This window comes from Streptomyces sp. NPDC043908, from assembly GCF_056435525.1.
This window is the reverse complement of record NZ_JBWKEI010000014.1, coordinates 1-57,671: the sequence shown is the minus strand read 5'-3', so window position 1 is coordinate 57,671 and position 57,671 is coordinate 1. Positions and strand designations below refer to the sequence as shown.

At 67.8% G+C, this 57,671-nt stretch carries 45 protein-coding genes and 9 pseudogenes (1 of these 54 running past the window's edge); 23 read left to right on the top strand and 31 right to left on the bottom strand.

The features are described from left to right. Positions 1-142 carry the 3' portion of a hypothetical protein gene (locus AC069K_RS27575; protein WP_478620838.1) on the top strand. The gene continues 38 nt to the left of window position 1, outside the view, so the window shows 142 of its 180 coding nt (coding positions 39-180); the start codon falls outside the window, past its left edge; it ends in the stop codon at positions 140-142. A gap of 846 nt (positions 143-988) precedes the next feature. On the opposite strand, the gene AC069K_RS27570 is transcribed toward AC069K_RS27575, so the two are convergent. Continuing rightward, positions 989-2,464 carry a non-reducing end alpha-L-arabinofuranosidase family hydrolase gene (locus AC069K_RS27570; protein WP_478620836.1) on the bottom strand — a complete coding sequence of 492 codons (1,476 nt, stop codon included), beginning with the start codon at positions 2,462-2,464 and terminating at the stop codon, positions 989-991. Positions 2,465-3,073: 609 nt separating this feature from the next. Here AC069K_RS27570 and AC069K_RS27565 point away from each other — a divergent pair. Continuing rightward, positions 3,074-4,504, top strand: a complete 1,431-nt coding sequence (locus AC069K_RS27565) for an endo-1,4-beta-xylanase (protein ID WP_478620834.1) — start codon at positions 3,074-3,076, stop codon at positions 4,502-4,504. A gap of 31 nt (positions 4,505-4,535) precedes the next feature. Further along, on the top strand, positions 4,536-5,906 hold the full coding sequence (locus AC069K_RS27560; protein ID WP_478620832.1) for an RICIN domain-containing protein: 1,371 nt from the start codon (positions 4,536-4,538) through the stop codon (positions 5,904-5,906). Positions 5,907-6,174: 268 nt separating this feature from the next. On the opposite strand, the pseudogene AC069K_RS27555 reads toward AC069K_RS27560, so the two are convergent. Continuing rightward, positions 6,175-6,453: pseudogene (locus AC069K_RS27555) on the bottom strand (DNA polymerase III subunit alpha); the annotation flags it as partial. Positions 6,454-6,781: 328 nt separating this feature from the next. Here AC069K_RS27555 and AC069K_RS27550 point away from each other — a divergent pair. Continuing rightward, positions 6,782-7,249, top strand: a complete 468-nt coding sequence (locus AC069K_RS27550; protein ID WP_478620830.1) for a hypothetical protein — start codon at positions 6,782-6,784, stop codon at positions 7,247-7,249. Between the two features lie 293 nt (positions 7,250-7,542). Here the strand turns inward: AC069K_RS27550 and AC069K_RS27545 are convergent, their stop codons facing one another. After that, positions 7,543-7,989, bottom strand: a complete 447-nt coding sequence (locus AC069K_RS27545; protein WP_358832153.1) for a hypothetical protein — start codon at positions 7,987-7,989, stop codon at positions 7,543-7,545. Positions 7,990-8,654: 665 nt separating this feature from the next. Between AC069K_RS27545 and AC069K_RS27540 the strand changes: the two genes are divergently transcribed. From AC069K_RS27540 to AC069K_RS27515, 6 genes and pseudogenes are all read left to right on the top strand, one after another. Then, complete coding sequence (locus tag AC069K_RS27540) at positions 8,655-11,405, top strand: AAA family ATPase (RefSeq protein ID WP_478620828.1); 2,751 nt, start codon at positions 8,655-8,657, stop codon at positions 11,403-11,405. A gap of 129 nt (positions 11,406-11,534) precedes the next feature. Beyond that, on the top strand, positions 11,535-12,368 hold the full coding sequence (locus AC069K_RS27535) for an alpha/beta fold hydrolase (RefSeq protein WP_478620826.1): 834 nt from the start codon (positions 11,535-11,537) through the stop codon (positions 12,366-12,368). Between the two features lie 34 nt (positions 12,369-12,402). After that, positions 12,403-12,876 (top strand): Dps family protein, encoded by a 474-nt coding sequence (locus AC069K_RS27530; RefSeq protein ID WP_478620824.1) that lies wholly within the window; start codon positions 12,403-12,405, stop codon positions 12,874-12,876. Positions 12,877-12,921: 45 nt separating this feature from the next. Beyond that, positions 12,922-14,067, top strand: coding sequence for a serine hydrolase domain-containing protein (locus tag AC069K_RS27525; protein WP_478620822.1), 1,146 nt, complete (start codon positions 12,922-12,924; stop codon positions 14,065-14,067). Between the two features lie 414 nt (positions 14,068-14,481). Continuing rightward, the gene (locus AC069K_RS27520) at positions 14,482-15,321 is read left to right on the top strand and encodes an alpha/beta fold hydrolase (protein WP_478620820.1); all 840 of its coding nucleotides are present in this window, start codon (positions 14,482-14,484) and stop codon (positions 15,319-15,321) included. 411 nt (positions 15,322-15,732) lie between these two features. After that, positions 15,733-16,023: pseudogene (locus AC069K_RS27515) on the top strand (SMI1/KNR4 family protein); the annotation flags it as partial. On the opposite strand, the pseudogene AC069K_RS27510 reads toward AC069K_RS27515, so the two are convergent. From AC069K_RS27510 to AC069K_RS27485, 6 genes and pseudogenes are all read right to left on the bottom strand, one after another. After that, positions 16,015-16,272, bottom strand: a pseudogene (locus tag AC069K_RS27510) (transposase); the annotation flags it as partial. The pseudogenes AC069K_RS27515 and AC069K_RS27510 sit on opposite strands and share 9 nt — an antisense overlap. Before the next feature lie 371 nt (positions 16,273-16,643). Continuing rightward, a complete protein-coding gene (locus AC069K_RS27505; RefSeq protein WP_478620818.1) occupies positions 16,644-17,381 on the bottom strand; it encodes a class I SAM-dependent methyltransferase in 738 nt (245 codons plus the stop codon). 815 nt (positions 17,382-18,196) lie between these two features. Next, complete coding sequence (locus AC069K_RS27500; protein WP_478620816.1) at positions 18,197-18,604, bottom strand: hypothetical protein; 408 nt, start codon at positions 18,602-18,604, stop codon at positions 18,197-18,199. A gap of 1,057 nt (positions 18,605-19,661) precedes the next feature. After that, positions 19,662-20,339: a response regulator transcription factor gene (locus tag AC069K_RS27495; RefSeq protein WP_478620814.1), complete on the bottom strand. Its 678-nt coding sequence runs from the start codon at positions 20,337-20,339 to the stop codon at positions 19,662-19,664. 13 nt (positions 20,340-20,352) lie between these two features. Next, positions 20,353-21,531, bottom strand: coding sequence for a sensor histidine kinase (locus tag AC069K_RS27490; protein WP_478621102.1), 1,179 nt, complete (start codon positions 21,529-21,531; stop codon positions 20,353-20,355). 97 nt (positions 21,532-21,628) lie between these two features. Then, a complete protein-coding gene (locus AC069K_RS27485; RefSeq protein ID WP_478620812.1) occupies positions 21,629-23,827 on the bottom strand; it encodes an MMPL family transporter in 2,199 nt (732 codons plus the stop codon). 281 nt (positions 23,828-24,108) lie between these two features. Between AC069K_RS27485 and AC069K_RS27480 the strand changes: the two are divergent. Next, positions 24,109-24,415 (top strand): annotated as a pseudogene (locus tag AC069K_RS27480) (transposase); the annotation flags it as partial. Between the two features lie 50 nt (positions 24,416-24,465). Here AC069K_RS27480 and AC069K_RS27475 read toward each other — a convergent pair. Next, positions 24,466-24,858 carry a DUF5959 family protein gene (locus AC069K_RS27475; protein WP_478620810.1) on the bottom strand — a complete coding sequence of 131 codons (393 nt, stop codon included), beginning with the start codon at positions 24,856-24,858 and terminating at the stop codon, positions 24,466-24,468. A gap of 20 nt (positions 24,859-24,878) precedes the next feature. Here AC069K_RS27475 and AC069K_RS27470 point away from each other — a divergent pair. The 3 genes and pseudogenes from AC069K_RS27470 to AC069K_RS27460 all read left to right on the top strand — a co-directional run. Then, positions 24,879-25,046 (top strand): annotated as a pseudogene (locus tag AC069K_RS27470) (transposase); the annotation flags it as partial. 136 nt (positions 25,047-25,182) lie between these two features. Then, positions 25,183-25,740 carry an SUKH-3 domain-containing protein gene (locus AC069K_RS27465; RefSeq protein WP_478620808.1) on the top strand — a complete coding sequence of 186 codons (558 nt, stop codon included), beginning with the start codon at positions 25,183-25,185 and terminating at the stop codon, positions 25,738-25,740. 666 nt (positions 25,741-26,406) lie between these two features. Continuing rightward, positions 26,407-26,955: a hypothetical protein gene (locus AC069K_RS27460; protein WP_478620806.1), complete on the top strand. Its 549-nt coding sequence runs from the start codon at positions 26,407-26,409 to the stop codon at positions 26,953-26,955. Between the two features lie 36 nt (positions 26,956-26,991). Here AC069K_RS27460 and AC069K_RS27455 read toward each other — a convergent pair whose 3' ends face one another. The 4 genes from AC069K_RS27455 to AC069K_RS27440 form a co-directional block, all read right to left on the bottom strand. Next, positions 26,992-27,465 (bottom strand): hypothetical protein, encoded by a 474-nt coding sequence (locus AC069K_RS27455; RefSeq protein WP_478620804.1) that lies wholly within the window; start codon positions 27,463-27,465, stop codon positions 26,992-26,994. A 646-nt stretch (positions 27,466-28,111) separates the two neighbouring features. Continuing rightward, the gene (locus tag AC069K_RS27450; RefSeq protein ID WP_478620803.1) at positions 28,112-28,585 is read right to left on the bottom strand and encodes a hypothetical protein; all 474 of its coding nucleotides are present in this window, start codon (positions 28,583-28,585) and stop codon (positions 28,112-28,114) included. Between the two features lie 188 nt (positions 28,586-28,773). Continuing rightward, a complete protein-coding gene (locus tag AC069K_RS27445) occupies positions 28,774-28,884 on the bottom strand; it encodes a DUF6207 family protein (protein WP_478620801.1) in 111 nt (36 codons plus the stop codon). 515 nt (positions 28,885-29,399) lie between these two features. Beyond that, the gene (locus AC069K_RS27440) at positions 29,400-29,849 is read right to left on the bottom strand and encodes a DUF3592 domain-containing protein (RefSeq protein ID WP_365110295.1); all 450 of its coding nucleotides are present in this window, start codon (positions 29,847-29,849) and stop codon (positions 29,400-29,402) included. Between the two features lie 86 nt (positions 29,850-29,935). Here AC069K_RS27440 and AC069K_RS27435 point away from each other — a divergent pair, with 86 nt between their 5' ends. The 3 genes from AC069K_RS27435 to AC069K_RS27425 all read left to right on the top strand — a co-directional run bounded on the left by AC069K_RS27435 (position 29,936) and on the right by AC069K_RS27425 (position 31,802). Continuing rightward, the gene (locus AC069K_RS27435; protein ID WP_478620799.1) at positions 29,936-30,790 is read left to right on the top strand and encodes a hypothetical protein; all 855 of its coding nucleotides are present in this window, start codon (positions 29,936-29,938) and stop codon (positions 30,788-30,790) included. A 121-nt stretch (positions 30,791-30,911) separates the two neighbouring features. Beyond that, the gene (locus tag AC069K_RS27430) at positions 30,912-31,307 is read left to right on the top strand and encodes a DUF5958 family protein (RefSeq protein ID WP_478620797.1); all 396 of its coding nucleotides are present in this window, start codon (positions 30,912-30,914) and stop codon (positions 31,305-31,307) included. Positions 31,308-31,352: 45 nt separating this feature from the next. After that, on the top strand, positions 31,353-31,802 hold the full coding sequence (locus tag AC069K_RS27425) for a hypothetical protein (RefSeq protein WP_478620795.1): 450 nt from the start codon (positions 31,353-31,355) through the stop codon (positions 31,800-31,802). Between the two features lie 482 nt (positions 31,803-32,284). On the opposite strand, the gene AC069K_RS27420 is transcribed toward AC069K_RS27425, so the two are convergent. From AC069K_RS27420 to AC069K_RS27385, 8 genes and pseudogenes are all read right to left on the bottom strand, one after another. Beyond that, the gene (locus AC069K_RS27420; protein ID WP_478620793.1) at positions 32,285-32,461 is read right to left on the bottom strand and encodes a hypothetical protein; all 177 of its coding nucleotides are present in this window, start codon (positions 32,459-32,461) and stop codon (positions 32,285-32,287) included. Positions 32,462-32,674: 213 nt separating this feature from the next. Continuing rightward, positions 32,675-33,535: a hypothetical protein gene (locus AC069K_RS27415; RefSeq protein WP_478620791.1), complete on the bottom strand. Its 861-nt coding sequence runs from the start codon at positions 33,533-33,535 to the stop codon at positions 32,675-32,677. A gap of 101 nt (positions 33,536-33,636) precedes the next feature. Further along, positions 33,637-34,119 carry a hypothetical protein gene (locus AC069K_RS27410; RefSeq protein WP_478620789.1) on the bottom strand — a complete coding sequence of 161 codons (483 nt, stop codon included), beginning with the start codon at positions 34,117-34,119 and terminating at the stop codon, positions 33,637-33,639. A gap of 210 nt (positions 34,120-34,329) precedes the next feature. Continuing rightward, positions 34,330-34,662 (bottom strand): hypothetical protein, encoded by a 333-nt coding sequence (locus tag AC069K_RS27405; RefSeq protein WP_478620787.1) that lies wholly within the window; start codon positions 34,660-34,662, stop codon positions 34,330-34,332. A 622-nt stretch (positions 34,663-35,284) separates the two neighbouring features. Then, positions 35,285-36,289, bottom strand: coding sequence for an RNA polymerase sigma-70 factor (locus AC069K_RS27400; RefSeq protein ID WP_478621100.1), 1,005 nt, complete (start codon positions 36,287-36,289; stop codon positions 35,285-35,287). Between the two features lie 74 nt (positions 36,290-36,363). Then, positions 36,364-37,542 carry an NAD(P)/FAD-dependent oxidoreductase gene (locus tag AC069K_RS27395; RefSeq protein WP_478620785.1) on the bottom strand — a complete coding sequence of 393 codons (1,179 nt, stop codon included), beginning with the start codon at positions 37,540-37,542 and terminating at the stop codon, positions 36,364-36,366. Between the two features lie 888 nt (positions 37,543-38,430). Next, positions 38,431-38,753 (bottom strand): annotated as a pseudogene (locus tag AC069K_RS27390) (Tn3 family transposase); the annotation flags it as partial. 11 nt (positions 38,754-38,764) lie between these two features. Then, positions 38,765-39,637, bottom strand: coding sequence for a helix-turn-helix domain-containing protein (locus AC069K_RS27385; protein ID WP_478620783.1), 873 nt, complete (start codon positions 39,635-39,637; stop codon positions 38,765-38,767). A gap of 272 nt (positions 39,638-39,909) precedes the next feature. Here AC069K_RS27385 and AC069K_RS27380 point away from each other — a divergent pair, with 272 nt between their 5' ends. Continuing rightward, positions 39,910-40,299 carry a barstar family protein gene (locus AC069K_RS27380; RefSeq protein WP_478620781.1) on the top strand — a complete coding sequence of 130 codons (390 nt, stop codon included), beginning with the start codon at positions 39,910-39,912 and terminating at the stop codon, positions 40,297-40,299. Positions 40,300-40,438: 139 nt separating this feature from the next. Here AC069K_RS27380 and AC069K_RS27375 read toward each other — a convergent pair whose 3' ends face one another. The 3 genes and pseudogenes from AC069K_RS27375 to AC069K_RS27365 all read right to left on the bottom strand — a co-directional run bounded on the left by AC069K_RS27375 (position 40,439) and on the right by AC069K_RS27365 (position 41,229). Then, complete coding sequence (locus AC069K_RS27375) at positions 40,439-40,819, bottom strand: Clp protease N-terminal domain-containing protein (RefSeq protein ID WP_478621098.1); 381 nt, start codon at positions 40,817-40,819, stop codon at positions 40,439-40,441. Next, positions 40,793-40,984: pseudogene (locus AC069K_RS27370) on the bottom strand (Clp protease N-terminal domain-containing protein); the annotation flags it as partial. The pseudogene AC069K_RS27370 and the gene AC069K_RS27375, both read right to left, overlap by 27 nt. Positions 40,985-40,986: 2 nt before the next feature. Next, positions 40,987-41,229, bottom strand: coding sequence for a hypothetical protein (locus AC069K_RS27365; RefSeq protein WP_478620779.1), 243 nt, complete (start codon positions 41,227-41,229; stop codon positions 40,987-40,989). 133 nt (positions 41,230-41,362) lie between these two features. On the opposite strand from AC069K_RS27365, the pseudogene AC069K_RS27360 reads away from it, so the two are divergent. Continuing rightward, positions 41,363-42,493, top strand: a pseudogene (locus AC069K_RS27360) (IS630 family transposase). Between the two features lie 26 nt (positions 42,494-42,519). On the opposite strand, the gene AC069K_RS27355 reads toward AC069K_RS27360, so the two are convergent. The 3 genes from AC069K_RS27355 to AC069K_RS27345 all read right to left on the bottom strand — a co-directional run bounded on the left by AC069K_RS27355 (position 42,520) and on the right by AC069K_RS27345 (position 45,174). Then, a protein-coding gene (locus tag AC069K_RS27355; protein ID WP_478620777.1) for an IS5 family transposase occupies positions 42,520-43,451 on the bottom strand; the annotation gives its coding sequence in 2 pieces (ribosomal slippage) (positions 42,520-43,046 and positions 43,046-43,451; 933 coding nt in all). Positions 43,452-43,800: 349 nt separating this feature from the next. After that, positions 43,801-44,715: an IS982 family transposase gene (locus AC069K_RS27350; protein WP_478620775.1), complete on the bottom strand. Its 915-nt coding sequence runs from the start codon at positions 44,713-44,715 to the stop codon at positions 43,801-43,803. Positions 44,716-44,769: 54 nt separating this feature from the next. After that, the gene (locus tag AC069K_RS27345; RefSeq protein WP_478620773.1) at positions 44,770-45,174 is read right to left on the bottom strand and encodes an SgcJ/EcaC family oxidoreductase; all 405 of its coding nucleotides are present in this window, start codon (positions 45,172-45,174) and stop codon (positions 44,770-44,772) included. 259 nt (positions 45,175-45,433) lie between these two features. Between AC069K_RS27345 and AC069K_RS27340 the strand changes: the two genes are divergently transcribed. Both AC069K_RS27340 and AC069K_RS27335 read left to right on the top strand, forming a co-directional pair. Beyond that, positions 45,434-46,054 (top strand): DUF6000 family protein, encoded by a 621-nt coding sequence (locus AC069K_RS27340; RefSeq protein ID WP_478620771.1) that lies wholly within the window; start codon positions 45,434-45,436, stop codon positions 46,052-46,054. Positions 46,055-46,291: 237 nt separating this feature from the next. Further along, positions 46,292-46,525: a hypothetical protein gene (locus AC069K_RS27335; protein WP_478620769.1), complete on the top strand. Its 234-nt coding sequence runs from the start codon at positions 46,292-46,294 to the stop codon at positions 46,523-46,525. Positions 46,526-46,543: 18 nt separating this feature from the next. Here the strand turns inward: AC069K_RS27335 and AC069K_RS27330 are convergent. The 3 genes and pseudogenes from AC069K_RS27330 to AC069K_RS27320 form a co-directional block, all read right to left on the bottom strand. Continuing rightward, a pseudogene (locus tag AC069K_RS27330) lies at positions 46,544-47,449 on the bottom strand (IS110 family RNA-guided transposase); the annotation flags it as partial. Positions 47,450-47,639: 190 nt separating this feature from the next. Further along, on the bottom strand, positions 47,640-49,064 hold the full coding sequence (locus tag AC069K_RS27325; protein WP_478620767.1) for an FG-GAP-like repeat-containing protein: 1,425 nt from the start codon (positions 49,062-49,064) through the stop codon (positions 47,640-47,642). Positions 49,065-49,377: 313 nt separating this feature from the next. Then, on the bottom strand, positions 49,378-51,387 hold the full coding sequence (locus tag AC069K_RS27320) for an FG-GAP-like repeat-containing protein (protein WP_478620765.1): 2,010 nt from the start codon (positions 51,385-51,387) through the stop codon (positions 49,378-49,380). A gap of 664 nt (positions 51,388-52,051) precedes the next feature. Between AC069K_RS27320 and AC069K_RS27315 the strand changes: the two genes are divergently transcribed. Together AC069K_RS27315 and AC069K_RS27310 are read left to right on the top strand one after the other, a co-directional pair. Beyond that, positions 52,052-56,029 (top strand): polymorphic toxin-type HINT domain-containing protein, encoded by a 3,978-nt coding sequence (locus AC069K_RS27315; RefSeq protein WP_478620763.1) that lies wholly within the window; start codon positions 52,052-52,054, stop codon positions 56,027-56,029. Continuing rightward, complete coding sequence (locus AC069K_RS27310) at positions 56,026-56,538, top strand: hypothetical protein (RefSeq protein WP_478620761.1); 513 nt, start codon at positions 56,026-56,028, stop codon at positions 56,536-56,538. Before AC069K_RS27315 ends, AC069K_RS27310 begins: the two co-directional genes overlap by 4 nt. Positions 56,539-57,671: the final 1,133 nt, after the last annotated feature.

Sequence of the window (57,671 nt, the reverse complement as noted above, 5' to 3'; positions counted from 1 at the left end):
TCTGCGGGACGGCTGCTGGGTCGAGTACGAGGCGGGTCAGCAGGGCGCGGGCAGCGGGCACGTCAACGCTCGGGACGGCGAGGACGTGTTCCAGGGCGTGGAGACTGTGGACAGCTTTGAGGGGCTGCAGGGGCCGGGGTAGTTGCTGCACACAGGCCAGTGAGGGATGCGCCTTCTCTGTCGTCGGTGGCGGTGAGGGGCAGGGCCGCGTGGCAGGTCCGCACCGCGTCCAGGGCGTCGGCGGGAAGGATCAGGGCCCGTACGTGCTCGGACAATGGTCGGTGGTTGCCCGCGGGTCGAGTAGATCCAGCCCCTTTTTGCGCGCCAGGTCAGCACCCCCCGCGCGGCGGGTCGCCGCGCAGGGGGTGGACGCGCTGATCTCGCTGGCTGGCCTCTTTCTGCTGCGCCGTGTCGACTCCGCGCACACACGTGAATCGGCCGCGCACACCGACTGGCTCTGTCGGGCATGGCCGCCCAGCAGCCCGTACCCGCTGACCCTGCGGCCAACATCGGGGTGGCTTGAAGGAGGAGTCTCCGGGAGCAGCACAACGATTTTGGTTGGTGCTGATGTGCCGCATCCGCGTACCTGACCGCCAACGCCGTCTCACTCCCTCCCGAACGGCCCATCGGAACGGGCGCTTGGACCCGGGAGCATCGGGCGTGGTGGACGGGTCGGCGAATGCAGCGAGGGCGCACAAGCCTCGGGTAGATGTGTCCGGGGCGTCCGGTGGCGAGCGGACGTGCTGGGAGTGCTGGGAGTGCTGGGCATCCTGGGGGTCGCCACCACGGTCGGCAAATCCGTCGCTTGGCCGTACTGCGCGCAGGCGCGCGGTCACGGGATGGTCCTCGGACTGGTGAGCGTTGCCCGCCCCCGCGCTCCGTCACCGTATGAGCGCGGACGTTGTCGCGTGGCACGGGCGGGCTCGGCCTTTCGCCGAGTCCGCCCAACCGGCCCCTACCAGAGCGGGACTCGTGTCACGCGGCAACGTCAGCGCTGCAGGGTAAGCAGGCCCGGTCGGTAGGGCAGGAGGCCGTAGTCGACCCCGTCGGAGTTGGGGCTGCGTCCCTGGTAGAGGAACTGCAGGTTGCAGGGATCGACGGTCATGGTCTGATCGGGGCTGGTGCGGATCAGTTCGCCATGGCTGATGTCGTTGGTCCAGGTGGCGCCACTGTTGGCCTTGCCGGCGAAGGGGTTGCTCTCGGTCGCGGCCTGGGGTGTCCATGAGCCGTTCAGACTGGTCGCCGTGAACGAGCGGAAGTAGCGGCCCTGCGAGCCGATCGCTTCGACGATCATGAGGTAGCGGTTCTGGCCCTGCAGCTTGTAGACCTGCGGGGCTTCGAACAGGTTGTTCCGCGTATCGCTCATGATCTCTGTCGAGGTCGCGCCGAAGCTGCCCGGGAAGTTCCCGATCGGCATACTGGCCCGGTAGATCTTGCCGTTGTCACCGGCGAAGAACAGGTACATGTTGGTCCCGTCACCGATGAGCGTCTGGTCGATGGGTCCTGTTCCGGAGTCGGAGATGCTTCCGGAGAAGAGCACCTGCTCCGATGACCAGCCGTTCGGGTTGGTGGGGTCGCTTGAGGTCCGGTAGGAGAAGGCGCTCCTGCCCCACTGGTAGGTGAGCACCCAGATGTTCTTCGGCGCGAAGTAGAAGAGCGTGGGCGCGACGGTGGAGGCTGGCATCGTGTTCTGGCCGGCCGAGGCCATCTCCGACCAGTTGGTGAACGGGCTGAAGTTCATCGACCCCCATCTCGTCCCCGTGTCATGCGTCGTCGCATAGACGAGTTGCCTGCCGTTGTAGGGGACGACGGTGAAGTCCTTGAGTGAGACCCACCCCGGCTTCGGCTGCGCCAGGGCGCCCGTTGATGTCCACCGGTACGTCGAAGGAAGAGCACACGGACCGGGGTTGTCGGCGCCGACCTTGACGAGCTGCCACTGCTGGTTGGTGCCGCCCCAGTCGTCGTACTGGACGATGTTCGCGTTGTCGGCGGCGGAGGCGCCCTGTACCTCAAGGGCCTTGTTGCTGTGGCGGGAGATGAGCCTTACGTACCCATCTGAGCTGTCGGCCAGCCGCCACTGCTGGTTGGTGGCGTTCTGGTCGGCCCATTGGACGATCGGGCCGCCGTTCGCGGTGGACCAGTTGTAGACGTCCAGCACTTTGCCGGAGTGACGGGACTTGATGCGGTAGTAGCCGCCTCCGGAGTCGACGAACTGCCACTGCTGCTGGTTCTGATCGTTCCTGGTCCACTGGGTGATGCGGGCGCCATCGTTGGTCGCCAGGTTGTAGACGTCCAGGGCCTTGCCGCTGTTGCGGTTGACCAGCACGTACGAGGCGTTGGGGTCGGGGCCGACGGTCGCCGCTCCGGCCGGCTGGACGCCGAGGAAGGTGGCCACGAGCAGCAAGGGCGCGAGGAGGGCGAGTAAGCGTCTTGGGCGGACCGAGGACGGGTGGCGAAACCACATCAGAGGGCCTCCTTTGGGGGCGGGGGCGAGGTGTGACCCGATGAACCACGGAGCGGACGTGCGGAGGGGACAGGGACAGGGGCACGTTCGAATGTTTCGAATAATTCTCCGGATGCTTCGACGTCACAAGCTAGGAACGCGGGGCCCTCTGGTCAAGGCCTGTTGCCGACCTGTCCACAAAACAGCGCATCCCCTCTGGGCCTGACAAGCTGTCGCGCCGACCCCAACACCCCGGGGAATTCGCTGATACAGCTCGTCAGTCCAAGGCGGCATCCGCCCACGATGACGCCGAGGATTCGTCTCCCGGCTCGCCGCGAGTTCGAAATATTTCGGGAAAGCAGCCGAAACATCTTCTGTGAGGAGTATTGACGATCCATCGTCAATACCTCAATCATCCCTGTCTGAGAAACGGACTATAGTTCGAGATTTCGAACCACGTCAGCCCTGAAATCTGTGCCGTTCGGGCAGACGCGCGATCTCAACCGGCACGGAGGGCACCCGGTCGGCCGCCCGGGTTCTGTCCCGCCGCACCCGTCCGCCGCGGGGGAGCGGACGACGTATTCCCCTGCACTTCAGTCCTTGCGCGATGTCTACCCTGGAGGTACAGCCATGGGCTCATATGCCCTTCCCGGACCGGTTATCCGCCGCAAGATCCGCGGTCTGCTGTTGGCGCTGGTGGTCGGTGTCCTCTGCGCGGCCGCCGCACTGGTCGCGCCGCCGACCGCACAAGCCGCCGAGAGCACGCTCGGCGCCGCGGCGGCGCAGAGCGGCCGTTACTTCGGCACCGCCATCGCCTCCGGCAGGCTGGGCGACTCGGCGTACACGACGATCGCCAGCCGTGAGTTCACCATGGTGACGCCCGAGAACGAGATGAAGATAGACGCCACCGAACCGCAGAGGGGCCAGTTCAACTTCGCCGCCGGTGACCGCGTCTACAACTGGGCGGTGCAGAACGGCAAGCAGGTGCGCGGCCATACCCTGGCCTGGCACTCCCAGCAGCCCGGCTGGATGCAGAGCCTGGGCGGCAGCACACTGCGCCAGGCGATGATCGAGCACATCAACGGCGTGATGGCCCACTACAAGGGCAAGATCGCCCAGTGGGACGTCGTGAACGAGGCCTTCGCCGACGGCAGCTCGGGAGGCCGGCGCGACTCCAACCTGCAGCGCACCGGCAACGACTGGATGGAGGTCGCCTTCCGCACCGCGCGCGCCGCCGACCCGGCCGCCAAGCTCTGCTACAACGACTACAACATCGAGAACTGGACCTGGGCCAAGACCCAGGGCGTGTACGCCATGGTCCGGGACTTCAAGCAGCGCGGTGTGCCGATCGACTGCGTCGGTTTCCAGTCGCACTTCAACAACGACAGCCCGTACAACAGCAACTTCCGCACCACCCTGCAGAGCTTCGCGGCCCTCGGTGTCGACGTGGCCATCACCGAACTCGACATCCAGGGCGCCTCGGCCACGACCTACGCCAACGTGACCAACGACTGCCTGGCCGTCCCGCGCTGCCTTGGCATGACCGTCTGGGGTGTGCGCGACACCGACTCCTGGCGAGCGGAGCAGACACCGCTGCTGTTCAACGGCAACGGCAGCAAGAAGCCCGCCTACACCGCCGTCCTCAACGCGCTCAACGGCGGCTCCACGGCGCCCCCTGCGGATGGCGGACAGCTCAAGGGCGTCGGGTCGGGCCGCTGCCTGGACGTGCCCGGTGCCAGCACCACCGACGGCACCCAGGTCCAGTTGTGGGACTGCCACAACGGCACCAACCAGCAGTGGACGTACACCGCCGCCGGTGAGCTCAGGGTGTACGGGAACAAGTGCCTGGACGCGGCCGGCACCGGCAACGGCACCAAAGTCCAGATTTACAGCTGCTGGGGTGGCGACAACCAGAAGTGGCGCCTCAATTCCGACGGATCCATCGTCGGCGTCCAGTCCGGTCTCTGCCTCGACGCCGTCGCGGGCGGTACCGCCAACGGCACCCTGATCCAGCTCTACTCCTGCTCGAACGGCAGTAACCAGCGCTGGACCCGCGCCTGAGGGGACCTGCCACAAACGAAAGGGTGAATCGATGAAGACCTACGGTGAGGTGTCTCCCGCCTTTCCGCGATTACATCGCTGGTGGTCCCGGGTCGCCGCCCTGGTGGCGCTGACCCTCGCGATCGGCATGCTCGCCGCGGTGAATCCGGCGCCCGCCGAGGCGGCGACGGTGGACACCAACGCCTGGTACGTCATGGTCAATCGCAACAGCGGCAAGGCGCTGGACGTCTCCGGCGCCTCCACCGCCGACGGCGCGCGGGTCAGCCAGTGGACACGCAACGACGGAGCCAACCAGCAGTGGCAGTTCGTGGACTCCGGCGACGGCTTCTACCGCCTCAAGGCCCGGCATTCGGGCAAGGTCCTCGACGTGGCCGGCTCCTCGACCGCAGACGGTGCCGCGATCCAGCAGTGGGCCGACCACAACGGGGCCAACCAGCAGTTCCGCCTGGCCGACTCCGACGCGGGCCACATCCGGTTGATCAACCGCACCAGCGGCAAGGCGGTCGAGGTGCAGGGGGCCTCCACCGCCGACGGCGGCAACGTCGGCCAGTACTCCGACTGGGGCGGCGCCAACCAGCAATGGCAGATGATCAAGCTGTCGTCCGGCGGAGGCGGCGGCGGATGCGGCAGCGCCCCGACCCTGGCGAGCGGGACGCACACGATCCAGAGCGGCGGCAAGAGCCGCAGCTTCATCCTGAGGGTTCCCGCCAACTACGACAACAGCCACCGCTACCGACTGATCTTCGCGTTCCACTGGCGGGGCGGAACAGCGGGCGACGTCGCCTCAGGCGGCACGAGCGGGACCGCCTGGTCTTACTACGGCCAACAGGAACAGTCGAACAACAGCGCGATCCTCGTCGCCCCCCAGGGCCTCGGCAACGGCTGGGCCAACGCGGGCGGTGAGGACGTCACCTTCGTCGACGACATGCTCCGGCGCATCGAGGGCGGCCTCTGCGTCAACCCGGCACAGCGTTTCGCCACGGGATTCAGCTGGGGCGGCGGTATGAGCTACGCACTCGCATGCAGCCGGGCGGACGTCTTCAGGGCCGTCGCGGTCATGTCCGGTGCTGAGATCAGCGGGTGCGGTGGCGGCGCCCAGCCGATCGCCTACTTCGGAATCCACGGGGTCAGCGACTCCGTCCTCAACATCGCGCAAGGACGGTCCCTGCGCGACAGATTCGTCCGCAACAACGGCTGCGCCTCCCAGAGCTCGCGCGAGCCCGCGCTGGGCAGCCGAACGCACATCACCACCACCTACTCGGGCTGCCGTGCCGGATACCCGGTCCAGTGGGCCGCGTTCGACGGAGGCCACATGCCCGGTCCGGTCGACGGCTCCACCGGCGAAAGCGGCGTCACCACCTGGACCAAGGCAGAGATCTGGAGGTTCTTCGCACAGTTTTAGTGACACGCCCGCACCACGGAGTGGAGCCCGGATCGATCCTGGCTCCACTCCGTCGTTGACACATGCCTCAGGCACCGAACTGCTCGATGGCACCCTCACCGCCGAACCCGCCCCAGAAGGCGGTTACAAGATCGAACTACTAGCCCCCGGCCGTCCCGCCCGACCACGAACCAGCCCATGCTCCCGAATGCCTGGGCCGCTCTCCAACACGCTGAGCCTGATAGGAAAGCGCATCGCGTGTCGGGTCAGGCAGGTTCCGGTATTCCGCTGACACGGCGACGCGCTCCGCTCCGTACCGTTCGAAGATCCTGTCGTAGAACTCCAGGCGCCGCGCGGACTCCACGTCGATGCCGATGTCCGGCAGCGAGCGCCACCGCACGGAGACAGACCTCTCGAACAGCAGACGATGGTCCAACGGGCCGGCGATGGCGATGTGCCGGGCGTGGTTGACCATCGACCCGGCCCCGGAGCCGCGCGCGGTGACCCCGGCCCCCATCTTCCGAACAACCGCCACGACCTGGGCGAACGACAGGAAATACGCCTCGAACCGGCGATGCGGTCGTGACTTTCCTGTGCCCGGCCAGTCCCGCGATTGTCCGCGGACAACCCCACTTGTCCGGCCTCAGATCCCTCGCTGACCTGCGCGGATCCCCTCGCGGTCACAAGGCCAACTCCTTGGGCGTGCACGGTCGGACTGCGGGCCGCCGCCCCAGCCCCCTATCGCTTGTGGGGGCACAGCGGCCGGCGGGGTTCTCGCCAGCACCCGAACAGGGCCAACGACTTCCCGGCTTCCCGCAGCAAGAAATGACCGGTTGCAGAAACAGACTCAGACAGAAGAGGAATCCATGAAGATGCGAGTCAAAGCCTGGCTGGGCGTGGCATTCGCTGCCGGCGCACTGGTGCTTGGTGGCACCGGCACCGCGAATGCCTCGGTGAACTGGGACTTCAAGTTCATCCAGAGCAATCACGACGGCTACGGCCTCTACAACAACTACGGCAGCTACGTCCTGCAGTCAGCGCTGACCCAGAAGCCGACCTCGCCCTCCATCAACACCTGGCGGATCGTGTCCGTCGCTCCCGACACCGGTTACCCCAACGTGCAGATCAGGAACGACGCCACGGGGCGCTGCGTGCGTGCGATGAGCTCCAGCTCGGTCCAGATGAAGTCCTGCGACTCCAAGGACCCCTACGAGATCTGGGCGATGACGGACAGCCCGGTCGGCTACCAATTCTTCAACTTCGGCGTGCGGTCCTGCCTGGACGAAGGAAATGGGAGCCCCTACCTCTTCCACGAAGAGGGCTGCAACCCCGGCAACCGTTACCAGGGCTGGGCGGTGCGCTAGACCCGCGTTCTCCTCAGGCGGGATGTCCGACCGGTGTGGGCTGGCCGACCGGTGACCAAGCATGCCGGGAGCGCCTCGGGCGTGCGGGAACAAGGACTTGAGGTCTTTGTTCCCGCACGCCCGTCCGGTGCGCTATCACCTGGGCGGAGAGAGGTCATGGGATCCCACCACGTGCCTCCGCCCCAGGAGGGGGCGCATCGCATAAGCGGTCTCGCAAACCGGTCCCGTAGCGCTCGGTGACCGGGCATCCGTGCGGATGCCGTGTGCCGGCCGCCGGTGAGAACGTGGTCCGCTCAGGTCAGCGGGTTGTCCACGACGTTGCCGAGGTACTTGTGAAAGCCGCTGGACCCCTGTCCCTTGGTGGAGGAGGTCTCCACCTGGAAGAACTTGATGTCGGCCTGCTGGTTCCAGGACAGGTTGTTGAACACGGTGTAGTGGCCGCAGCCGCTCTTGCCCACGATGTGCGGGCTGCCGTACTGCTGCCTGCCGTCCGTGCCCGTGACGATGATCCGGATCTGCCCGGCGACCAGGTCCTTGCCGCACGGGAAGGTGACGGACATGGCGCCGTTGAGGGTCTTCTTGCCCCAGGTGAAGGTGCCGCTGCCGCAGGCGTACGTACCGCAGGCGTCGCTGCGGCCGGTCGCGGCCGCCGCCGGGCTCGCCTGGACGAGCACTCCGGCCAGCGCGGCGAGTCCGGCCGTACCGGTCACGGCCAGCCTGCGGACGGTGGTCTTTCGCATGAGTAACCCCCTGTTGTGGCGATGCTGCCGATGGTGCGGTCAACAGGAAAGGCTAGGGACGCCATGATCACACCACATTCAGCGGCGGGTTGAACTCAGCCTCCACCTTCGGCGGCAGTACGGGTAAACCCTCGCGGTATATGCCGTCAGGGTCGTGCTGGAGTATCGGCGCCGACGGGCTCGCTGAGACGAACACCCGACGGCCCAGTTACTTGGACAGCGGGGGATCCCGGTCGGGATCCCCAACCGATCCCCACCGTGAAGGTGACTCGTGCGGGTCGAGGACGCCGGGGTGGCGTGGTCGATGTAGCGGCGAGAGTCGTACGTCCTCATGGCGTCGAGGGTGTCGGTCGCGTGGTGCGGTATGAAGCAGGTGATGAGGCTCGCCGCGGGCGAGGCACCGGCCACGCCCCAGAAGTCAATCGTGGGCCGGGGCTTGGGGCGACTGCGGAAAGCCGATCGGCCCCGCTCCGATCCCGGCGGCGCGGTTTCGCGGATGCGGGCAGCGGTCGTTCCCGCTCGGCAGCATGCATACCATTGCAGGAACGGCCTCCAGGCCAGGCTTCCAGGTCGCCCACCAGTGGAGATGCCGCCGGGTCGCCTGGTTCCGCGAGGACGCGGAGCCGTCGGGTGCGGGGGAGGCATAACGAAACGGGGGGTGCGGCATGCATCGTCGGGCGCTACTGGGTCGCGATACGGAGCGTCGCACGCTGGCTGCCCTGGTCGAGCAGGGGGCCGCCGGTTCGGGCGGCGCGATGGTGATCACCGGCGCGCCGGGGATCGGCAAGTCGGCGCTGGTCGCGGAGGCCGCGGGTGCGGCAGCACGCGGCGGGTTTCGGGTGATTACCGCTGTGGGGGTCCAGTCGGAGGAAGACCTGCCCTGTGCCGGCCTGCACCAGTTGGTTCACCAACTGCGGGACGGAATCGACGACTTGCCGGGACGGCAGCGCACTGCGCTGCTCGCGGCCGTCGGGCTCGTCGACGAGGCCGTGCCCGATCTGTACCTCGTCGGCTTGGCCGCGCTGACCCTGCTGACGGACGCGGCGGCGAAGGCGCCATTGCTGGTGGTCGTCGAGGACGCCCACTGGATGGACCGTGCCAGCCTCGATGTGCTCGGGTTCGTGGCGCGGCGGATCGAGTCCGACCCCCTCGTTCTGGTCGCCGTCACCCGGCGCGTCGACGACCGCCTCAGCAGTGCCGGCCTGCCTGCGCTGCACCTGGGCCCGCTGACGGACGAGGTATCGGGTGAGGTGCTGGACGCGGTCGCCCCCGGACTGGGACAGCAGGTCAGACGGCGGCTGTTGGAGGAGGCCGCGGGGAACCCGCTGGCGCTGACCGAGCTGCCGGTCGCGCTGCAGTCGGTGGGCGGGGCGTACGCGCTCAACCCGGGTCCGCTGCCGCTGACCGCGCGGCTGGAGCGGACGTTCACGGCACGGGTCTCCCGCCTGCCTGCCGACACCCGTGCGGTCCTGCTCCTGTCGGCTCTCAACGGTGACGGGACGATGGACGAATGCCTCGCCGCGGCGAGGCGGATGCTCGGGACGGCGGTCGACGTCGGTGCTTTCCAGGCAGCGATCGACGCGGGCCTGGTGGAGGCCCAGGGGCCGGCCTTCAGGCACCCCCTCATCCGCTCGGCGATACACCACGCCGCCACCGCCGCGGAACGCCAGGCCGCGCACGCCGCGCTGGCCGCCGCGCTCCAGGGGCAGCCCGATCGGCAGGCATGGCACCGTGCCGCCGCCACCGCCGGTCTCGACGAACGAGTGGCACGGGATCTGGACTCCACGGCCGGCAGAGCCCTGAGGCGAGCCGGTGTCGCCGCAGCCCTTGCCGCGCTGAGGCGGGCGGCGGAGCTGACGAAGGACCCCTGCGCGCGGGCGGACCGGCTGCTCCGGGCGGCGGAGCTCGCACTGGAGTCGGGCCAAGGAGACGTCGCGACGCACCTGCTGACCCAGGCGCGCTCACTGGACCTTTCGGTCCGGGACCAAGGCCGCGCGGCCTGGGTCAGCATCGCTCTGGCCGAGGGGACGCGGGGCGAGGGCGCCGCGACCGCCGAGCTGGCCGAGCTGGCGGTCGAGATCGCCGCCGGCGGCGAGTCGACACTGGGGCTGCGCATGCTGTGGAGCGCGGTCCTGCAGTGCTTCTGGGGAGAGCCGGGCCCGGCCGCCCGCGAGCGGGTCGCCGCCGCTGCCGACCGGATGCCCGTGCCCGCTGACAACGCCGATCTGGTCGCTCTGCGGGCGTACTCGGCGCCGGTCGAGCGTGGGGAAGGGGTCATGGAGGGGCTGGCGGGTCAGCTGGAGCGCTCGTCGGAGAACGCGGAGGGGGACCAACTCCTGGGTGCCGCCGCCGTGACGGTGGGCGCTCCCGCCCTGGCGAGCCGGTTGGCGGCGAGGTCGCTGGACGCCTTGCGAGCACAGGGCAGGCTGTCGATGCTGGCCCGCGCTCTCTGCGTCCAGGCGGGGAGCGCCGCACGGCTGGGTGACGTGCGCGCTGGTTCCCTCGCCGCGGAGGAGGCCGCGTCGCTTGCCCGCGAGACCGGTCAGCCTCTTGTGGCCGCGATGGTGAAGGCCATCCGCGCACAGCTGGCCGCCGTCAGCGGCGACCCGGCGGCAGAGGCATGGGCGGCCGAAGCCGAACGCGAGGCTCTCCCCAGCGGAAGGCGCCCGGTGCTGGCCATCATGCAGATGGCCCGCGGGCAGGCGGCACTCTGCCAGGGCCGTTACGGCGACGCGTTCGGCCACCTGCACCGCGTCTTCGACCCGGCCGACCCTGCCTTCCACTCCTGGCTGCGCTTCTACGCGGTCGCGGAGCTGGTCGAGGCGGCGGTGCGCAGCGATTCCGCGAGGGTGGCACGCGACATCGTGCGGGACCTGACCCCGCTCGGGGAATCGACGTCTTCGCCCGCCCTGCTCTGCGGGTTGCGACTGGGCCGGGCCCTGCTGAGCCCGCAGGACGCCGCCGAGCCGCTGTACAGGGCGGCCCTCGAATCCGTCCCCGCGGACTGGCCGTTCGAGGGGGCGCGGGCGCGCCTCGCCCTGGGGGAGTGGCTGCGGCGTCACCAGCGGCCCGCGGAGTCCCGCGTCGTCCTGCAGGCCGCACGCGAGATCTTCGACGCCCTCGGCGCGTCGGCATGGGCGGAGCGGGCACGGCAGGAACTGCGGGCCGCGGGCGCGTCGTCCCCGCGCCAGGATCCGGCCGCGGTCGATCGGCTGACGTCGACCGAGCTGCATGTCGCCCAGCTCGCCGCGCAGGGTCTGACGAACCGGGAGATCGGCGAGCGGTTGTACGTGTCGCCCCGGACGGTGAGCACCCATCTCCAGCGGATGTTCCCCAAACTGGGGGTCACGTCCCGAGGCGAACTCGCCTCGGTGCTCGGCGGCACGACGACGTACCCCGACAGCGCAGCGTCATGACGTACGCGGAAGACGCAGCAGCATGACGTACGTCGAAGCCGTAATCCGACGGACGCGGTCCGACCTGCTTGATTCCTAGGTTTGTGCCATGCCCGGTGCGCACACGGCGGACGGGCGGGAAGGCACACCATGGGAACCATCACCGTCGGCACCGAGGGCTCGACCGGCATCGATCTCTACTACGAGGACCACGGGTCGGGGCAGCCGGTCGTCCTGATCCACGGTTACCCGCTGGACGGGCAGTCGTGGGAGAAGCAGACCGATGCGCTGGTCAAGGCCGGCTACCGCGTCATCACCTACGACCGCCGTGGTTTCGGCCGGTCGAGCAAGACCATGACGGGCTACGACTACGACACCTTCGCCGCCGACCTGGACACCGTACTGACGCAGCTGGACCTGCGTGACGTGGTTCTCGTCGGGTTCTCGATGGGATCGGGCGAGGTCGCCCGCTACCTCGGCGTCCACGGCTCGGAGCGGGTCGCGAAGGCGGCGTTTCTCGGTTCGCTCCAGCCGTTCCTGTTGCAGACGCCGGACAACCCCACCGGTGTGCCGCAGAGCGTCTTCGACGGCATCGCGGAGCAGGCGGAGGACGACCGCTACGCCTGGTACGAAAGCTTCTTCGTCGACTTCTTCAACACCGACGAAACGCTCGGGTCGCGGCTCAGCGAGGCCGCGCTGCGGGCGAACTGGGCCACCGCCATCGACTCGGCGCCCAGGGCGGCGTACGCGTGCGTCCCGGCGTGGCTGACGGACTTCCGGGCCGACGTGGAGCGCATCGACGTACCGTCGCTGATCCTGCACGGGACCGCCGACCGCATCCTGCCGATCGACGCCACGGCCCGCGAGTTCCGCCGCCGCCTGCCCGACGCGCGGTACGTCGAGATCGACGGCGCTCCGCACGGGCTGCTGCTCACGCACGCGGCCGAGGTCAACGCCGCCCTGCTCGACTTCCTCGCTGCCTGAGAGCCGGCGCCTGTCACGAAAGGACCGCACTGCTGTGCCGGTTGTCAACAACCCTCTGCCCGAGCGCGACCGCGAGACCGCGGGTGCGGCGCTGCAAGCGACCCTGGCCGACCTTCTCGACCTGTCCCTGGTAGCCAAGCAGGCCCACTGGAATGTGTACGGCCCGCGCTTCCGCTCGGTTCACGCCCAGCTCGACGAGGTCGCCACCGTCGCCCGCAATCACGCCGACACGGTGGCCGAGCGCGCGGCCGCCCTGGGCGTCAGCCCGGACGGACGGGCCGGGACCGTTGCGGGAACCAGTGGCGTGCCCGCCCTTCCGCCGGGCTGGACCAAGGACAGTGACGCCGTCGAAGCCTTGGTGTACGCGCTCTCTGCCGTGACCGAAAGGCTGCGTGAGCGCATCGTCGTGATGGGCCCGGTGGACGTCGTCACCGAGGATCTCCTCGTCGGACTGACGGCCGATCTCGAGAAGCAGAGCTGGATGTTCCAGGCGGAGAACCGCGCCTGATCAGAGGCCAGAGCCGCACAGTTGTCGTCCGAAGTGGAGAAGAGCATGGGTGTCGAGGGAACGAGCACAGACCGATTCGAACCGGTACGAGCGGTGCTGGCAGCGCACCTCGAAACAGGCGAGGAGTTGGGGGTGTCCATCGCCGTCGATGTGGACGGAGTCATGGAAGTCGATCTGTGGGGTGGCCACGCGGACGAAGCACGGACCGTTCCGTGGCACCGGGACACGTTGGTGAGTATGTGGTCGACCACGAAAACCCTCACCAATCTCGCGGCTCTCATCCTCGTCGACCGGGGCGCGCTGGATCTGCACCGCCCGGTCGCGCACTACTGGCCCGAGTTCGCCGCCCAGGGAAAGGAGCACATCGAGGTGCGCCACGTCCTGGCTCACACCTCGGGACTCTCCGGCTGGGAGCAGCCCTTCTCCATGGAGGATCTCTACGATCGGCCTACCGCGAGTGCCCGGCTGGCCGCGCAGGCACCCTGGTGGGAGCCGGGCTCCGCTTCGGGCTACCACGTGCAGACCCAAGGGCAACTGGTGGGGGAGCTTGTCCGTCGGGCCAGTGGCCGTACCCTGACGGAGTTCGTCGCCACCGAGATCGCCGAACCGACGCAAGCCGACGTCCAGATCGGCGCGCGACGGGCCGACTGGCCGCGTATCGCCGATCTGGTGGCCCCCTCGCAGCCAGGCGGTATACCCACGGGTCTCGATCCCGAGGGGATCTTCACCAGGACGCTGCTCGGAAGCCCCGCACGTGACGAGCACGTCGACACCCCGCAGTGGCGCTCCGCCGAACTCGGAGCCGTCAACGGACACGGCAACGCCCGAGGCCTGGCCCGAGCGCTCTCCGTCATCTCGCGGCGCGGCCAGGTCAACGGCCGCCAGCTTCTCTCGGAGGAGACGGTGGACAAGGTGTTCGACGTACAGGCCGACGGAGTCGACCTGTTCCTGGGCGTTCCCGTCCGCTGGGGCATGGGCTACGCACTCGCCGACCCGAGGACGATGCCGCACATGCCCACCGGGAGGATCTGCTTCTGGGTCGGCCGGGGCGGCTCGATCGTCGTGATGGACCTCGACCGGCGCGTCACGTTCTCGTACACGATGAACCGGGTGGGCGACGGGATCCTCGGCTCGGACCGCACGCACAGCTACCTCCGGCATGTCTACGAAGTCCTGGAGCGTACCGGCTGAGGGCAATCGTCACGAAGGGTGAGGGCTACGGCACCACCTCGGCCATAGGCTCGATCGCGCCGGGAAGCCGCTGCCCGCGACACGTCACACCGCCGCCCCTGTCCGCGAACGAGCAGCCCGCCGGTGAATGAACCGCTCCGGCCGCCCCCTCGTAGGCCAGGACGACGGCGGTCCTCGCCCGGTGAACGGGCGAGGCCGAAGCATCAGGATCACCCGCCGGCCCCGGCAGCCGCTCTCCGCGCCGCTCTCGGCTGCCGCCCACCGGCGCTCCGATCCGCGCTGCTCACGTGGCGCAGACGGACGCACGTCCACCAGGCACCGGCGAAGCGAGCCGGGCCCCATTTCTCGACGTACCAAGCTGTATCGCCTTTCGGTCCGTCGAGCACCACCCATCGAACAAGAGGGATTTCACACATGCGTAACAACCACCTCGTCCGTCCGGGCAGCAGATCCGCGCTGCTCGGTGTCACCGCCGCCGTCGGACTGTCCGTCACCGCCGTCGCCCTGCCCGCCGCGGCCGACGCTACGCCCCGCCACCCCGTACGTCCGACGATCGTGCTGGAACACGGAGCGTTCGCCGACGCCGCGAGCTGGGACGGTGTCGTCGCCCGGCTGCAACGTGCGGGCTACCCGGTGGTGTCCGCCGCCAACCCGCTGCGTGGTCCGGCGACCGATGCCGCCTACCTGCGCAGCGTCCTCGACCACATCGACGGGCCCGTGGTCTTGGTCGGTCACTCCTACGGCGGCACCGTCATCAGCCAGGCCGCCGCGGGCCTTGAGGGCAAAGTGAAGGCACTGGTCTACATCGCGGCGTTCCTGCCGGACGAGGGCGAGAGTTCGATCGGACTGACGGACAAGTTCCCCGGCAGCACCCTCGGCCAAGCCGTCGAGTCCGTCAACTACGTCCTGCCCGACGGTGATCAGGGCACGGACGTGTACATCGAGCCTCAGAAGTTCCGCGGCCAGTTCGCCGCAGACGTGCCGAAAGACAAGGCCAGGCTCATGGCTGCAGGGCAGCGTCCGATCGCTGCCGCCGCGCTGGAGGAGAAGTCCACCCAGGCCGCCTGGAAGACGATCCCCTCCTGGTCGCTGGTGACCACGGAGGACCGCAACATCCCCGTGGCTGCCCAGCGCTTCATGTCAGCCCTCGCCAATGCCCGCACGACGACCATCGACGCGTCACACGCGGTATCCGTATCCCGCCCCGAGGCCGTCACGCGCATCGTCGAGCAGGCGGCCCGCACGGTCCGATGACCGAGGGGCCCGCCCTGTCGCTCTCCTCGCACATCGCCGCACAGCGGTTCTGATGCAGGTTCCGGTGACAGGCCAAAAGAGTCACCCAATCGTGCGGCAGCCCCATACCGGAGACTGCTCGACAGCGTGAGATGTGGCCTGCCAACGGTCATCCGACAAACAAGGTAAGCATGGCCGCCAGGTTGGCGGACGCCTGTGCTGGACGCGGCCCGACCGCCTTCAATTGGCTGAGCGGGGCTGGATGGGGCCGCTTGCCGAGCCGGATTTCAGTCAGGCGGGGGCGCTGGGCGGGGTCGGGACGGAGCAGAGAGCAGCGGATACAGGCTTCTCTGAACTTGCTGTGGCCCGACTGTCCGCCCGGCCGCCCTGGCCGTCGTATGTCGGGGGGGGGGGGCTGACAGCATCATGGTCATGACCGACATTGATGACCTCGTGCAACGCGTTGCCGTCCGGGCCGCATCGGATGGCGAGGACCTTCCGGCGCCGGTTGGCGATGCGCAGATCGCAGAGGCCGAGATACAACTGGGCTTCGCGCTGCATCCCCTACTTGCGCGCTTGTATCGCGAGGTCGCTGACGGCGGCTTTGGCCCTGACTACCGACTGCTGCCACTGCTTGGCCCGGGCTCCAGCGTCGCCGGCGAGTACCTGACGCGACGTGAGGCGTCCGTGGGAGTGGAGCACCCGGAGTGGCCGCAGCGTGTTTAGCAGCAGCTGGTGGAGCTGGTCCCAGACGCCGGCTTCGTTCCAGGCCGCCAAGCGACGCCAGCAGGTCATGCCCGAGCCGAAGCCGAACTCCTGGGGCAGATACTCCCACTGGATCCCGGTATGCAGGACGAGCAGGATCCCGCACAAAGCCTGCCGGTCAGGCACCTGCGGACGCCCTTTCACCTGCTTCGGTGGCGGCTCTGGCAGCAACGGCGCGATCAGCGACCACAGTTCGTCCGACACGATCCACGGCCGCGACTGACGCTTCGCGTGAATGAGCTCGCCGAGCTGGGCAGGGGGTCCTGAGGTGCCGGTCTTCCGCGCCACGGTCACGCCGCGTGACGCGACTCCTCACCCCGCGAGAACTCCGTCAGGTCGAGACAGGCCGGATCCCCCGTAAGGGTCTGCGAGATCTGTAGTGGCGTTGGCCCGGAGGAACGTCTCGGTCGTGCTCGACGCTGTCTGCGCCCGGGTCCAGGCCCACTACATGAGCCGCGACGTGTACGCGAGTGACTGCTCAAGGACGTAGCTAGCCATGCTCGAGACCAGCGTGCTGCACGAGCCGCCTCTTTACCGGCAGCGGCTGGTCGCGCCATCTGCGTCGCAGCTGTGTTGACCTACCCGGTGAACCGCGCGGCCACGTACAGCATGAAGCCGTCCAGGGCGCTGTCCTCGGCTGCGGTGTTGTCGTACATGCCCGTCACACGGAAGCCGTGGTTGGCGAGGTAGTACTCCAATTCCATGGGAAACAGGAGCCGGAGGCGCACAAAGTCCTGCTGGTTAGGGTGGCCGGGGATAGACCAGATGCGCTCACGGGACAGGAGTTGACGGCGGCGGTCGAGGTGGTAGGTGGCACTGGCCGTGGCCTGGAAGGAAGGTGTATCGATCACGAAGCGGGCTGGCATGCCGTGCCCATCGAGGTCGCCGATGGCGTTGGGCAGGTGCAGGAAGAGCATGGTGCCTGGCGCGGCGTGGGCGGCGAACGTCGCCATGGCACGGTCGATGTCCTGGGGAGTATGCAGATTTGCGAGGGCCCAGCCGACGCACGTGATGACGTCGAAGGTCGTACCGAGCCGGAACACCCGCATGTCACCGGTCTGGAAGTCGATGCCGGGCCGGCGGTCGCGCGCGTAGGCGATCATGTTGGGCTGGAAGTCGATACCGGTACAGCACGTCCCCTGGCCTGCGAAGTATCCCAGGTCGCGGCCGGTGCCGCAGCCGATGTCCAGCAGCGTCTTGGGTGTACCGCCGAACAGCGCTGCGCACATGCGGGGGATCTCGTGGCCGGATCCGTCGTAGATCTTCTCGTACAACTCGGGGTTGTCGTAGAGCATGTTCTTCAGGCTGGCTTCCATGCGGCCCTTTCTTTCAGCTACTGCCGTGCCGTGGTGACGACTTCGTCGACGAGGGGGGCGGATTCGATACGAGGTGCCCGGCAGGTTCGAAGACATCGTGCAGTTGTTGAGCAGGGAGGTACGGATCGGCCAAGTGCATGACATCGCCCTCCATGGCACCGGGCGAATGTAGCCTTCCTCCTCCACCCAGTCCCTGCCCCACTGTCTGTGCTCAGCCGCGTCCTCCACCAGGGGCGTCCAGGTCCATGACGGTCTGCCGGTAGATCCCCACAGTGTCCTCCCTTTAGGCTCAGCCTGCCGCACTGATCTCGAACTGGCGGACGCGGCCGTGTGGATAGTCCTTGGCCGTCATCGTCGTCGGCACTGACACTTCCGGGAGCTGCGCTTCCGTAGGGCACCCCGCCGCTCCCCAGCACGTCGGTGTCGCGGCGCGGGGTGGGCCGCCGACGGCACCTGGGAGAAGGTTGCCCGGCTGATTTCTGACGCACACGGGGTGAATCCGGCATACAGACGTCGGCAGGCGACGCCCGGTTCCGCCGTGCGCGCCGCCAGGCATGCCCGCTCCGACGTAGGGGAACCTGGCCAAACTTCCTTCTGTGCGACGGACTTGTCCAGGTGGGCGTCCCGGCTGCGCCGATGGCGGCGCCGACTGGGGGGGGATCAGTGAGGAACTGGCCGCACGCGGCTGGCTCCCTGTTCTTGTCGCACCGGCAGTGCCGACCGCCACGATCTACCTGGCCGGACTCCACATCGCGGGCATCTTCCTCTGGTCCGCACGGTGATCCAAACGAAACCCCCTGGCTTGAGGAGACGAGTTAGTTGGTTTTCTTCCATGTTTTGCAGCCGCTGGTGCGGAAGGCTTTGTCTGTGGCTGCGATGGTGACCGTCTCTGCTCCCTTGGATGCATCGCCGCTGATGACGTCCTTGCCTTCGCCGCTGGTCCCGCTCAGCCGGGCCCAGGCACAGTAGGCAAGGGGGGTGCCCTGAGGACCTTCGCTGTGGTAGGTGCCGGACTTGATGTCGCGCCCGATGAGGAACACGCCATCCCCGGGGATCTGTTCGGCTTCGGCCGGGCTGGCTTTTTCGGAGGGTGTCGTGGTTGCCGGTGAGGGCGGTACGGCTGTTCGGGCGAGTGTAGGTGCCGCCGTCGCGGTGGGGGAGGCACCCTCGCCAGGGGTCGGATGCCCTGCCGAAGCGGCCAGCGCTCCGATCAGCAGCCCCACCGCGGCCGCGGCCGTATGTGTCAGCCACGGCCGGATCGGCCTGCCCCTGGGCTGCTTGTCCGTGCTGCCGGGCGGCTGCCTCGGGCCATGCGGTGGCCCTTGAGGCATTCGCCATTCCATCCCGACAGACTGAACCTGTCATGCCATCCGGGCACGCCAACACGCCGCATCGGCCCCACCGCCAAGGCGCCGAGCGGGAGGAAGCCGCCAGCCACCCGCGCGACCGCCACGAGGCGTACAGCGTCGCCCGCAGCGTCTGGGCACCGTCCGTACCCCGCACTCTCGCTCACGTCCCTTTGCTCGCGTCCTCCGCACTGGAGGCGCCCCGCGCCCCGGGCCCGCCGCCCTTCGCGGTGCCGGGTCTTGTCCGGATGTTCACTGGATCAGTTCGATGGTGGGGTGGTGTGGGGACGCAGGGCAGATGTGAGATTTGCATGCTGTAGCCACCGGAACCTCGCGGCCCAGCTCACCTTCCAGGGGCCCACCCCCCACTGACCAGGATTCGCCGGGGGAGGCGCTTCGAACCGCACGCTGCTTGCCGCGTCCCGGGCGACAGTTGCGCCAGCAGCCGTCGTCTGCGGAAGTCGCAGGCCGCGTGTCGCGCCCCCGCATCCCGGCAGGACTGGCGGCGCTTCCGTCTCACGAGGTGACCGTTATGTGCTCCTGGGTGCATTTCTTGAGCGGGATGCGCCCAGGGCGAGGCGCAGGACGTCCGGTTGATCGCAGAGGCGTCGCGGCGGGACAGAAGGCCCCCTCACAGCGCCAGAGGTAAGGAGCCGCGTCGGCGCCGGCAGCGCAGATCCTGGTCGAACGTGTCCTGGCGGGACATCCGGTCGCACGCCGTGATCGAAATAGGCTTGTACGGCCGCAAAGCCCTTCGCGGGGCGAGGGGGCACGACGTGTTGGTGGAGTCCCGCAGTCGCCAGAGCGTCGCCGCCGCCGGGAATCTCGCCGGTGACCGCAACAAAGCGGAGGCTGCGCTCGCCGCCGCGCAGCAGAAGGGGGCCGCGCGGTGGAGGCAGTAGGCAGGTTGCCCGCCGACCACGGCGGGCGGACCTCAGCCTGGTCGTTCCCCCGCGCGCACCAGGCCGGTCTCGTAGGCGATGACAACCAGCTGGGCGCGGTCGCGGGCTCCGAGTTTGGCCATGGCACGGTTGGCGTGGGTCTTGACGGTGATGGGGGTGACGAAGAGGCGTGCGGCGATCTCGTCGTTTGCCAGGCCGGAGCCCACCAGGGTGAGCACCTCTCGTTCCCGGGGAGTCAAAGTGGCAAGTCGTGTGGTGTCGACGAGGTCGCCGGGGGAGGGCTGGGCGAGGACGCGGGAGATGAGGCCTTTGGTGGCCGCAGGGGAGAGCAGCGCCTCGCCGGCGGCCACCAGGCGGATGGCGTCGAGTAGTTGCGCCGGTTCCACCCCCTTGCCCAGGAAGCCGCTCGCTCCGGCCCGCAGGGACTCGATGACCAGGTCGTCCTCCTCGAAGGTGGTCAGGACGAGGACCTTCACTCCGGCCAGGTCCTCGTCCTGGGCGATCAGCCGGGTCGCCGCGATACCGTCGACTTCGGGCATCCGGATGTCCATGACCACCACATCGGCGCGCTCGGTCCGGGTCAGTTGCGCCGCCTCGCGCCCGTTGGAGGCCTCAGCGACGACCTCCATGTCCGGCTGGGCGTCGATGAGCAGCCGGAAGGTGCCGCGGAGCAGGGCCTGGTCGTCGGCGAGAAGGACGCGAATGGGCATGAATGGCCTTTCCTCACGGGGCGTCAGACAGGGTGGGGGCGAGCGAGAAGGGCAGTTCGGCGACGACCTGGAAGCCGCCCTCCGGCCGGGGCCCGGCGGTGACGGTACCGCCGATGGCGACGGCCCGTTCACGCATGCCGATCAGACCGTGACCGGTGCCCGCTCCCTTGCGCGCGCCGGGGCGCCCGTCGTCCTTCACGGTGACGCCGAGCGTGTGCACGCCGTACGCGAGGATGATCTCGGCCCGGGTGGCCGAGGCGTGCTTGTGGGTGTTGGTGAGGGCTTCCTGGATGATCCGGTAGGCGGTCAGCTCGGTGGCTGGCGCCAGCGGCGAAGGATCCCCGGTCCGGGACACGCACACGAGCAGCCCGCTCGCCCGGAACCCGCCCACGAGACCATCGAGATCAGCCAGGCGCGGGATGGGGGCACGCGAGTCGGGCGCGTCGTCGGGCTGGCGCAACAGGCCGACGGTGGCACGCAGTTCGTCGAGCGCGGCGCGGCTGTTGTCCTTGATGTGGGCGAGCGCCTCGTAGGCCTGGTCGGGGTTGGCACGCATGAGATGGTGCGCCACACCGGCCTGGGCGTTGACGAGGGTGATGTGGTGGGCGACGACGTCGTGAAGATCGCGCGCGATGCGCACGCGTTCCTCGGTGACCCGGCGCCGGGCCTCCACTTCCTGCATGCGCTCGGCACGCTCCGCACGCGCACTGGCCGCCGCGAGGTTCTCACGGCGGCTACGGACGGCGCGGCCCAGTGTGGTGGCTCCGATCGCGAAGTCCAACCGCAGCAGACTGGCCCCGGCCACCACGGACTCTCCGTGGGTGGCGGCGTATACACCTGTGATCGCCACGGCCGCGGCCGTCCCGACCGTCCACGCGGTGCGCCGGCTGCCGAGGAGAGCGAGGGTGTACAGGGCGATCAGGCTCGCCGCCGGGGTCGGCGCGATGTGCGAGGCGACGGCCATCAGGGTGAGGTCGCCCGCCACCGTGAACAGGGCGACCATCATCGGCCAGCGGCTCCGGAAGGCCAAGGGCATGCAGGACAGTGCTGTCCATGCGACCTCATGCCACCGAGGCTCGTGCCAGCCGTCCTGACCGACGGCGGTCGCCGCCGCGGCAATCACGACCAGAGGCACGGCGGGAAGAGCGTCTGTGATGCGGTCATGACGGGCCAGCCACTGTCGCCACACCATGGGCAGTTCCATTCCCTCACTCTAAGCAGCGCCGGCCGGTGGAAGGTCAATCTCCTTCCACCGGCCGGTGTGCGATGTCGGTCCGTCGTGCTCACGGTCAGCGGGCCTGGCCGGCGGTCTCCGGCTCCCGCATGGCATGCAGCGAGTGCCCGAACTTCTCGGCGGGGCCCTCCACGGACACGCTGGGCAGCGCGCGGTCCAGGCGGCGGGGCAGCCACCAGTTGGCCCGTCCGCACAGGTGCATGAGCGCCGGCACGACGACCATGCGGATCAGCAGGGCGTCCACGGCGACGGCGACGGCGAGGCTGACGCCGAACTCGGAGATGACGCGCATGCCGCCGAACACGAAGGAACCGAAGACGCACACCATGATCGTCGCGGCGACCACGATCACCTTGCCGGTCTCGGCCTGCCCGACCCGCACGGCCCGGTTGCTGTCACCGGTGTGGGCCCATTCCTCGCGCATCCGGCTGACCAAGAAGACCTGGTAGTCCATGGACAGACCGAACATGATGCCGACCACCAGGATCGGTACGAACGACTCGATCGGTCCCGCGGCACCGAGCCCGAGCAGCCCGGCGCCGAAGCCGTACTGAAAGACCACGACGATCGCGCCGAAGGCGACGCCGATGCTGAGGATGTTCAGCACGGCACCGACGGCAGGGATGAGCAGGCTGCGGAAGGCGATGGTCAGCAGCAGGAAGCCGAGGGCGGCGATCACGAGCACGAAGATCGGAAGCTTGCTCATCAGCACCGACGCGAAGTCGTCGTTGCTCGCGGTGACACCACCCACGTATACCTTCATCGCCGTGCCCCGTACTGCCTCGGGAATCACGTCGTCACGCAGGTGGTGAATGAGGTCGGATGTGGCCTTTGACTGCGGGGAGGTGGTCGGGACGACCTGGATCACACCGACGGTCTGTCCGCCCTTCATGGGCGCGGCGTTGACATGGGCGACACCGCCGACCTGCTGGAGAGCGGTGACCAGCTTCGCTTCGGCGGCCGTGTCAGCGGTGGTGGGGGCCTGGACGGCGAGGACGAGGGGGCCGTTGAAGCCGGGCCCGAAGCCGTCCGCGATCATGTCGTACGCCTGCCGGTTCGTCGAGGTCACGGGCAGGTTGCCATCGTCGGACGCGCCCAGGCGCAGCGACAGCGTCGGCATCGCCAGCGCCGCCAGCACAGCCAGCGCGACGACACCCAGAGTCTTCGGCCTGGCCTGGACACGTCCGGCCCAGCGGACCCACAGCCCGGCATGCCCGCAGGACGACGGGCGGCTCGCCTGCCCGGCCATGCCGTGGCGCTCCTTCTTGCTGAGGACACGCGGGCCGATCATGCCGAGTAGGGCGGGCAGCAGAGTGATGGCGGCCAGCACGGTCAGGACGACGGTGACCGCGGCGCCGATGGCCATGCCGTTGATGAGGCCGATGTTCAGGGTGAGCATGCCGAGCAGTGCGACGACGACGGTCAGTCCGGCAAACACCACTGCCCGGCCGGAGGTGTCAAGGGCCTTGGCGACCGACTCGGCGACGCCCATGCCCGCCATGAGGTTGGCGCGGTGGCGGTTGACGATGAACAGCGCGTAGTCGATGCCCACGCCCAGGCCGATCAGCGAACCCAGAGTCAGCGTGGTGTCGGAGAGCGTGATGACGTGGCTGAGCAGCATCACCGCGACCGCGGAGGTGCCCACTCCGACGATGGCCGTGACGATTGGCAACGCCGCCACCCAGACCGCCCGGAAGACGAACAGCAGCACGATGAAGGCGAGGAAGATGCCCATGGCGTCGGCGGCTGCGTTCGGCTTGGGGTTGACGGTGAACGCCTGGCCGTTGAGGGCGATGTGCAGAGTCCCCGACTCCGGGCCTGCGGCGAGTTCCTTCACATGGTCGACCTGGGCGTCCTCCACGTCCCGGTCGAACGCGACCGAGGCGTAGGCCGTTCGGCCGTCCTTGCTGATCTGCCCCTTGCCGTCCGGCGTGTAGGGGCTGGTCACCGCGGCGACGCCCGGTGCCTCAGCTATCTCCCTCAGAGTCCGCGTCATCGGCTGCTGGGCGGCAGCCTCGGTTACCTTCCCGCCGTTCACCTGCCAGACTACCCGGCCGCTCTTGCCGGCCGCACTGTTGGAGGCCTGCTGGAGCAGTGCCGTCGCCCTGGCCGAGTCGGTGTCCTGTGAGATCGGGCTGGTGCCGAAGGCGCTACCAGCCGCACCGACCCCGGCGCCGAGAGTGAGCAACGTGCCCACCCAGATCAGGAGGACAGCGAGCCGGTGCCGATGGCACCAGCGGGCGAGAGGGGACATCGACGAGCCTTTCGAGGGGACTGCCATGTGCGTTTGGGCCGACGATCTCGGCCCTCGAACACTCGCAGTTCTCCGCTCTCTCGTCGTTGGCCGTACGCAGACTCTTTCGTCTACTGCGATCGCAGCAGACAGGGCCGCGACGGCCCCGATCAGACGTACCTGTATGCGCACAAGTCGGACCCCGGCGCGGTGGCGAGCACGAGCAAGCGGGAGGGCTTCCGACGTACCGGCCGCCGCGACGAATCGAAGGCCACCCCGATGATCCAGATTGCCTGGTCGTTCTGATCACCGACGCCACCGGCACCCCGTTCGCCGTCAAACTGGCCGACGGCAACGGCAACGACGTCACTCAGCTCGTCCCGTACTTAAAGCGGTCCACCAGTGCGGGGCAAGCGTGGACGTCCCCGGCGTCGGCCTGACATCGTCCTCGGCGATCGTGGATACGACCATGACAAGTACCGTCGCCTCGTCTGGGCTCTCGGGGTGAAGCCGGTGTTCGCCCGCATGGCGTCACGCCGGGGCATCGAGCATGGCTCCGGCCTCGGTACCCAACGTTGGGCCGCGGAGCGCGCGTTCGTCCATTTGCACTGGTTGCGACTTGCCTGCCTACGCTGAAAGCATCGGAACCCAGTGATTCATCACCCGGTGCAGACGTCGCCTGCAGCGATCCAGTCGTCCGGTGGGACGAGCGGCACCCGAATGGTGACCATGGACCCCGACTCGTCCTCTACGACCACCTCCGGGCAGCCGCGCTCGCCGGTGAGCTGGATAGAGATGGACGGCCCTCTGTCCCATTCCATCCACACGACGTCCTTGCCGGCGTCGGGCCTGGTCAACGCGGTGGCCCAACTTTCGAGCTTCGAGGTCGACAGCACCGGGTCTATACGGCCGGACACGAACGGCGTCCTGACAATAATCTCAGCGTCGAGCCCAGCGCTCCAGCCGGGATCCCGGCCCAGAACTTTGATGGTGACGCTGTTGCCCTCGTCATCAGCGAGAGAGACGAGCTCCCTCGGAGCGATGGCACCCATAGCTGCCCCCTTCATCGGCAAGTACCGAGAGATCGCTCGGCCGCCGAAGGTGGGTGATCGAGCGAACCATGCCATGGCTGACCGGCTACCGCCGACGCAACCACCGATACGAACGCCAACCCACCAACTACGTGGGCTTTCTCGGCCTCGCCGCAGCCATCTGCTGCTACAGCGCTTCCTCAAACTGACCATGTAGGACACCATCTAAGGAACCTGACCAGGCATGCTGACCGGGGCGCAGAGGAGACCGGAGGCCGCAGAGCTGAGTGGGTCAGGTGCCGGCGGCTGGCTGGCGGGGGCGGCTTGGTCGGAGGGTTGGTCCAGTTGCTGCTGGCGGCGCCGCTGCTCGTTGCGGTGCTCCTCAACCCGCTGGGTGAACCTCTTCAGCGCCTGATTGCTTTCTCTTTCGGCATGGCGGGGGGCAGGTCTGTGATGAGCGAATGGTCGCCGGAGGTGCTTGAGGTGCTGCAGGCCTCGGGATGGGCGCCTGGCAGGCGCGTTGACACGGCCGGCTGGCGGTCCATGTTCGAAGAGGTCGGCATCGTCATGCACGATGCCGCGCAGAGGTTCCTCCAGGAGTTCGGAGGGCTGGCCGTGGCCCACGGTGGCCCGGGAATCAGCCGGGCTGGGAAGGCCTTCGAACTGGATCCGGCGCTGGTCTGGGGAGAGGAGGATCGCTTCGCCGAGTGGAGCGACGACCTGGGGAGAGAGTTGTTCCCTGTCGGTGAGCTCGATCATGGCCGGTTCTTTCTCGGCATCGACGAAAACAGCGAGATCCATCTGGTCGAGACCTGGGTCGCCAGCTTCGGGACCATGCCACACGCCTTGGAGAACCTGATCCTCGGAGTGATGCCCCGCACGATCGACGACGGACACCGGTAGATCGATCAGGCACGACGAGGGGATCACGTGGCGAGCAGGACACACTGCGCAGGGACCCCCACGAACAAATACGTCGCCCGCGCACTGGGCAACCGCGGCTGGACCGTCCACCTCTGCGGCCCGGGCACCTGTCCCCCCGTCCTTCAACAGACCTGCGCCACCCCCGGCCGCTCTGCGCCGCTTTCCCGGCCTGATCGCCGCCCGCGGCACCGATCTCGTCACCGCCGACGCCGAAGACAGCGTGCCCTCCGCCCACACCTGCCGCTGTGCCATCAGCGCCAGGGCCTACTTGGCGGCCTCCTGTTCACCGCAGCCCTCGCCACCACCCCGTATCGTCCGCTTCACCAAGTGCGCCGGAGAGCCGTGGCTACGTTCACTTCCCGGGAAAGTGTTTGTCGGTGAGCGTCTGCGGACATCGAATCCGGCCTAAGTGAGCCGCTGCATCGGCTGGATTGAGGGACAAGGTCGCCGTCCAGCAGGGGATCCGGTTGCGGTCGCTGAGCAACGACAAGATTGGTTGGCAGGGAACGGCGCTCGGCGTAGTTCAGTGACAGCGGACAGTGGGTTTGAACAGCAGTTGTCGTTCCAAGTGCGAGATTTTCGCGAGTTTTGGCAGCACGGGACGTGTCGTTGGGCTTCACGGGCGCCGTCTAGGGTGTGGGAGCTGTGCGACTGATCGAGATGGAGATAGCCAGGCACGACTGGGAGAGCATGTTGTGCGGGTGCGGGGACTCGGCAGAGCACCTGGCCGGGGATTTGCTGCAGCTCGCGGGTAGGGGTCCCCTGCAGAGACCCGCCCATGTCAGCTTTGAGGAGCATGTCTGGTCTCCGGTGATCCTTTGGGAACCGGCTCCAGCTGTGACATCCGTGGCTCTGGCGGCTCTCGCAGACAACAGTGCACCATCGGCTCGTGAGTGGTTCCTCGACCTCCTGCAGCGCATGGTGTCAGGCGAGGGCACGGATTGGGAGTCCGCTCGACGAGGACTCGATCTTCCGGAACTGTGCCGGGGCCTTGCTGTGCAAGGTCTCTGGCTGCTCTACGGAGAGGTGATGTCGAATCGGTCCCTCCAGGCTGGCATTGCCTTCGAGATCCTCTCGGTGGTGGAACCCGACAGGGCTCGCGTGCGACGCGTTCGGGAGGCTGCGGCCGACTGGTTGCCCGTGTGCTGCCGGACCGGCATGTGCGCTGACGACCTCCGCGACCTCGACCGCTGATCTGCCAGGGTTGGTCGCAGTCCCGCCGAGTCGGTCCTAGTCTCCTGAGCTTCCGAAGATTCCCAGGTGCGTCGGCCTGTCGTCGGTGTGGAGGACGACGTAGTAGCCGGTCCACCGCATTTGACACTCGCCGAGCAGGCTTTGCTCATGTTCCTGATGGCTTGCAGCCTCGTTGGCAGCAGAGATGAGCTGCTCGTATTGCTCGACCGATGGGCGGTCTGTGCCGAAGTGGTGCATCACGCGGTTGAGGGCCAGAGGGCGCAGGGTGCCGTAGTCAGCGATACCGGAGTGCGTCGGCGGGGCATCCGTGGCAACGACCCTGCCGATGTCGAGGATCGTATGGGTACCCTCGGCTCCCACGAATTCCTCGTCCTCGTAGAGTTCTTCCAGGCTGCGGTATCGCGCATTGTGGCCGTACTCCTCCTGGAACACCCTGGCCTGCAATGTCGCCAGGGCCGCCTGGACATCGCTGTCGTACCTGGTGACGTAGTCCCATCCGCTGGCACCCATTGAGCCATCCCTCCCTGAAGATCGTGAACGCGCGAACGATAGCGGCGGGGACTGACAACGCCGCGGCTTGGCTACGAGTTCTGCTCGACGTCCGGGATACAGGCGCCCTGGCGGCCGACCGCATCACGGAGATCGCCCAGACGGTCCTAGTCGGGAACGACATTGCACGCGCTCACCGGCAACACACCGGTCGGGAATGTGTTGCGGTGAGGTCGAGGACAGCACGCGGATGTTGGGGGACTGCGCGCTGGTGGCGAGAGGGTGAGCACAGCGGGTACAGGCTTCACGCCCCCCGGGGCCCGGGGCCAGGGGCTCGTTCTTCGGCCGTGTGAGGCTGGCTGGCCGGGGCCCGGTGGACGTGTTGTGCGCACCCGCGCGGACCATGGTCGTGACTGAACGCCGGGCCCCGGCACAGCTCTTGAGGCAGTCGCGCCGCTGGATGGACCTTCAGTGCGGCTTCGTGAGCAGCTGGTCGTAGCACTGGCGGCGAACAGGTCCGCATGAGGTGCCGGCGGGTCCGCGACCGCGGTGCTGGTGGGCAAGGCGGTTCACATCTCTTCGTTACTCCTGGCTCGCTGCACGAGATCCGGGTGTGGTGCCTGGTTGCCACCGCCAGGCATCGTTCTCTGGTCCGCCGGGTGATCCGCTAGCTCAAGTGATGTTGTGCCCACTCAGTGACGCCGCTGAGCCGGGCGGCGGCTTTGACGGGGTCACCTGTTCGGGTGGGCTGGTCCACCTCGAAGTCGTGGCCGGTCAAGCCGCTTTCGTCCTCGACGATGTGAGCGATGTGATACGCCAGCTCCATCACTTCCAACGCCATCGGACCCGAGTGGCGGTAACCAACTTCGATGGTGGCTGTGTCACCGCGGTAGTCGAGCTGTACGCGTCCTGGCGGACCAACGGTTTCCAGGGTGAGGCTGTGCAGATACTCCTCAGACGTGAGGGGATCAACGTCCCGCGAGACTCGTCTCAGGATTCGGTCCCACTCGTTCCGTTGCGCCTGAGTAAGTCGGAGCGGCGGCAGGTCGCCATTCGGATCGAAGTCGGCGTTGAGGCGGTCCAGCGTTTCCTGCAGCGTCAGTCCCGGCCGCACCCGCACGAGCATGATGTCGTAGGTCACCGGTTGAATGTATGCAGCCTTCTGCTGCTCGACTACAGCATTAATCCTGCCCTCCAGGGCTGACTCGCACTTGGCGGTCCAGACGCGGCGGAGTCGATGTTGGGCTGCCGTCTGGTGTCGGCGTAGACCGGGGCGCGGACGCCGGACTCGCCAGGGACGTGTGATGTGTGGGTGGTGCCGGAGGTCGCCTACTGCTGTTGACGCTGTTCCATCATGGCTGGGACGGTTTCCTCGTCGGCGCCTGTGACATCCACGACGAGCAGGCCTGGCCCGGAGATGTGCACCTCATCGATCGGCATGCTCCCAAGGACGGCTCCGTCCGGCTGCGGGGTTGTCTGGCCGGGACAGAGACATCCGTGCGGGGGAACACATCGCGCTGACGTGCCTGGCCCAGTCGCGCGGACTGGGCCGGGGCCGTAGGCAATGGAAGGGGCAGCCGCGTCCGCTGCCAGGCTGGCCCGCTCTGCTCCCTGGGGAGGGAGCCGTGACAGTCCCGAGCGTCACGGCTGCCTACCCAGAGCAAGGGCTCACGGTGCTGTGGCTGCGAAGAGGCAGGCGCGGCCGATACCTCATAGCCAAGTCGCCGCGATGTGCACGCGTCCGATGCAAAGGTGGCGCTGTGCGCTGGGCGCAGGCCGCGACGTACAGACGGATCACCTCGCCACCGCTGTCGCGCAGTGCCTGCGATCGGGTTGGCCTCGCCACGGACCTGGCGCACATATCCTGCTTCGGCGGTGTCGTCCCCCAAGATCGGACCGGTCAGTAGCCCGCTCGTAGGCGTCACCAGCTGTGCGCGTGCGAGCCTCGACGGCCGTCAGGGGCTGATGATCAGCCCCACCGCCGCCAAGGCGCCGCCCGCGAGGGCCCAGAGCGCCATTCGCCGGGCGTTGCGTACGGAGTCCTGGCGGCGCTTGCGCTCCCTGCGGACCGCGACCTTCGTCCCCAGGTGGACCCGCCTGGTGTTGTGGGGGTTGAAGACGAGGGGATAGCTGTGTCCGACGACGTGGGCGTGGCCCGCGTTCACACCCGTTTGGTGTCGGCCGGAGCCTTCCGTGGACTGCCACTCGTAGACAGCGCTCGCGTAGCCGTTGGTGCCGAACGGCACGAGGCTCACCAGCTCCGCTCGCACCTCGACGCCGGATTCGTACAGCTCCGTCATCTTCTTGAGCTCCTCGCCTTCGCCTTGGACCAGCAGCAGGCCGAACACGCACAAGGCCGCGGATGCGAGGACGGCAAGGAGGAGTACGGTCATCACCAGGTTCACAGACGGACGGTACGGCACCACAGGTTCCATCCGAAAGCCCCGCAGCCTCTTCACCGGCAAGGACTTCGCCACCTACGATCAAGCGCATGTCGATCTCTTCGCCCGTTCCCGTCCTCCGTGGGGACAGGGGCATCGAACTCCGCTCCACCGGTGAGGAACTGCTGCTGCGGCGTCCGGACGCCGAGCTGCGTATACCGTTCGCCGCGATCGCCCGGGTCCACGCTGAACGGCGCGGCATCCACCTGGAGCTCACCGCTCCGGCTGGAGTCGATCCGACTGTGTACCGCGTCAGCGACGTCAGTGCGGCCGCCGCGGGCGTCTTCGCTGACGCGGTGAACGCCGCTCTGCCGGAACGGACTGCGGACGAGGAGAGGGCCGACGGCTCCACGCTCGTCGTGATACGAAGCCTGGTCATCGGCGACGAGGGCGAAGACGAAGCGGACGAGAACCTGGTCCAAGTAGGGTTGCCCTCGCACGGCATCCGGCTGATGTACGCCGGCTGTGTGGCCATCGCAGCGCTGGCCGTCGTCGTCGGTGTGCTGGACGGGGACTGGAGCCGGGCCATCGCGACGCTGCTGCTCGGGGCGACGGGCGTGGCCTGTTCCTACCTGGTTGTCATGCTGTTGGCGATGGTGTGGCGGGACTGGTACCTGTCCCGCTACGGCATCACTGTGGAGGGGCGGCAGGTGTTCCGGGAGGACGACGGCAACACCGCCCACGCGTTCTCGGCCACCGACGGCGTGACCCGCTACATCCTCGGCCACAACAAGGGGAAGCCTGTCCGGATTGCCTACAAGCCGGAAAACCCCGCGTACGCCGTCGTCTGCCCTTCCACGGGTGACAGGGTGCTCATGCTCGTCGTTTCCGTGGTTGCCGCCGCCGTCGCGGGGCTGATGAACTACGGGACGTACCAGCTCGCGCTCCCCGCCTTCACAGGCTGACCCCCGTCCTGCGAGGTCTTGCACCCGAGACCCAGGCACTGTTCGAGCACTGTCCGTCGGAGAGCTCCCACCTCGATCTGCCCCTCCCGTCACCCGCTGCCCGGACCCACGGAAGACGGTCATGAACGAACGCGACGTCCTGCTCAACGAGCTCGCGCAGGGGCTGCGCCCGATGTCAGAGGGCATCGAATGGTTCGACGGCCTCGGCCAGGAGGAGCAAACCGCGGTGCTGCTGTTCCTACGCCATCACTGCGTCCAGGCGCGCGCTGTCACCGAGGACGCGCAGGAGGCCATCCGGCGTGCCGGGCTGCGCCCGACGCATACGCCCGCGGTGCTGATCTCACGCGGCCAGATCGACGAGCAACTGGGAAAGATCGCCGCTCTCGCCCCTCTCGACGAACGCCGCAAAGCCTTCCGGCTGCTGATTGCGGTACTCGCGATCGCCGACGCACGACGCCGCGAACGCTTCTGCTCCGGCGGCTGCACTCACTGGTGGCACAGACTGTCCGCCGCCTGAAGCCGGCACCGCAACCTCTGAAAAGTTCCCAGTTGAGATCACGGCATGGGAATTATCTGTGGACACTTTTCTGCTGCCGACGATGACGACGCGGTGCGGGCTGTCGTCCGCGACGACGGCGAACCCACTGCAACGGGTTATGACGGGTTCGACGTCAACGGGATGGATCCCACCACGGACCTGCTGTCGGCGGAAGCGGTCCTCACCGGCCGGTCGGCCGAGACGGTCCAGGGCGACCCGCGGCATGGCTATCTGCTCGCCAGCATCGACGAGGGGGAGCTTCTGTGCCTGACGCTGACCGATTCCCTGCGTGATGCACTCGCCGATGCTGATCAGTCCTTGTTGCGAGAGGTTGCCCGCGAGTGGGCCACCTCGGACGTGTTCTGGACGCCCCCGGATCCGGAGAGGCTGACCGAATTCCTCACACAGCTGGCCGACTTGGCCTGCCGGGCGGTGGCACGAGGACACCGTCTCTACTGCTGGATGTGCGTCTGACGAGCAGGTACGGGGCAGAGATCCCATATCCCCTGTTCAGGCCGAAAGGCCGTAGTTCCGTTGATCAGGGGTCGGGTAGAGGCGTTCGTGTTCCCGGGACGTTCATCCGTACGCAACGGGGGAGCGGAGGCCGTAATCCGACCTGGGGGTGGGCGGTTCGTTCGCGGACGGCGGCGACGCGTTGACTGCGGTGTTCAGAACACCGCAACGGGTGTCTCCGCCAGAACGCCGACGCCGTGCACGCGCATCGACTCGGTCAGGGTGAGCGGACTGATCCCCAGGGCGGTGGGGAGAGCCGAAGTCGGCACACAGGTGCAGGACTTCGTCACTGCTGCCGGCGTGGCACGGTTCGCACTACCGGCCGGTCATCAGCGTCCATCCCTCGATCTCAGGACTCACGTACACGCGGCTCAGTCCATGCGCATCGTCCTCAGCCTCTGTGTGGCCGTCCTCGTCGATTGCAGCCGCGGCCTCGGCGAACATCACGGGGACGAGTCGGGTGAGGCCCACGGACGGAAGGATTCCCGCTTGGTCGGCCGCCGGGTACGGCGATCAAGGAGAGCCAGCACGTCGACAGTGCCCGACAGGTCGTGGGGCAACAGGCCCCACTGGCAGCCGCTGCGGTTCTGGTACAAGATCGCGTTCACGAGCTCCCGCATCGGATTTCTGTCCTGGTGGCCGCTGACCGACAGATGCGGGGCCTTCCAAGCTGTGATCCGGGCTCGACCAGGACCCACTGCTCGTCGGAGACATCACTGGAGTACGGAGTGCGCATGCTCATGCCGGAAATCAAGCGAATCGCGGACGCCTGACCGGCAACGGCTCCCCAATTGGGCGATGGCAAGTAGGACGGAAGATTCCGTACTGCACTCTCACTGATGAGGGATCGTCACTGTATCGTTTTGCGGGCCACGCACACGGTCCAGTAGGCGGTCGATGTCAGGGCGCAGGGGCCTTGGCCTCTCGACGGACGTCCAGTGCGTGACGCCCACATACTTGCCGCCATCGCGCTCAATGCCTTCTGCAAGGTGGTTGAGGTCTTGCTCATGAAGCGTGCCGTTGACGAAGAGGTACGCGGCGCAGTCGAGCTCCCGTGCCCGGCGAATGAAGTCGTCTGACGAGTCCTGTGGGATGTGGCCGGATTCGTTCTCTGAGTACGCCGCGAAGATGCCGATCCTAATGCTCGGCTGCGTCAGGAGGATAGCGATAGGCTCCCCAAGACCTGCTTCAGGGTGGCGCTGCACCTCTTCGGCGTCGATTCGTGCCGCGTCGACAGCCTCAAGAACCCGGTTCTCGAAGCGTGCAGTCTGCAGCGCGAGCTCTGCTTGTCGGACCTCCGCATTCTGGCCCCCAGTCGGGCTCAACCTCTTGAGAACGTCCAAGGTGGCCTGGGCTCGAGCCGTGAGACCAGCCTCAGCCTGCGCTTTCGCTCGCTCAGCCAACTCCCGCTGTTCTTCCATCGTGATCCCCCAGTCTGCGGCTTGAATGCTCTTGATAAACCGGGCGGTGACTCCCATCAGGAGAAACAACCCTCCAGTCACGACAAGGGCGACGCCGCCCGCTTGATTCTCGGAGACGAAGACCGAGGTTGCCCCGGCTCCGCCAAGTGCAGTACCCGCCAGGCTGGCCGCAAACCTCTGCCCACGGCTCATCTGGCCGGTCTGAGCCGCCCCTCCGACCCATCTGCGGAATCTGTCCCATCTGCCGACAGAACTCCCACCCATCTCCGCCATGTCGCGATCATATGAAGACCCGGTACGGTCAGGCATGCGTTTGAGCATGAACTGGCCGAGAATCAGCGAGAGTTCAGAATACGAAACGGGCAATCAGTCCCTTACCGTACTCTGAATATCGCAGCCTGCGCTGACCTGTACTGGGAGCCCAGGAGTACGAGATTTCGAACGAAACAGGCCAACGGATAGTTCAGCAGCGCACCCACCTGTTCAGCCCGCAGGTCAGAGCGCGCTGGTGTAGCCGCCCGAGGATCCGTGTGCTCGACGCGCGACAAGATGGGCGCGTCGACGAAGCCGGCGCGCACCGCGAAGCCACCCGCCTCCACGCCGTGCGCTTCTCCCAGGCTGTCGATAAACTCGGGCTCCGCCTCCCCAGCCGCCCGCCTCGGAGGCGTCCACGCCTTGGATGGCCCGAGGCAGGCGACTCGCAGTGGCTGCTGCTGGTCGGTCGACACGTCGACCTCGACCACTCGCGGCACGCAGAGGCGGAGGCGATCGTCACCCGCCACGGCGGCGACTACGACGGCGGCGAAGCCATGCACCTGGACGGTGAGCGCGTAGCCGATCCGCTCATCACCGATCACACCCCCGCCGCCCGTGTAACGCCCGCAGGGGCGCCGTCTGTAGGGATGACGTGCCCCCGGGACCTTGGTGGACAGGTTCCCGGCGGGCGCCGACCAAGCCCGCATCCCGGGATATCAGCAGTGTTCGTCGGCGGCGTTTCAGCGCATCCAGTCCATCGAGAATTCCACCAGCAGTTAGCTTGTTCTTTATGGTCTGCGACGTCGTTGAGGTCAGCAGCGCACGCGGGCGATGTCACCGTCGATACGGACGATGCACTCTTTGAAGAGCGCCATGGGCTGACCTTCGTCTTCGGGAACCAGGGTTAGTCCGAGGTCCATGATGGGCTTGATGGCCTGTACTGTTCGAGAGCCGTCGGGGTCCGGGCCGTGCAGGGCCGCCCAGCTCTCGAACAGCACACGGACCCCTTCCCATCCGGGACCTGGGATGAAGTGGCAGAGGAATGTTGGTTGATTAATTGCGTACTGCCGTAGCTCGCCGATCCGGGTGTCGCCCTGTGTGAGCCACCATGTCCCGTTCACTACCGCTCCCTTCAGCTCAGCCACGACTTCAAGCAAGTTGCCTGAGTTCCCGAGCTCCGTAGTGTCGAATTGTCCGTCGAACTGGCTTCCTCACGCGCAAGTTCCTCAGACGTGTGGGCGGCCTCCGTCCGATTCTGTGCTCTGACCAGGGGATGCACCGAACCAGATCAGAGCGGGAGCGGATCGCCTCCTCGATCACCGGGGGTATGCATGCCCCCAGGGTTGTACCCAAGGTGGGAGTGAAGGGTCGGCCGAGGCCGTCGCGCGGCGCCGTCGGCACGGTGGCGGAGGCTGGGACGGAAGTCGCCGCCACCCCGGTGCTGCCCTTCCGGCGCCGAGACCCACCAAGGGGTGAGGCGGGAGACTCCCGTCGGATGGAGGTACGTCGAGCGCGATTACACCCACCACCCCGCCGCCGCTCAGCACTTCCCCCGCCCTCCTGGCATCACTGATCACCGAGTGCCTCTTCCGCGCGCCCCAGGGCTGCCCGGCCGCTGGCAACGTACTGGAACGCCTGAGCCGCATACCTGCCACAAGCCTGACCGGCGGCCTGGCCGCGTTGGAACGCCTGCTGCGCCTTGCTCGGGCCCTTCCCTTGCATGCCTGACCGCGGGGCCGGAAGCGTCCGTGTGCGATGGCCTCGGGGCTATCCGGCTCCGTCGAGGGCGGCGTCGCAAGCGACGGTTTGTGGCGGCCCTGGATGACGTGCCGTGGCCTGAGGACCTGGCCCTGCCGGAATGGCTCCAGGCTTGAACGCTTCAGGGACCGCCAGGCTGTTGTCGGGGGTCAGCCCGCCGAGCTTGTCGGGATTGACCTGGAAGCGCAGGTTGTGGATGCGGCCGCCACCGATGTCGAAGCAGAGGGCGCCTACGGTGTGCTCGCCGAGGGTGGCCAGGATGCCGAGTTCGCCGTTGATGACGGCCGGCTCCATGGACAGGCCGGCCAGTTCGGGCTTGGCCAGGAAGCCCAGGAGCCAGCGCGCGACATGGTCGATGCCGTGGAGCGGGCGACGAGCCGCGGTGACCTTGCCGCCGCCGTCGGACCAGGCGGTAACGTCGGGAGCGAGCAGTTCCATCACGGCGTTCAGGTCGCCGCCCGCGCAGGCATCCAGGAACTGGGCGGTGATCTGCCGGCGCCGGTCGGGGTCGGCGTCGAAGCGGGGACGGCGGGCCTGGACATGCGCGCGGGCACGGTGGGCGATCTGGCGGACCGTCGCCTCGGGGCGTTCGAGGGTCTCGGCGATCTCGCTGTGCGAGTAGCCGAAGACCTCGCGGAGCAGGAAGACGGCGCGTTCCACAGGGCTGAGAGTTTCCAGAACGACCAGCATGGCAGTGGAGACGGAGTCGGCCAATTCGGCCTCCGAGGCGATGTCCGGAGACGTCAGCAGGGGTTCGGGGAGCCACGGGCCGACGTAGCTCTCGCGGGTGGCCCGTGCGGAGGTGAGCCGGTTCAGGGAGAGGTTGGTGACCGTCCGCACCAGGTATGCCTTGGGGTGGCTGACCGCGTCACGGTCCGTCGTGCTCCACTTCAGCCACGCGTCCTGCAGGACATCCTCCGCGTCGCTGACACTGCCCAGCATGCGGTAGGCGGTGGCGAACAGCAGCCTGCGGTGTGCGAGGTACGGGTCGTCCTGCCCGGCGCCGGTGTCGATCACCGGCTCATGCTGCCAGCGCCGTGAACCGGACGGCAAGGGGTGGATCACGGTGCCGGGAGCGGGTGCGCCGGTCACGCCGCGGGCCTGTGGGTGGCGCGGCCGCCCTTGGAGATGATCGTGGTGACGTTCATGCGCTTGCTGAGCCGGTACGTCGTGAGGGGGCTGCCGTTGACCATCTCCTTGTACATGACCGCACCGCGGCCGGTGAGGCACTGGCGGCGGGGAGTGAAGTCGGTCCTGGTGAACTGGATGACGGCGTCGCGGCGGCCGAGGCTGACCGGTTGGTGGTAGTAGCCGAAGCGGAATGGTTTGACGGTCTTGCCGCGTATCAGCCGTGCGATGGTGTCGGCGGTGTACTGGGCGGTGGGCAGACCGCTCTGGCAGGAGCCGTGGAGCTGTCCCCAGGCCAGGCGTACGGCGGCGGCGTCACCGATGGCGTGGATCTCCGGGTGGGACATCGAGCGCAGCGTGGCGTCGACCAGGATCAGACCGCGGTCGTCGGTGGCGATCCCCGCATCAGCGGCGAGCGGCGACACTTTGACGCCAGCGGTCCACAGGCAGGCGTCGGATCGGACGATCCGGCCGTCAGCCAGCTCGACGCCTTCGGGCAGCACCTTGGTGACGCGGGCGTGGGTCTCCAGGGTGATGCCGAGGCGGTCCAGCGCGCGGTAGAGGTGGGCGCGGGCCTTGGCGCCCATCATGCCGCCGGGCTCGTCCGGGCTGATCAGCGTGACGCGCGGACCGGGGCGGCTCTCCGCGATCTCGGTGGCCGCCTCGATGCCGGTCAGGCCGGCGCCGCAAACGGTGACCGTGCCGCCGGCGGCAGCGACCTCGGTGAGCCGCGCGGCGAGCCGGTCGGCGATCTCCGGGCTGTTGAGGGTGAACGCATGGTCGTCGGCGCCGGGGACCTTCCCGGTGTCGGTCGAGCTGCCCAGCGCGTAGACGAGCGTGTCGTAACCGAGGGACGTGGCGCCGTCGACGGTGATGCGCCGGGTCTCGGGATCGATAGCGGTGGCGGTGCCCTGGACGAACGTGACGCCGGTACCGGCGAGCAGGTCGGGGATCTGGTGGTCGGCCAGCCGCTGCCCGGCGGCAATCTGGTGCATCCGCAGTCGCTCGACGAACCGGCTCGAAGGGTTGACCAGGGTGATCTTCACGTCGGTCCGGCGGGTGCGGTGGGCCAGCCGGACAGCGCTGAACATACCCGTGTAGCCGGCGCCGAGAACGACGACGTGGTGGCCGTTGGTCATCTCAATCTCCCAGGGTCGGGCACCGGCTTCGGTGCCGGTGACGCCCATGGGACAAGCAACTACCGCCGGACGTGACGGCCCTTTGATGTGACTCACGTCTCACTGGGCGTCGTCGTTGGTGGGCCGGAAAGATGCACCACGTGCCTGGCTGTATCGGGCCTGGGCTGAGGCGGAGCAGGATGCCGAAAACAACGGCTTCTGCCGCGGCCAAAACCCGCGAACCCCTCACCCCTGATGAAGTCGAACTCCGCGTACGACTCCAGTATCAGATCCTCGAGAGCGCAGACTGACAGTCATCCAGACCCAGTTCAACGTGCCGACCCCAATAGCGTTCAATGCTGAAGGTCTACCGGCGCGCGATCCCGGCCCCAAGTGCGGCCGCTGCAGGGCGAACCCGAAGGGCGCACCGTTCCGCCCCTGACCCGCGGACTGCGGGTGGGGATCTCAGAGAGCAGGTCTGTCCCACCCTGAGCATGAGGTGGGTGGATTCAAAGAGCGCCATCATAGAAGGAGGCGCCGGCGGCCAGCGGCGGCGCGAGGGCGCGGCGCCGGCGGGCGTCGGTCTGCCTATCGGTGGAGTGCCGCAGGTAGATCCGGTCAGCCATACGCTCTTCGCCTTCCCCGCGGTGGCCGGTCGGTACCCCGGCGACGTCCGCAGCCCACCTTAGGGGCGGAATGGGGAGGCGGAATCACGGGCTGTATCTGATTGGATCGGCGGGGCATTTCCGCTGGCCCGGGGTCCTGTGGCGTTGGATCGGTTCGGGGGCGGAATCGACCGATTCCGCCCCCACGGATCAATGGACGTACGGCGTCACGGTCGCCGGTTGGCTCGGCATGGCGCTGGGGGACTCGGTGGTGTCCCGGAGGAACCTTTCGAGCGCCTCCAGCAGGATGTCGGGTCGTTCCAGACGGCGAGGCGAACACGTCCCGGCGCCCCGGCGCCCGGTGCAGCTGCTGCAGCACGCACACCGCGTAGGCGTCCCGGTCCACCGCCCCCGGCGGCAGGTCGGAGTTGGAGAACACCGCCTTCTTCCACGCCGGCGGCACCAGCTTCTGGTCCATCTCCCGGGGCAGCAGCGGTTTCCCCTTCACCTTGCGCCGGGCCCCAGCGCGGGCAGGCGCTTCACAGCCTTCAGCACCCGCTCGCCGCCGGAGGCCGCCCCGAGCGCGCTCGACTCGCCGAGCACGGACAGGAACGGGCGTACGGCGCTGGCCACGGTGGTCAGGGGTGGTTCGCGGCTTCGGTGTACGTCTTGATGGTGTCGGTGATGAGTTGGCGGGTGCTGTCGGGGTCGAGGGCCTGGGCCTGGAGGTGGGCGTACATCGCGGTGTAGGCCCGCACGTCGGCTGGTTTCTCCAGGTAGAGGTCGCTGGTGAACTGTTCCAGATACACCACCGGCGCCGCGGAGGTGTCGGCGAACCCCAGGATGGAGAACCGCCCTGACAGGCCCGGGTGAGCCCCGACGGCGTAGGGCAGGACCTGCACGGTGACGTTCGGCTCCGCGCCGAGGGCGTTCAGGTGCTCCAGCTGTTCCCGCATGATGTCGGGAGAGCCGACGACACGGCGCAGGAGGGACTCATCCAGGACAGCCCACAGCCGCAGCCGGCCCGCCGGGTCGTAGACCCGGTGCTGCCGACGCAGCCGCACCTTCAGACGCGTGCCTGCCTCTTCGGCGGTGAGCAGGGGAATCGTTTCCCCGATGACCGCATGGGCGTAGGGCGGGGTCTGCAGCAGGGCGGGGATCATCAGGGGCTCGTAGGTGTGGATCGAGGCGGCGTCCGTCTCCAGGCCGATGTAGGCGCTCTGGGGGATGGCGCCGTAGGCATGCCACCAGCCCGGCCGCCCGGATTCGCTCGCCATCTCCACCAACGTGTCGATGACTTGCTGGTCCTTCACCCCATAGAGCGCGCAAAGGTCGCGCACGTCGCGGGGACTGACCGCGCGGCGGCCGTTCTCCAGGTGGCTGATCTTGGGCTGGGAGACCATCAGCCGCTCGGCCACTTCGGTGCTCTTGAGCCCACTGGCCTGGCGGAGCCGGCGCAGCTCAGCCCCCAGGCGACGTCTCCTGATGGTGGGATTCATGCTCGCCGCCACGGGCGGGGTACCTCCGGCTCCACGTCATCGTCCTGACCCGCAGACTGCCACGGAAGAAGACTTACTGATCACGCGCCATACCGACATGCCCGGCACAAACTGGAGTGGACAGTGACCTTGTCACATGCCGCCTCTACGCTTCACGCCGAACAAGGCATTCAGCAAAGCGCAAGCGCACGTGTTCCGGACGAGCCTGTGCAAAAGGCGGTGCCTGAACAGCACAGGTTCAAAGGGGATGAGCGAGTGACGGAGGTGGACGTATCCTGCGAATCATGACTGCGGTATACGTGCTGGACGGGACACGGATTCGAACGTTGGACACCTTCTGGCAGGTCATCATGGACGCCTTCGACGGTCCCGGGCGCCAGTACTTCGGCAGGAACTTCGATGCCTTTGCTGACTGCCTCAGCGGCGGCCCCGGGCACCCCGACGTCGATGAATACGTCGTTGAATGGCGCGACCACGAGGTGTCGCGTGAGCAGCTCGGATACTCCGAGACGGTGCGCCAGCTGGAACTCCTTCAGGATCGGTGCCACCCGTCCAACCGGGCCATCCTCGCGGCGCGACTGGACGCGGCCCACGACCAGCGCGGACCGACCGTCTTCGACCAACTGGTCGAGATCTTCGAGAACCGCGCCCCCGGCGTGCTGCAGCTGCGCTAGGGCCGCATCTAGCAACCTTTGCCCTGTCGGACAGTGTGTAAGCGCTGGTCGTCGGCACGGAGTTTTTCTCAGATTGGTGAGCGGTGTGGGCGCCGCCCGGTCTTTCTGGCCGGGCGGCGCCTGCATATCCCGGTCGTCGCTAGGAGGTCTCCCTCGTCACCCGGGTAAGGACCGCTTGGCGCAGGCTGGTGGGGTCCACCTCCAGGGATGCCAGTACTTCGAGGCCGTGGCCTTGTCCCGTTGCCAGCAAGCCGAGCAGGATGTGCTCGGTACCGAACTTCTCGTGGCCCAGTGCGCGGGCCTCGTGCAGGGTGTGTTCGAGGGCCGTCTTGGCGTCCGGGGTGTAGGCGGGCCTTGGGTACTGGAAGGCGCCGGGGCCGAAGGTGTCGTCTGCCCGGCGCTGGATCTCCTCGATGTCGATGCCGATGGACGACAGGGCGTCCCTGGCGGGCTGTCCGCCGGCGGCGACGATTCCGGCGGCCTTCAGGATCCGTACGGTCTCTGCCCTCGCCCGCGTCAGCTCGACACCCTGCTCGCGCAACACGTCCCCGGCCGTGCTCTGGTCGGTGCCGATCAGGCCGAGCAGGATGTGCTCGGTACCGATGAAGTCATGTCCCAGGGCGATTGCCTCGTCCTGGGACAGCACCACAGCGCGCCTGGCGCGGTCGGTGAAGAACTCGAACACCTCTACTCCTCCTTGCCTGTGGCCTTGCGCCTGCTTGCATGCTTCTCGTGCACTGTCTGTCTGCTGACGTTCAGCGACGTGGCGATGCTCTGCCATGACCAGCCCTGGTCGCGGGCGTTGTCGACGTGAACCCGCTCGAGTTCTTCCAGGAGACGGCGTAGTGCGACGACGGCCCGCAGTCCCACAGCGGGGTCCTTGTTGGTGACCTGTCCGGCCAGCGAGGCCGGTGTGTCCTCAGCTCCCATGAGTGTCAGGATTCCCTGACGAGAGGCAGATGTCAAGAAAGCCTGACAAGAGCTGGCTGGACCACTCCCTGCCCCATCCGTGGCGAGGACGCCTGGAGCGTCGGAGCGGTCGGTGGTTGCAAACCCTGTGCCGGTGGCAGAACCAGTACGCGTGTGCGGGATCGATGACGACGAGGGCCGGCGGTTGCTGAGGACTATCCGACGAGGTGCGGGGTCGGTGGTGACCTGGCGCCGGGCTCAGACGGTGCTGCTGTCCGCGCAGGGCATGCCGGTGGCGAAGATCGCGGAGGTCACCTTCACCAGCACTGACCGGGTCCGGGACGTGACCCACAGTGTCAACACCTATGGCTTCGACTCGCTCTGCCCGAAGTGCAAGGGCGGACGGCCGCGGACCTTCACGCTGCCCGGGCCCCGTGAGATCAGAAGATCGCCAAGTTCAAGCCGGCCGAGCACAACCTGCCGTTTCGGCCTGGAGCCTGGTCAAGCTGGCCGACTTCCTGGTCGCCGAGGGGGTGGTCGACGACATCAGTCACGAGGGCCTAGGCATCCTGCTCCGCGAGGAAGGCGTCTCCTTTCAACCCAGAAAGACCTGGAAGAGGTCGAAAGACCCGGACTGCGCCGCAAAGGCCCGGGTAGAGCACATCTACGCCATCGCCGCCGACCGCGAGGTCATACCCGAGGCCGGCGAGCCCGAGGTCGTCTTCTGCCTGGACGAGTTCGGCCCGCTCAACCTCCAGCTCCACCCCGGACGCCAGTGGGCCGAACGCGGCGGCAAGGGCAAGGACCCCGACCGGGATCCTAGGGCCAGGCAACGGGCGACCTACACCCGCCCGTACGGCGTCCGCCATCTGTTCGCCGCCTTCGACCTGGGCAAGGACCAGCTCTACGGCCATACCAAGAGAACCAAGAACCGCTCCAATTTTCTGGAGTTCTGCCGCTACTTACGCAGCCTCCACCCGGCGACGGTGCGGATTGCCATCGTCTGTGACAACTACTCCCCGCACCTCACCACGAAACGGTGCCAGCGGGTCGCAGCCCGGGCCGAGGCGAACGACGTCGAGATCGCCTACACCCCTACGAACTCCTCCTGGCTCAACCGTACCGAGGCCCAGTTCACCGCCCTGCGTTATTCGCCCTGGACGGCACCGGCCATGCCAGCCATAAGGAGCAGGGAAGCATGATCCGTCGCTACATCATCTGGCGCAACAGAAACGCCGCCGACGAACGACTACGCGAAGTGGTCAAGAGGGCGAACGTTGCTTGATACGGCACTAGGCACTGTTTCTTGGATCATGTTCGGAGCCAGATGATGAGGGCTGCGAGGGTGACGGTGCCGAGGTAGGTGTAGGCCCGTTTCTCGTAACGGGTGGCGACGGCGCGGAAGCCCTTCAGACGGTTGATCGCGCGTTCGACGGCGTTGCGTTTCTTGTAATGCTCGCGGTCGAAGCCGGTGGGACGGCCGCCTCGGGATCCCCGGTTCCTGCGGTGTTTTTGTTGGTCGAGTCGTTCGGGGATGGTGTGCGGGATCCCGCGTCGCCGCAGGTAACCGCGGTTTTTCCGGGACGTGTAGGCCTTGTCCGCGAGGACTCGGTCGGGCCGGGTCCGGGGGCGTCCGACGCCGGTTCGTGGCACGGAGACCTGGTCCAGGACGGGTTCTAGCTGGGGGCCGTCGCCGTAGTGCCCGGGTGTCAGCAGGAGAGCGAGGGGGCGGCACCGCCCGTCGGCGGCGAGGTGGATTTTGGTGGTGAATCCTCCGCGGGAGCGTCCCAGGCACTCGCGGATCTGAGTACCGCTTCCAGCCGGACGGCCAGTTTCCGCAGCACCGGATCGACCTGTTTCGCCCTCTGGCCGGCCCCCTTTTGAGGGGCGGTGGCCGCCGGTGTCTTCCTCGCGCCGGCGGCGTGCTGGTGAGCCCGCACCGTTGTCGAGTCCACCGACACGTCCCAGTCGATCTGGCCCCCGGCGTCCTCAGCGGCCTGGACCTTCGACAGCAGCATCGCCCACGTTCCATCCGCTGACCAGCGGCGATGGCGTTTAAAGACCGTCTCCCAGGGCCCGAACCGCTCCGGCAGATCCCTCCACTGCACCCCCGTCCGGACCCGGTACAGAACCCCGTTGATCACACGCCGATGATCACTCCACCGGCCCCCACGAGTCCCGCCAGACGGCAAGAACGACTCCAGCCTGTCCCACTCCGCGTTCGTCAGATCCCCACGGCCCATACAGACAGCCTGGCCTCAACACCCCACCTCTGTCAGGAGATCCGAGAAACAGTGCCTAGGGCGGTGAACACCCGCTCCCACGTGCAGTCCACGGCCCACATCCGCAGCCGGTTGTAGACGCCCCGCCAGTTGCCGTACTTCCCCGGCAGGTGCACCCAATGCTACCGGTCTGGAACTTGAAGGCGATCGCGTTGATCACCTCACGATGGCCGCCAGCGGCCACCCCGCTTCGGCGTCCGGTCCGGGAGCAACGGCTCGATCCGCGCCCACTGCGCGTTAGTCAAAGGCACACCCCGCCCAACGACCCGCTGATCCAAACGAAATGGCCTAGATGATCGATTCCAAGGGGTCAGTGATCATAGGCGGTCAGTGAGCGTAGGACCGGCTGTCGGGTGTGGTCGTTGTGCCAGATCGCGGTGGTGAGCGCGAGGATGCGCTGCATGACACGGACGATGACACCGCCGGGTGTGCACCCTCGGTGCTGTTCGAGATCGAGTTGGCCCTTGAAGGTCTCGTTGACCGACTCGATGACCTGCCGCAACGGCCTGAACAGGGGTGCTCCGGGCCGTTCGGGCTCGCCTTTGCGGGCCGCCCGCAGCAGCCGGATGTCCTGCTCGGCCAGTTCGTGTTCGAAGCCCTGGCCGAAGTAGTTCTTGTCGCCGATCAGCGTCTGGCCGGGCCGGGCGGTGACGAGTCCCTGTTCGGTGGCGAGGAGGTCCAGCAGGGTCTCGCGCTCATCGGCCTTGGCCCCGGTCAGGGCGAAGGCGACGGGCAGGCCCTGGAGGGTGCACACCAGGTGCAGCCGCAGGCCCCAGAAGAAGCGGCTGTGGCTGGCGCAGTACCCGTACTCGGCCCATCCGGCCAGGTCGGAGCGTTTGACGGTCTCGCGGGAACGGCCGCATTCCACGGGTGTGGAGTCCACGATCCACACATCGTCGCTCCACACGGAGGTGTCGGTGGCCAGCAGTCGGGTGACGTGCCGCAGCAGCCCGGCGGCCTTGCGCAGCCGTTTGTTGTAGCCGGGCTGTTTGGGCAGGTTCGGGAAGAGATGCCGCAGGTGAGAGCGGGCGTGCCGCAGCCACCTGGCCTCGGAGGTGAAGCCGAGCATGGCCTGCATCATCGCCAGCGTGACCAACTCGGCGTCAGTGAGCCGCGGGGCGATCCCCACGGTCGGCCGCCACGGTGCCAGATGCGGAGGGGACTTCAGCATGTCATCGGTTCTCACATAGAGTGCGGTCGCGAGGGTGTCCAACTCTGTCTTCACACACCGATGTTGGACGCCCTCGCCTCATGCGTGCAGCCAGTCCGTCCGAAGAGATCAGCCGGTGACGACCTTCGTGTTCTGGCAGGCCGTCAGCAGCCAGCGGCCGTCGTCCTGCTTGGTCATCACGTACAGCGGAGCACCCTCGCTCTCGTCATCCGGGGACAGGTAGCGCTGCCGAACCTTGACCGCCGCGACGTCCGGGCGGATGAAGAGCACGTGGATCACCTCGTAGCTGACCTTGCCGTCCCAGCTGGCGGCGGGGAGTACCTTCCGGGTGAATTCCGAGATCGCTTCGAGGCCGATGAGAACCTTGCCGTGGGCCGTCGTCCAGACCGCATCGGGGTGGAAGAGGGCGAGGAATTCATCGGGGTCCTTGTGCTGCTGGGAGTGCTCGACGGTGGCAACGACCTGCTTGACAGCTTCGGTGTCTGCGGCGTGCGCCGTGGAATCCGTGTTCATGCGGACGATGGTGCTACCTCAAGCACGGTTGAGATCAAGAGAGGTGACCGGCCCACACTGCCAACGGCCACTGCCCCCTTGGAATCGATCATCTAGAGGCCGGAGTAAAGCCGCACCTTCGTCCTGTACCACGTCGACGAGGCGTAGGCCCGCGCCACTCCGACCCCCCTGCCGTCTCGCGTGGCAGTTGCGCCGGGCGCTGGCAGGCGCCAGCCGGATTCATACCGCGTACCTGCCCTGGGTGCGGGAGGATGTGTGGATGCGTCGTGGGGTTGAGGACGATGAGTTGCGGGAGTTGGCCGGACGTTTCGTCATGCCGGAGCGGCGCTACCTCAAACTGGGCGGGAGTCTTCTGCAGATGTGCGGGCGCGAGCGTGCTGTCTTCGTGCGGAAGCTTGGCGAGGCCGCCTGTGAGATCACGCCGCGGGAGCTGGAGGTCCTGTTGGAGGGCGGTTGGCGTGAGCGTAAGACCGCGGCCTGGCTCATCGCTGTGGCCGGGCGGACCGGGTTCCGCGAGCGGCTGGGCGAGCTCCTGCTCGCCAGCGAGGGACCGTATGCGGGGCAGGCCTACTGTGTGGCCCTGGCCGTGTTCGGCAGCTCCGCCGACGCCACCGTGCTGGCCGCGTACCTGGACCGTTACCTGCCCCGGGCAGACCTGTTCTACAACCAGCCGCAGGCTCTGGGCGCACTGCTGCAGCTCGATGCCCGGCTCGGCACCGGGCACACGGCACGCTTCCTTGCGTCGGGCGGTCTGTGGCAGCAGTGGACCCAGGGCCCACCCGCGAAATCCGACCCCGATCCGGAAAGCCACCGCACCTTCATCGGTCAGCTTTGCTCCGTTGTCCAGGAGAGCGCTGGGTACTGCATCGCGGCTGGTTGATGACACGCCCGCACCTGCGACCGCCCTCACGCCCTCGGGCAGGGCGGTGGGCCCAGGGGCAGGACGTCAACGGTGCTCGGCAAGTAGGGACCGTGCGGTTTCGTCTGATCGAGGGGCTACGCGCCTGCGGGTGTGCCGGGCGTCGTGGTCGCCGGGGGGGTGCCCCTATGTGTTTGGTCAAGGCCCAAGGCCAGTAGGTTCGTGCGGTCGAGTGCGGGCTGAGCCGTAGGGGTGTGCATGAGTGATAGCCAGGTCACGATCAAGCTCACGAGTGACGAGGCATTGGTGCTGTGGCACTGGCTGGAAAGGCTCCAGATGACGGACCTCAGCCGCGTTGTCGACGATCCGGCGGTCTGGGCGCCGATCCATCGAATCGCCGGAACACTCGACAAGACCCTTCCCGAGCTGTTCGCGCCCGACTATGACCAGAGGCTTGAGGCTGCTCGCCAGCGGCTTCGGCCGGAGGACTGATCGAGCGGTCTGGACTCCTCACCTGGCCGCAGCGGGTTGGGGCTCGTAGAGGGTTCCGTCGCGGAGCATCGCGAACAGGACGTCGGCCCGACGGCGGACAAGACAGAGCAGGGCCTGGGTGTGGTGCTTGCCCTGAGCGATCTTCTTGTCGTAGTAGGCCGGCCCGGGAGGCCGGGGCGCCCAGGGCGGCGAACGCGGAGAGGAAGAAAGCGCGTTTGAGCTGCTTGTTACCTCTCCTGGACGGTTGTTCGCCGCGGATGGAGGAGCCCGAGCTGCGGGTCGCAGGGGCAAGTCCCGCGTATGCGGCGAGGTGGCCGCCGGTCGGGAAGGTGCTGCCGTCGCCGACCTCGATCAGGATGCGGGCTCCGGTCCTGACGCCGACGCCCGGCATAGAGGTCAGGACGTTCGAATGAGGGTGGGCCTCCAGGAGTTCCCCGATCCGCCCGGCCAGCAGCTTGCGCTGGTCAAGGACAACGGTCAGCGATCTGGCCAGGCTCGGGACGATCAGCGCGGCCGCCTCGGTTCCCAGAACGGTCACGGTCTGTTCGTCCAGCGCTGCGAAGATCTCTTCGACCAGCCGTTCGGCCATCCTTGGCGCCTTCGGCCGCAGCAGGGTGACCAGCCGCCGACGTCCGGCCTCGCGTATCTGGTCCGGGGACCCGAACCGTTCCAGCAGTGTCAGGACGGCCTGGTGCTCCAATCGGCCCCAGCACCCGTTCCAGCGAGGGATGGATCTGCGTCAGCAGGCCGTGGAGCCGGTTCGCGACTCGGGTCGCTTCGCCGGCCAGTTCGTCGTCGAATCTCACGATCATCTCGAGCTCGGCGATCGTCTCGTCCTCGCCGTCGATCGCCCGCAGCGTGTGAGGCATCGCCGGGCCGCATCCGCGATGAGAACGCGTCCCTCGCGGCCGCCCGACTTTGGCCCACTCGACACTATCCCCGGCTGGCCCTGTTCTGATTGATCTCCTGCACCGCGCTTGACGCGCGCGGCAGGCCCGCTATTCGCCGGAGACGTGCCTGTTGCCGTCTGTTACCGGAGATAAGGCAGCATCCCGATGAGGGGTGTCCTCATCGGGATGCGGGGCTGTCGATCGGCGCGATGTGCCGTGTCCGTCTATTGCAGGGTGCCGGTGTAGGTCCAGCCGTTGGGGCCGGAGGTGTCGCCGCCGTTGTACAGGTAGGTGTGCACGGCTTCGTTGGGGCCGGTGTAGAGGTAGTCGGCGTGGGTGTCGGCGTTGATGTCGACGAGCTGGACGTGGTCGTGGTCGGTGGTGACGCCGGATGCGGTGCGTGCCGGGTTCTGCCAACCTCCGTGGTGGTCGCCGCCGCGGTTGAGGTAGGTGGTGAGACTGCCGTCGGGGTTGAGGCTGTGGTAGTCAGCCCGTCCGTCGCCGTCGAGGTCTGCGAGCCGGACTCGGTTTCGGTCCGTGGTGGCTCCGGTGGCCACCTGGTTCAGGGCTACCCAGCCGCCGGTCCCGGAGGGGTCGCCGCCGCGGTTGAGGTGGACGGTGACGGCACCATTGTCGGCGATGGTGACGTAGTCGGTGCGGCCGTCGCCGTCGAAGTCGGCGAACCGGACCTGCTGCTGGCGGGTGGTGGTGCCCCAGGCAACTTGGCCGATGTTCTGCCAGCCGTTGGGGCCGGAGGTGTCGCCGCCCTTGTTGAGGTAGACGCTGACTCCTCCGCCGGGCGCGATGAGGAGGTAGTCGGCCTTGCCGTCGCCGTCGAAGTCAGCAAGACGCACCCGGGTACGGTCGGTGGTCACTCCCGTGGCGATGCGTCCGGCGTCTTGCCATCCGGTGGTGCGGTTCAGGCGGGCGCGCACTTCGCCGTTGTTGGCGATGGTGAGCTGGTCGGTGCGGCCGTCGCCGTCGAAGTCGGCCCACCGCACGGGCCCGGTGCCGCCGGCCTCGGTTCCCGCGCGGGGTGCAGGGGTACGGGTGGTCCAGCCGTCGGTGACGGTCTGCTCGATGGCCGTGTTGTAGGCGGCTGCCAGCTTGCGGTAGCCGGCGTCGTTGGGGTGCAGTCCGTCCGGCAGTTCGGCGGCGACGTCCAGCCGGGGCGGGGCGACATACCGGAAGTGCTGCCCTGCTGTTTGCCGGCTCGTCTGCTGTGCCTGGATGACGGAGTTGAAGGCTGCGGTCTGTCGCTCAAGGCCTGGGGTGTCGGTCAGAAGTCCGAGGACGATGACGGTGGTGCCGGGCCGCTGGGTCTGCAGGCGGTCGACGAGTTCGAGGAGCCGGCGGGCGGCGTCCTCGGGGTCGGCGGCGTGCCACTTGAAGTCGTTGATGCCGAGGTGCAGCAGGACGACATCGGGCCGGGCCGCGTCCTGCCACCGGTCGATCTCGGCCCGGACCTGGTCGATCGTCCAGCCGCTGTGTCCCTCGTTGTCCGGATCACCGGCGGCGCCGAAGGATCCGGAGCCGACAAAGTCCGGCATGTAGCGGGTCTGACCGGCCATTAGCTCCCACAGGGGGCCCCGGTAACCGGCACCGGTGGTGCTCTGAACGCCTGCGGTGATGGAGTCGCCCAGCGGCATGATTCTCACAAGCGGCGGTACCGGAACGGGCGCAGCCGCAGCGGGAACAGCCGACGCGGCGAGAGTGATGGCCGTGGCGAGGGTGAGGACGGACAGCGCCATGCGTTTCATCGGTGAAGACCTTCGAGGTAATGGGGGTGAGGCCGCGGGTTGCGGCCTGCGCGCGCCGGCTGGGAGGGCCCGCCCCGGGCGGGCGGGCGGGGTGTGGTGCTGTGCCTCTGGACTTGCCCTGTCCCTGGCTGGCGGGATGCAGTAGGGGTGCCGAGCGGGCCCGGGGCCGCGAGGGCCGCGGGCCTGCTCGTGCGGTGTGCGGTCAGGTGCCGGCGGCGACCTTGCCGATGCCGGTCCAGCCGTTGGGGCCCGACTTGTCGCCGCCGTTCCACAGCCACACGGAGGCGCTTCCGCCGGGGCCGGCGAGGATGTAGTCGGCGTGGGTGTCGGCGTTGAAGTCGACGAACTGGACCTTGGTGTGGTCGGTGGTCATACCGGTGGCGATCTGCCCGACTGTGTTCCAGCCGTTGCCGCCGGCCGGGTCGCCGCCGCGGTTGAGGTAGAGGTCGATCTTGCCGTCGGTCTTGATGTGGATGTAGTCGGCCTTGCCGTCACCGTCGTTGTCGGCCAGGCGGATGCGGGAGCGGTCGCTGGTGACGCCGTTGGCGACCGTGCCGGCCGCGGGCCAGCCGTTGCCGGACTGGTCGCCGCCGCGGTTGAGGTAGACCGAGAGGGCGCCGGAGTCGGTGAAGGCCATGTAGTCGGAGCGGCCGTCGCCGTCCCAGTCGGCGAAGCGGACCTTGGTGGCGTCGTTCGTCGTGCCGTAGGCGACCTTGCCCAGGTGCTTCCAGCCGTTGGCTCCGGCGGTGTCGCCGCCCTGGTTGAGGTAAACCTCGACGGAGCCGTCGGTGTTGATCAGGACGTAGTCGGCTTTGCCGTCACCGTCGAAGTCGGCGAAGCGGACCCGGTTGCGGTCGGTGGTCAGGCCGGTGGCCACGCGGCCCAGAGGCTGCCATCCGTCGGCGCCGGCCGGGGCGCCGCCGCGGTTGAGCCACACCGAGACTTCACCGTTGTCGGCGACGCTGAAGTAGTCCGGCTTGCGGTCGCCGTCGAAGTCGGCCCAGCGGATGCGGTCGTTGCCGCCGGCTTCGTTGACGGCGGCGGAGCGGCGCGAGGTCAGCGAAGTGATCCACTGCCCCAGGTCGTCCACGCGGGTGTCGTAGGCGCCGGTCTTGGTCTCGGTGCTGTCCAGGCAGTCGCCTTGCCAAGAGCGGCTGCCGATGGCGACGATGGCGGGCTTGCCGTTCTCGGTCCGCACGGCCGGCGCGCCGGCGTCGCCCTTGCAGACGGTGGCGTCCGCCGGGGCCTTGGCGGTCAGGTCCATGCCGGTGGTCGCGACAGTGCCGACCGCGAAAGTGGCCGTGTGGATTTTGCTGGGTGCCCACTGAGTCGAGGTGCGGCCGAAGCCCGCGACGGTCAGCTCCTGACCGGCCGTCGGCGCGGTCGCGGACACGACGGCCGGGGTGATACCGAAGGCGGGCTTGTCCAGACGGGCCATCACCAGATCCCGGTCCTCGCGCGGTACGAGTTCGACGATCTGGGTGGTGTGGCCGCCGGAGGAGGCCAGGTCGGTGCGGCCGACGGTGAGGGTCGTCTTCTCCTTCGGCGCCCCGGCTGCCACCGTGTTGTTCTCCGCAGGCTTGTCCGCGAAGCAGCTCTTGGCCGCGAGCACCCAGCGCGGGTCTACCAGCGTCGCCGTGCAGAACCGCTTGTTGTCCCCGATGGTCAGCTTGCCCGCGAAGGCGTAGGTCTGGTCGCCGGAGGGCTGGGCGGGGGCGGTTGCGGAGCCGGTGATCCGCATTTCCAGGAGCGTGGCGCGCTGTGGGTCGCTCGGGCTGGCTTCGCCGAAGCCCTTGGAAGTGTCCTTCGGGACGGACAGGCTGGACGTCTGGCCGTTGATCGTGACCTGAGCGTTCAGGTCGCGGTCAACGGTCTCGATGCGGAAGGCGCGGGGGATGTTGACCGTCAGGTAGCCGGTGTTGGCGGCCTTGAAGCAGACCCGGGAGTCCTCGGTCTTGAGGTACCGCGCCCACACCATGATCTGGTACGGGCTGGAACAGGGGGTGAGGTTGATGTTGCCGTCACCCGAGATCAGGTCGGCTCCGGTGCTGGTGAGCGCGGCGGTTCGATAAGGGTACGCACCATCCTCGACTGCGAAGGCCGCGCCGGCGTTGGCTGGCGTAACCGGCTCGGCGGATGCCAGCGGCGCACCCGAGCTGATGGCGATGGCGGCGGTGAGTGTGGCTGCGGGCAGCCATCTGCGAATACGCACGAGGTGTAAGGGCCTTCCAAGCAACCCTCGACGAGCGAGTCGCGAGGGTGGGATCGACAAAATCGACCGCGCCGCGACGGTGCGGAGGGTCGTGATCGCCTGGGGGCCGAATGAAGGTTAGCCCCTCGAACACAAGATTGGCACCCGTCCCTGTCACGAAATCATCACGTCCGGTGCCGCGAACTGACCGGACGGCGCAGTGGGTCGGCACGTTGCACGAATTGTCGAGGAACCCTGCATGCGTCGCACACCGGACCGCCGGATAGTGGGTTCCAATGGCTCACGGCACCTAGCACCTGCCGAGGACACCGGCGGTTCCCGGCGAACGGTGTCATTCCGCAGTCACCTCAGCGGCCCGCCATCCACGACCGCGTAACCACGGCTTGCTCAAGATGAACTAAAGTCCCGATCAATCACCCGCTGCACCGGATCGTCTGACGATCCGTGGCGCGAACCGCTGTCTTCGGCCTGGGGAAGCCGCATCACGGAAGATGGCGGGTCGCGCCCGTGCGCGAGCAGGACGCAACGACGCCACCGGACCCCCTCCCGCATGGAGAGGGGTCTGGCCTGCCCGCGCGCACGCAGACTTTCAGACCACCACAGGGGGGAACGTCCCGTGCGTCACAACCTCGTGCGGCCCGCCAGAGCCCGGGGGAGGGGATCCGTGACGGCCTTCAAGGCCGTGCGGTGCCTGCTCCCGCTGGCACTGCTGGCCGGACTCGTCTCCGCGGCCCCGGCAGCGGCCGATGATCCGCCCACACCGTCACTGACGCCACGTCAGCAGGTGCTCCAGCAATGGAAGTCCGGCGGCCCGGCGGTCAAGTCGGCTGCTGGCCAGGCCCTTGCGGGCACGGATGAGCAGCTCCGTGCCTACCTGGAGAACGGCCGGAAGATCGCCGAAGAGCTCGACCTGCGCGAGGCTGCTCTCAAGCTCGTCACCGACGCGGGCCCTGGAGTCCGGGAGGCCGCGCAGCGGGCGCTGGACGGCACCCCGGCGGACCTCGCCGCCTTCATGAAGGACGGCTGGAAGGCCCCGCTGGCCGAGGATGAGCGGGTCCAGGCAGCCATGATCACCGAGTCCGGTGGTGCGGGCCTGCGTGAATCCGGTGACGCCGCCATGCGCGGCTCCATCGACGACATCCGCGCCTTCCTCTCGGAAGGGCAGTACAAGCAGCGCGACGACGACGCACGCGTCCGTGTCGCCCAGCTCGAGGCGAACGGAGGGCCGGCCACCAAGCGAGCAGCCGCCGCAGCCCTCAAAGGCACGATTGAAGACGTACGTGACTTCCTGACCTACGGCCAGTACATCGCCGCCGCTCAGGACCAGGAACACGCCACCATCAGCGACCTGGCCAAGCAGACCGAAGAAGCAGGCGCCGCAGCCCAGAAGGCCAAGAAGAGCGCCATCGAACAGGCGGGCAAGGCCAAGGAAGCCGCGCGCCTGGCCAAGGAGGAGTCGGCCAAGGCCGCCGCCGAGACCAAGGCCGCCCAGAGTGACGCGGTCAGGGCTGCGGACGCCTCCCGCCGGGCGGCCGAGTCCGCCCGCCGCGCCGCGTCCGCCGCCCAGGCCGCTATCGCCTCGGCCCGGGCCGCCAACGCAGCAGCGCAGACAGCCGCCATCGCCGCCTACAACGCCTCCAACGCTGCCCTGTACGCCTCCCGGGCGGCGACCCAGGCGTGGAACGCAGCCGCCTCGGGCAAGGTCAACGAGCGAGTCGCCGCCGACGCGGACAAGGCCGCCGCGGCGGCCGAGAAGATCGCCAACCTGACCGACGCCCTCGACGGGGTCCTCAAGGCCACCACGACGGCCCTGCAGGCGTCGCTCGACGCGATCGCCGACATGAACGCCGCAGCGGGCAGCGCGGCAGAATCCGGCGAATGGGCGGCCAAGTCCGGCGGGGACGCGGCCGAAGCAGAAGCTGCCGCGGCTTCGGCCCGCCGCCACGCAGCCGAAGCCAAGCGTTCGGCCGCCGCCGCGCAGACCCATGCCAACGCCGCAGCCGCCCAGGCGCGCGAAGCCGCCGGCGCGGCGCGCTCGGCCGCAGGACATGCCCGTAAGGCGGCGGAAGCCGCCCGGCACGCCGCCGACTACGCCAACGACGCCCAGAAGGCCGCCACCCAGGCCAAGCTCAACGCCGACGAGGCACTGAAGTCCGCGCAGGCCGCCGACACCGCGGTCAAGAAGGCCCAGACCGTCCAGAGCGAAGCCCGGGCGAACGAAGCCGAAGAAGTCGCGGCCCGCACCACGACCCTGGTCAACAAAGCCCGTGACGACAAAGCGCAGTACGACGCGGCCCAGGCCGAGGTCACCCGCCTCGAACAGGAAGCCGTCAAACTCGAAGCCGACGTCGACGCCCTCGCCCAGCAGGCCACCCAGCCCGGCACCGAACCCGCCAAGGTCGCCGCAACCGGCCGCAAAATGGCCCTGACGGTCATGCAGACCCGCGGCCCCTGGAGCCGGACCGCTGCCGAAGCAGCGCTCGCCGGAGATGACGCCGCCGTGGTCGAATACGTCACCGTCGGCTGGAAGAAGGCAGCGGAGCAAGACGAACGCGAACAGGTCAACCAACTCGCCAAGACCTCGCCGCACGAAGATGTGCGTACAGCCGCCACCAACGTGCTCAAGAGCGACGGCGCGCAGATCCACGCCTTCCTAACCACCGGGCAGTACAAGGCAGCAGCCCCCGACAGCCGCATCGAGGTCGCCCGCCTCGCGGAAGCCGGCGGCACCGGCGTCAAGGAAGCAGCCAAAACGGCCCTGGAGTCCACGGACCCCAAGGCCCTCGCGGAATTCCTCCTGGTCGGCCAGCACAAGGCCCGTCTCGAGGACGACCGGGTCGAAGCCGCCCGCCTCGCGGAAGGCGGCACGCCCGAGGTCAAGGCCGCCGCCGAAGCCGCACTCGCCAGCCCCGAGACGCAACTACGCGCCTTCATCGAATTCGGCCAGTACCGGGCCAAGCGCCGCGATCAGCTCAACGCCGCCCACGTCGCACAGGTCCAGGGCATCATCGCCGACGCCAGCGCCGTCGCGTCCAAGGCCTTCCAGGACGCCTACTACGCCGCCCAGGCCGCGGCCACTGCCCAGGGCTACGCCGACGAAGCAGCCCGGCACGCCCAGACCGCCAACACCTACGCGACCAAGGCCGCCGGCTACGCGGAGGACGCCAAGAAGTCCGCGAACAACGCCGCCTCCTCCGCCTCCGCAGCCGCAGCCTCCGCGACCTCGGCTCGCGACGCGGAGGCCCGCGCCGCTGTCAGCGCAGAGCAGGCCACCAACTCCGCAGTCTCGGCCAGAGCCAGTGCCGATGCCGCCGCCGACTACGCGGCCAGCGCGTACCAGGCCGCCCGGGAAGCACGCCAATCCGCGACGAACGCCGGAGCGAGCGCGAAGGACGCTAAGGACAGGTACGACAGCACCGTCGACCGCTACATGACGGAGCAGTTCCTCAAGGCACAGCAGGAACGTCTCCGGGCCGAAAGCGAACAAAAGCGGCGCACACTGTTCAACCTGGGTTACAAGGCCCTCACCCACGCGGGCTGCTTTTTCATGAACGTCTGCGTGGGCGTCTCTGTCAACACCCAGCTCGACTTCCTCCACATCAAGCTCGACATCCTCGGCCTCATTCCGGGTTATGGCGAGATCGCCGATGGCGCGAACTGCCTGATCTACGGGATAGAGGGCACGGTCGATCACTTCACCCCCACCGGCCGGGAAGGGATGTGGTTGGATGCAGGACTTTCCTGCGCCTCAGCCATCCCCATCGGAGGATGGGCTGCCGCTGGCACCAAGTTCGGCAAGTGGGCGGAGAAGTACGGACCGAAGTCGAAAGAAGCTTTCGACCGGTTGGCCGACCTTTTCAAGAAAGCACCCACCTGCGGGAAGAACAGTTTCCCGGCCGGCACCCGGGTCCTGATGGGCGATGGCTCCGCCAAGCCCATCGAGCAGATCCGGATCGGCGATACCGTTCAGGCCACTGACCCGCTGACGGGAGCCTCCAGCACTGAGCCGGTCGAAGACACCATCTACACCCCGGACGACCGGCAGTTCACCGATCTGGAAATGCACGGTGGCACGGCCGTGGGCACCCTCACCTCCACCGACCACCACCCCTACTGGGTGGAGAACCGTAAGCGCTGGGTCGATGCCGCCGACCTCCGGGTCGGCGACGCGCTGCGCACCCCCGTCGGCACCACCGTCGAGATCGACAGGGTGCACCATTGGAAGGGCCTCCAGGCCGCCTACAACCTGACTGTCCGGGAACTGCACACGTACTATGTGCTGGCCGGTTCCACGCCGGTCCTGGTTCACAACGACGTCTGCGGAATCCGCGTTTCCCCCGTACGTCCCGACTGGGCGACCAAGGGTGCACATCTGCATCTCGGCAAGGATGAAGTTCGCATCTTCCCCACGGACGGCGGCGGAATCGGTGCGGAGGGGATCCGTCTCAGCACGGGCATGCCGTCGGAACGTACTGTCCAGCAGGTCCTCGAAACCCTGAAGAACAGCCCAGAGCTCCGGGCAGATCTGATCACCAAGGCACGTTCGGCGATGGACGACATGAACGCTCACAACTGGGGTAATGACAGGAATCGAGCCGTCGAGATGCACTTCCTCATCAAGGCATTGGAGAAAATGGGATGACAGGTTCCCGTGCTCTTGCCGAAGCCGTCATCTCCGGTGCCTTCATGGATGTGTGTCCCGGCGCGAAATTGAGCGACATTGAGGAGCTGTTGCCGTTTGCGTACGTTGACGAACTGTACGGGCGCCGGCGTGGCTCCAGAGTGATGCGCCGGGACTACGGCCTACTGGAGGTGACGTCCGGAAATGAAGCGGACTGGACGTGCCGATCGGTGTCGGTAGAGGTCCACAGGCTGGCGAACTCCCCCATGATGATCGAGGAGATTCACACCCGTGCCGGCCTGGACTTCGCCCCATACACACCATGGTCGGACGTCCGGGAAGCACTCGTTTCTCTCGGACACCGTTCCGTGATCGATTCGTCGGTCGTGGACGGGTACCAGGTGTTCGGCTCGAAGGAGTCGGGCGTCTCCCTGCATGTGGTGCACGACGTCAACTGTGTACGCGGAGAATATCCCGGGCACGGAGACATCTGGAGCATGGAGATCGTCAATCGTCAGGTGAAGGAGTAGCCATCTCTTCTGTTGCCTCGACCTGTGTACGTGCAGGTCCCACTCGAGTACCGCCTTCGGCGAAGCCTCCGCTCGGTGGCACGTGGGGCATGCCTCGGTCTGCGGCCGGAGAGCTGGTGAGGCCGACCGGCACCGCATACGGATGGCTGCCCTGGCGGCCGCGAAGACCGGAGTATCGCCTGCCTGGCTTGCGGTGGCACGAAGGGGCGGGGGTCATGCCCCGGTGGTTGCCCGGCGTAATGGACCTTCACACTCGGGCCGCCATATGACTGTCCGATCGCATGGTCGGCAGGCTCACGGGACTGACCTTCAACCTCGACCCTACGAGTACTACCTGGAGCCCACCACCGACTGATCCGAGCCGCGGTCCGGATCGCCACGGCCCGGTGCCGTCGCGCGCGACGTGCCGGGCCGTGTCACTCTGGTGAGCGCCCGCAGCGCCGGGCGCAGCAGGGCACGTCGGCACCCCCGAAATGCCCGCAGTGTTCGGTTGGACACCGAGTTCGGGAGTCCCCGTTTCCTGTGCCCCGCGCGTGCCGCGCGGGGCACACGCGCTTCCGGAACCAAGGCCGACTCACTTCACCCAACGCCACGCCGTGGGCGCCCACGCGTCGTCCACGCTCCAAGGCCCCGCCGCTGTACGCAAGGAGGCCGCGAACTCGGCGGAACAAACCGTCTATCGGCAGTGATCTTGATCGTGTATCAGTCGCGCGCCGCAGGGTGATGCAGTGGTGATCCGCCGTGTGGAGCTGCACGGCAATCCGGGTGGGGAGTGGCCCCCTGTGGGGGTCCGTTGCGGGCGGGCGCCTGTGGCACGACACCCGGGTATACCGGGTCCGGCGCCTGCCGGGCGGCGCGACACGCTGCTGGTGCGCGTGGTGTTCGTGGTCGGTACTGGACGGCTGGGTACTGGCGCGGCTACTGGTGGGACTCGGCCGCGTTCGAGCTCACCAGTGCGGAGTCCGGGCATGGGTGCGCCCCGGCCGGTGTCTGAGGGGGATGTCGGCCGGGGCTCGGTGTGCTGTCCCTCACTGCTTTACTGGCCCTAACAAAGCCTCTGGACATGCCGATGGGTGATCAGGCAGACGGCGAGGCCCAGGAAGGCTTCATGGATGTCGTCGCGTCTTTCCCAC

Bases quoted from the DNA above. Each gene is read 5' to 3' on its own strand.
- AC069K_RS27565 (WP_478620834.1), top strand. From the start codon at position 3,074: ATGGGCTCATATGCCCTTCCCGGACCGGTTATCCGCCGCAAGATCCGC.
- AC069K_RS27425 (WP_478620795.1), top strand. From the start codon at position 31,353: ATGGGAATTATCTGTGGACACTTTTCTGCTGCCGACGATGACGACGCG.
- AC069K_RS27535 (WP_478620826.1), top strand. From the start codon at position 11,535: ATGGGAACCATCACCGTCGGCACCGAGGGCTCGACCGGCATCGATCTC.
- AC069K_RS27380 (WP_478620781.1), top strand. From the start codon at position 39,910: ATGACTGCGGTATACGTGCTGGACGGGACACGGATTCGAACGTTGGAC.
- AC069K_RS27485 (WP_478620812.1), bottom strand. From the start codon at position 23,827: ATGTCCCCTCTCGCCCGCTGGTGCCATCGGCACCGGCTCGCTGTCCTC.
- AC069K_RS27325 (WP_478620767.1), bottom strand. From the start codon at position 49,064: ATGCCGCTGGGCGACTCCATCACCGCAGGCGTTCAGAGCACCACCGGT.
- AC069K_RS27475 (WP_478620810.1), bottom strand. From the start codon at position 24,858: ATGGGTGCCATCGCTCCGAGGGAGCTCGTCTCTCTCGCTGATGACGAG.
- AC069K_RS27340 (WP_478620771.1), top strand. From the start codon at position 45,434: ATGCGTCGTGGGGTTGAGGACGATGAGTTGCGGGAGTTGGCCGGACGT.
- AC069K_RS27345 (WP_478620773.1), bottom strand. From the start codon at position 45,174: ATGAACACGGATTCCACGGCGCACGCCGCAGACACCGAAGCTGTCAAG.
- AC069K_RS27430 (WP_478620797.1), top strand. From the start codon at position 30,912: ATGAACGAACGCGACGTCCTGCTCAACGAGCTCGCGCAGGGGCTGCGC.
- AC069K_RS27505 (WP_478620818.1), bottom strand. From the start codon at position 17,381: ATGGAAGCCAGCCTGAAGAACATGCTCTACGACAACCCCGAGTTGTAC.
- AC069K_RS27395 (WP_478620785.1), bottom strand. From the start codon at position 37,542: ATGACCAACGGCCACCACGTCGTCGTTCTCGGCGCCGGCTACACGGGT.
- AC069K_RS27525 (WP_478620822.1), top strand. From the start codon at position 12,922: ATGGGTGTCGAGGGAACGAGCACAGACCGATTCGAACCGGTACGAGCG.
- AC069K_RS27310 (WP_478620761.1), top strand. From the start codon at position 56,026: ATGACAGGTTCCCGTGCTCTTGCCGAAGCCGTCATCTCCGGTGCCTTC.
- AC069K_RS27545 (WP_358832153.1), bottom strand. From the start codon at position 7,989: ATGCGAAAGACCACCGTCCGCAGGCTGGCCGTGACCGGTACGGCCGGA.
- AC069K_RS27570 (WP_478620836.1), bottom strand. From the start codon at position 2,464: ATGTGGTTTCGCCACCCGTCCTCGGTCCGCCCAAGACGCTTACTCGCC.
- AC069K_RS27455 (WP_478620804.1), bottom strand. From the start codon at position 27,465: ATGGGTGCCAGCGGATGGGACTACGTCACCAGGTACGACAGCGATGTC.
- AC069K_RS27490 (WP_478621102.1), bottom strand. From the start codon at position 21,531: ATGGTGTGGCGACAGTGGCTGGCCCGTCATGACCGCATCACAGACGCT.
- AC069K_RS27415 (WP_478620791.1), bottom strand. From the start codon at position 33,535: ATGGCGGAGATGGGTGGGAGTTCTGTCGGCAGATGGGACAGATTCCGC.
- AC069K_RS27445 (WP_478620801.1), bottom strand. From the start codon at position 28,884: ATGCCGATCGATGAGGTGCACATCTCCGGGCCAGGCCTGCTCGTCGTG.
- AC069K_RS27560 (WP_478620832.1), top strand. From the start codon at position 4,536: ATGAAGACCTACGGTGAGGTGTCTCCCGCCTTTCCGCGATTACATCGC.
- AC069K_RS27495 (WP_478620814.1), bottom strand. From the start codon at position 20,339: ATGCCCATTCGCGTCCTTCTCGCCGACGACCAGGCCCTGCTCCGCGGC.
- AC069K_RS27540 (WP_478620828.1), top strand. From the start codon at position 8,655: ATGCATCGTCGGGCGCTACTGGGTCGCGATACGGAGCGTCGCACGCTG.
- AC069K_RS27520 (WP_478620820.1), top strand. From the start codon at position 14,482: ATGCGTAACAACCACCTCGTCCGTCCGGGCAGCAGATCCGCGCTGCTC.
- AC069K_RS27365 (WP_478620779.1), bottom strand. From the start codon at position 41,229: ATGGGAGCTGAGGACACACCGGCCTCGCTGGCCGGACAGGTCACCAAC.
- AC069K_RS27335 (WP_478620769.1), top strand. From the start codon at position 46,292: ATGAGTGATAGCCAGGTCACGATCAAGCTCACGAGTGACGAGGCATTG.
- AC069K_RS27435 (WP_478620799.1), top strand. From the start codon at position 29,936: ATGTCGATCTCTTCGCCCGTTCCCGTCCTCCGTGGGGACAGGGGCATC.
- AC069K_RS27420 (WP_478620793.1), bottom strand. From the start codon at position 32,461: ATGCGGGAGCTCGTGAACGCGATCTTGTACCAGAACCGCAGCGGCTGC.